Source organism: Streptomyces flaveolus (genome assembly GCF_000716535.1).
In the GTDB taxonomy this organism is placed as follows: domain Bacteria; phylum Actinomycetota; class Actinomycetes; order Streptomycetales; family Streptomycetaceae; genus Streptomyces; species Streptomyces flaveolus_A.
In genome coordinates, this window is record NZ_JNWV01000050.1 from 1 (window position 1) to 56,966 (window position 56,966).

The 56,966-nt window shown below is 71.5% G+C and carries 49 protein-coding genes and 3 pseudogenes (1 of these 52 running past the window's edge); 28 read left to right on the forward strand and 24 right to left on the reverse strand.

Annotated elements, in window-relative coordinates:
* The 4 genes and pseudogenes from OO52_RS39875 to OO52_RS39890 all read left to right on the forward strand — a co-directional run.
* Positions 1-574 (forward strand): annotated as a pseudogene (locus OO52_RS39875) (alpha-amylase family glycosyl hydrolase); the annotation flags it as partial.
* Positions 575-671: 97 nt separating this feature from the next.
* Positions 672-2,066, forward strand: coding sequence for a maltokinase N-terminal cap-like domain-containing protein (locus OO52_RS39880; RefSeq protein ID WP_030658850.1), 1,395 nt, complete (start codon positions 672-674; stop codon positions 2,064-2,066).
* A 137-nt stretch (positions 2,067-2,203) separates the two neighbouring features.
* Entirely contained in the window at positions 2,204-4,444 is a 2,241-nt protein-coding gene (glgB, locus tag OO52_RS39885; RefSeq protein ID WP_420711456.1) for a 1,4-alpha-glucan branching enzyme, read from the forward strand.
* 67 nt (positions 4,445-4,511) lie between these two features.
* Positions 4,512-5,003, forward strand: a complete 492-nt coding sequence (locus tag OO52_RS39890; RefSeq protein WP_030658847.1) for a lipoprotein — start codon at positions 4,512-4,514, stop codon at positions 5,001-5,003.
* A 65-nt stretch (positions 5,004-5,068) separates the two neighbouring features.
* Here the strand turns inward: OO52_RS39890 and OO52_RS39895 are convergent, their stop codons facing one another.
* From OO52_RS39895 to OO52_RS39915, 5 genes are all read right to left on the reverse strand, one after another.
* The gene (locus OO52_RS39895; protein WP_030658845.1) at positions 5,069-7,300 is read right to left on the reverse strand and encodes a HelD family protein; all 2,232 of its coding nucleotides are present in this window, start codon (positions 7,298-7,300) and stop codon (positions 5,069-5,071) included.
* Positions 7,301-7,468: 168 nt separating this feature from the next.
* Positions 7,469-7,801, reverse strand: a complete 333-nt coding sequence (trxA, locus tag OO52_RS39900; RefSeq protein WP_030658844.1) for a thioredoxin — start codon at positions 7,799-7,801, stop codon at positions 7,469-7,471.
* A complete protein-coding gene (locus OO52_RS39905) occupies positions 7,798-8,226 on the reverse strand; it encodes a MerR family transcriptional regulator (RefSeq protein WP_030658842.1) in 429 nt (142 codons plus the stop codon). The genes trxA and OO52_RS39905 overlap by 4 nt, the downstream gene beginning before the upstream one ends.
* A 49-nt stretch (positions 8,227-8,275) precedes the next feature.
* Positions 8,276-9,043, reverse strand: coding sequence for a DUF2127 domain-containing protein (locus tag OO52_RS39910; protein ID WP_030658837.1), 768 nt, complete (start codon positions 9,041-9,043; stop codon positions 8,276-8,278).
* 109 nt (positions 9,044-9,152) lie between these two features.
* Positions 9,153-10,826, reverse strand: a complete 1,674-nt coding sequence (locus tag OO52_RS39915; RefSeq protein ID WP_030658835.1) for an MFS transporter — start codon at positions 10,824-10,826, stop codon at positions 9,153-9,155.
* A gap of 138 nt (positions 10,827-10,964) precedes the next feature.
* Here OO52_RS39915 and OO52_RS39920 point away from each other — a divergent pair, with 138 nt between their 5' ends.
* Positions 10,965-11,579 (forward strand): TetR/AcrR family transcriptional regulator, encoded by a 615-nt coding sequence (locus OO52_RS39920; RefSeq protein ID WP_030658833.1) that lies wholly within the window; start codon positions 10,965-10,967, stop codon positions 11,577-11,579.
* Positions 11,580-11,717: 138 nt separating this feature from the next.
* Here OO52_RS39920 and OO52_RS39925 read toward each other — a convergent pair whose 3' ends face one another.
* The gene (locus tag OO52_RS39925; RefSeq protein ID WP_030658831.1) at positions 11,718-13,106 is read right to left on the reverse strand and encodes a cation:dicarboxylate symporter family transporter; all 1,389 of its coding nucleotides are present in this window, start codon (positions 13,104-13,106) and stop codon (positions 11,718-11,720) included.
* A 153-nt stretch (positions 13,107-13,259) separates the two neighbouring features.
* Between OO52_RS39925 and OO52_RS39930 the strand changes: the two genes are divergently transcribed.
* Together OO52_RS39930 and OO52_RS39935 are read left to right on the forward strand one after the other, a co-directional pair.
* Positions 13,260-14,879 carry a sensor histidine kinase gene (locus OO52_RS39930; protein WP_030658829.1) on the forward strand — a complete coding sequence of 540 codons (1,620 nt, stop codon included), beginning with the start codon at positions 13,260-13,262 and terminating at the stop codon, positions 14,877-14,879.
* Positions 14,876-15,571 carry a response regulator gene (locus OO52_RS39935; protein WP_030658827.1) on the forward strand — a complete coding sequence of 232 codons (696 nt, stop codon included), beginning with the start codon at positions 14,876-14,878 and terminating at the stop codon, positions 15,569-15,571. The genes OO52_RS39930 and OO52_RS39935 overlap by 4 nt, the downstream gene beginning before the upstream one ends.
* Positions 15,572-15,804: 233 nt before the next feature.
* Here OO52_RS39935 and OO52_RS39940 read toward each other — a convergent pair whose 3' ends face one another.
* Positions 15,805-16,305 carry an ATP-binding protein gene (locus OO52_RS39940; protein ID WP_030940071.1) on the reverse strand — a complete coding sequence of 167 codons (501 nt, stop codon included), beginning with the start codon at positions 16,303-16,305 and terminating at the stop codon, positions 15,805-15,807.
* Between the two features lie 214 nt (positions 16,306-16,519).
* Here OO52_RS39940 and OO52_RS39945 point away from each other — a divergent pair.
* From OO52_RS39945 to OO52_RS39970, 6 genes and pseudogenes are all read left to right on the forward strand, one after another.
* Positions 16,520-17,378: pseudogene (locus tag OO52_RS39945) on the forward strand (helix-turn-helix domain-containing protein).
* Positions 17,379-17,395: 17 nt separating this feature from the next.
* Positions 17,396-17,587, forward strand: coding sequence for a hypothetical protein (locus OO52_RS39950; RefSeq protein ID WP_030656213.1), 192 nt, complete (start codon positions 17,396-17,398; stop codon positions 17,585-17,587).
* A gap of 106 nt (positions 17,588-17,693) precedes the next feature.
* Positions 17,694-19,085, forward strand: coding sequence for an extracellular solute-binding protein (locus OO52_RS39955; RefSeq protein ID WP_030656212.1), 1,392 nt, complete (start codon positions 17,694-17,696; stop codon positions 19,083-19,085).
* Positions 19,082-19,945 carry a carbohydrate ABC transporter permease gene (locus tag OO52_RS39960; protein ID WP_030656210.1) on the forward strand — a complete coding sequence of 288 codons (864 nt, stop codon included), beginning with the start codon at positions 19,082-19,084 and terminating at the stop codon, positions 19,943-19,945. The genes OO52_RS39955 and OO52_RS39960 overlap by 4 nt, the downstream gene beginning before the upstream one ends.
* Positions 19,945-20,772: a carbohydrate ABC transporter permease gene (locus OO52_RS39965; protein ID WP_030656209.1), complete on the forward strand. Its 828-nt coding sequence runs from the start codon at positions 19,945-19,947 to the stop codon at positions 20,770-20,772. The genes OO52_RS39960 and OO52_RS39965 overlap by 1 nt, the downstream gene beginning before the upstream one ends.
* A gap of 142 nt (positions 20,773-20,914) precedes the next feature.
* Positions 20,915-21,604 carry an XRE family transcriptional regulator gene (locus OO52_RS39970; RefSeq protein ID WP_234339929.1) on the forward strand — a complete coding sequence of 230 codons (690 nt, stop codon included), beginning with the start codon at positions 20,915-20,917 and terminating at the stop codon, positions 21,602-21,604.
* Positions 21,605-21,610: 6 nt separating this feature from the next.
* Here OO52_RS39970 and OO52_RS39975 read toward each other — a convergent pair whose 3' ends face one another.
* Complete coding sequence (locus OO52_RS39975; RefSeq protein ID WP_030656205.1) at positions 21,611-22,636, reverse strand: ATP-dependent 6-phosphofructokinase; 1,026 nt, start codon at positions 22,634-22,636, stop codon at positions 21,611-21,613.
* A gap of 192 nt (positions 22,637-22,828) precedes the next feature.
* Between OO52_RS39975 and pta the strand changes: the two genes are divergently transcribed.
* From pta to pyk, 3 genes are all read left to right on the forward strand, one after another.
* Positions 22,829-24,931: a phosphate acetyltransferase gene (gene pta / locus OO52_RS39980; protein ID WP_030656203.1), complete on the forward strand. Its 2,103-nt coding sequence runs from the start codon at positions 22,829-22,831 to the stop codon at positions 24,929-24,931.
* Complete coding sequence (locus OO52_RS39985; RefSeq protein ID WP_030656201.1) at positions 24,928-26,139, forward strand: acetate kinase; 1,212 nt, start codon at positions 24,928-24,930, stop codon at positions 26,137-26,139. The genes pta and OO52_RS39985 overlap by 4 nt, the downstream gene beginning before the upstream one ends.
* A gap of 84 nt (positions 26,140-26,223) precedes the next feature.
* Positions 26,224-27,651 (forward strand): pyruvate kinase, encoded by a 1,428-nt coding sequence (gene pyk / locus OO52_RS39990; protein WP_030656199.1) that lies wholly within the window; start codon positions 26,224-26,226, stop codon positions 27,649-27,651.
* Positions 27,652-27,748: 97 nt separating this feature from the next.
* Here pyk and OO52_RS39995 read toward each other — a convergent pair whose 3' ends face one another.
* The 4 genes from OO52_RS39995 to OO52_RS40010 form a co-directional block, all read right to left on the reverse strand.
* A complete protein-coding gene (locus tag OO52_RS39995) occupies positions 27,749-29,179 on the reverse strand; it encodes a hypothetical protein (protein ID WP_030656197.1) in 1,431 nt (476 codons plus the stop codon).
* Positions 29,169-29,759: a DUF6114 domain-containing protein gene (locus tag OO52_RS40000; RefSeq protein ID WP_030656195.1), complete on the reverse strand. Its 591-nt coding sequence runs from the start codon at positions 29,757-29,759 to the stop codon at positions 29,169-29,171. Before OO52_RS40000 ends, OO52_RS39995 begins: the two co-directional genes overlap by 11 nt.
* 117 nt (positions 29,760-29,876) lie before the next feature.
* Positions 29,877-30,515 (reverse strand): DUF6230 family protein, encoded by a 639-nt coding sequence (locus tag OO52_RS40005; RefSeq protein WP_030656193.1) that lies wholly within the window; start codon positions 30,513-30,515, stop codon positions 29,877-29,879.
* 624 nt (positions 30,516-31,139) lie between these two features.
* Positions 31,140-32,111, reverse strand: a complete 972-nt coding sequence (locus OO52_RS40010; protein WP_030656191.1) for a tetratricopeptide repeat protein — start codon at positions 32,109-32,111, stop codon at positions 31,140-31,142.
* A gap of 207 nt (positions 32,112-32,318) precedes the next feature.
* Here OO52_RS40010 and OO52_RS40015 point away from each other — a divergent pair, with 207 nt between their 5' ends.
* Entirely contained in the window at positions 32,319-32,981 is a 663-nt protein-coding gene (locus tag OO52_RS40015) for a TetR/AcrR family transcriptional regulator (protein ID WP_030656189.1), read from the forward strand.
* On the opposite strand, the gene OO52_RS40020 is transcribed toward OO52_RS40015, so the two are convergent.
* From OO52_RS40020 to OO52_RS40055, 8 genes are all read right to left on the reverse strand, one after another.
* Positions 32,978-34,678 (reverse strand): acyl-CoA mutase large subunit family protein, encoded by a 1,701-nt coding sequence (locus OO52_RS40020; protein ID WP_030656187.1) that lies wholly within the window; start codon positions 34,676-34,678, stop codon positions 32,978-32,980. The genes OO52_RS40015 and OO52_RS40020 overlap by 4 nt on opposite strands.
* 75 nt (positions 34,679-34,753) lie before the next feature.
* The gene (locus tag OO52_RS40025) at positions 34,754-35,092 is read right to left on the reverse strand and encodes a DUF3817 domain-containing protein (RefSeq protein ID WP_030656185.1); all 339 of its coding nucleotides are present in this window, start codon (positions 35,090-35,092) and stop codon (positions 34,754-34,756) included.
* A gap of 42 nt (positions 35,093-35,134) precedes the next feature.
* The gene (locus tag OO52_RS40030) at positions 35,135-35,644 is read right to left on the reverse strand and encodes a MarR family winged helix-turn-helix transcriptional regulator (RefSeq protein ID WP_030656182.1); all 510 of its coding nucleotides are present in this window, start codon (positions 35,642-35,644) and stop codon (positions 35,135-35,137) included.
* 179 nt (positions 35,645-35,823) lie between these two features.
* On the reverse strand, positions 35,824-36,474 hold the full coding sequence (locus OO52_RS40035) for a TetR/AcrR family transcriptional regulator (protein ID WP_030656180.1): 651 nt from the start codon (positions 36,472-36,474) through the stop codon (positions 35,824-35,826).
* The gene (locus OO52_RS40040) at positions 36,471-37,151 is read right to left on the reverse strand and encodes a DUF4166 domain-containing protein (RefSeq protein ID WP_030656178.1); all 681 of its coding nucleotides are present in this window, start codon (positions 37,149-37,151) and stop codon (positions 36,471-36,473) included. The genes OO52_RS40035 and OO52_RS40040 overlap by 4 nt, the downstream gene beginning before the upstream one ends.
* Positions 37,148-37,900: a hypothetical protein gene (locus OO52_RS40045; RefSeq protein ID WP_030656176.1), complete on the reverse strand. Its 753-nt coding sequence runs from the start codon at positions 37,898-37,900 to the stop codon at positions 37,148-37,150. The genes OO52_RS40040 and OO52_RS40045 overlap by 4 nt, the downstream gene beginning before the upstream one ends.
* Positions 37,901-38,037: 137 nt before the next feature.
* A complete protein-coding gene (locus OO52_RS40050; protein ID WP_014675047.1) occupies positions 38,038-38,331 on the reverse strand; it encodes an MTH1187 family thiamine-binding protein in 294 nt (97 codons plus the stop codon).
* Positions 38,328-38,678 carry a DUF3817 domain-containing protein gene (locus OO52_RS40055; RefSeq protein ID WP_030656174.1) on the reverse strand — a complete coding sequence of 117 codons (351 nt, stop codon included), beginning with the start codon at positions 38,676-38,678 and terminating at the stop codon, positions 38,328-38,330. The genes OO52_RS40050 and OO52_RS40055 overlap by 4 nt, the downstream gene beginning before the upstream one ends.
* A gap of 153 nt (positions 38,679-38,831) precedes the next feature.
* Here OO52_RS40055 and OO52_RS40060 point away from each other — a divergent pair, with 153 nt between their 5' ends.
* The 4 genes from OO52_RS40060 to OO52_RS40075 all read left to right on the forward strand — a co-directional run bounded on the left by OO52_RS40060 (position 38,832) and on the right by OO52_RS40075 (position 41,491).
* Positions 38,832-39,464 (forward strand): AIM24 family protein, encoded by a 633-nt coding sequence (locus OO52_RS40060; RefSeq protein ID WP_030656173.1) that lies wholly within the window; start codon positions 38,832-38,834, stop codon positions 39,462-39,464.
* Position 39,465: 1 nt separating this feature from the next.
* Positions 39,466-40,116, forward strand: coding sequence for an AIM24 family protein (locus tag OO52_RS40065; RefSeq protein WP_030656171.1), 651 nt, complete (start codon positions 39,466-39,468; stop codon positions 40,114-40,116).
* Positions 40,113-40,922 carry an AIM24 family protein gene (locus OO52_RS40070; RefSeq protein WP_030656169.1) on the forward strand — a complete coding sequence of 270 codons (810 nt, stop codon included), beginning with the start codon at positions 40,113-40,115 and terminating at the stop codon, positions 40,920-40,922. The genes OO52_RS40065 and OO52_RS40070 overlap by 4 nt, the downstream gene beginning before the upstream one ends.
* 92 nt (positions 40,923-41,014) lie before the next feature.
* Positions 41,015-41,491, forward strand: a complete 477-nt coding sequence (locus OO52_RS40075) for a MarR family winged helix-turn-helix transcriptional regulator (RefSeq protein ID WP_030656167.1) — start codon at positions 41,015-41,017, stop codon at positions 41,489-41,491.
* 44 nt (positions 41,492-41,535) lie between these two features.
* Here the strand turns inward: OO52_RS40075 and OO52_RS40080 are convergent, their stop codons facing one another.
* The 3 genes from OO52_RS40080 to OO52_RS40090 form a co-directional block, all read right to left on the reverse strand.
* Positions 41,536-43,050, reverse strand: a complete 1,515-nt coding sequence (locus OO52_RS40080; RefSeq protein ID WP_030940103.1) for an MFS transporter — start codon at positions 43,048-43,050, stop codon at positions 41,536-41,538.
* Positions 43,051-43,475: 425 nt separating this feature from the next.
* On the reverse strand, positions 43,476-44,432 hold the full coding sequence (gene meaB, locus OO52_RS40085) for a methylmalonyl Co-A mutase-associated GTPase MeaB (RefSeq protein ID WP_030656162.1): 957 nt from the start codon (positions 44,430-44,432) through the stop codon (positions 43,476-43,478).
* A gap of 68 nt (positions 44,433-44,500) precedes the next feature.
* On the reverse strand, positions 44,501-45,709 hold the full coding sequence (locus OO52_RS40090; protein WP_030656160.1) for an acetyl-CoA C-acetyltransferase: 1,209 nt from the start codon (positions 45,707-45,709) through the stop codon (positions 44,501-44,503).
* A gap of 149 nt (positions 45,710-45,858) precedes the next feature.
* Between OO52_RS40090 and mce the strand changes: the two genes are divergently transcribed.
* From mce to OO52_RS40105, 3 genes and pseudogenes are all read left to right on the forward strand, one after another.
* The gene (gene mce, locus OO52_RS40095) at positions 45,859-46,299 is read left to right on the forward strand and encodes a methylmalonyl-CoA epimerase (RefSeq protein ID WP_030656158.1); all 441 of its coding nucleotides are present in this window, start codon (positions 45,859-45,861) and stop codon (positions 46,297-46,299) included.
* A 206-nt stretch (positions 46,300-46,505) separates the two neighbouring features.
* Positions 46,506-50,362, forward strand: a pseudogene (scy, locus tag OO52_RS40100) (polarized growth protein Scy).
* 187 nt (positions 50,363-50,549) lie between these two features.
* The gene (locus OO52_RS40105) at positions 50,550-51,485 is read left to right on the forward strand and encodes a cellulose-binding protein (protein WP_014675036.1); all 936 of its coding nucleotides are present in this window, start codon (positions 50,550-50,552) and stop codon (positions 51,483-51,485) included.
* 66 nt (positions 51,486-51,551) lie between these two features.
* Here the strand turns inward: OO52_RS40105 and OO52_RS40110 are convergent, their stop codons facing one another.
* Positions 51,552-53,030, reverse strand: a complete 1,479-nt coding sequence (locus OO52_RS40110; protein ID WP_030656156.1) for a PQQ-binding-like beta-propeller repeat protein — start codon at positions 53,028-53,030, stop codon at positions 51,552-51,554.
* 153 nt (positions 53,031-53,183) lie between these two features.
* On the opposite strand from OO52_RS40110, the gene OO52_RS40115 reads away from it, so the two are divergent.
* From OO52_RS40115 to OO52_RS40130, 4 genes are all read left to right on the forward strand, one after another.
* Positions 53,184-54,137, forward strand: a complete 954-nt coding sequence (locus tag OO52_RS40115) for an ABC transporter ATP-binding protein (protein ID WP_030656155.1) — start codon at positions 53,184-53,186, stop codon at positions 54,135-54,137.
* A 4-nt stretch (positions 54,138-54,141) separates the two neighbouring features.
* Entirely contained in the window at positions 54,142-54,915 is a 774-nt protein-coding gene (locus tag OO52_RS40120) for an ABC transporter permease (RefSeq protein WP_030656153.1), read from the forward strand.
* 131 nt (positions 54,916-55,046) lie between these two features.
* Positions 55,047-56,435, forward strand: a complete 1,389-nt coding sequence (locus OO52_RS40125; protein ID WP_030656152.1) for an ABC transporter ATP-binding protein — start codon at positions 55,047-55,049, stop codon at positions 56,433-56,435.
* Positions 56,432-56,966, forward strand: partial view of an ABC transporter permease gene (locus OO52_RS40130; RefSeq protein WP_030656151.1) — the 5' portion only. It continues 350 nt past the right edge of the window; only the first 535 of its 885 coding nucleotides appear in the window; its start codon is at positions 56,432-56,434; its stop codon lies off the right edge, out of view. Before OO52_RS40125 ends, OO52_RS40130 begins: the two co-directional genes overlap by 4 nt.

Genomic DNA, 56,966 nt, shown 5'->3' on the forward strand with positions numbered 1-56,966 from the left:
GTGGGGCATCTTCCTGCGCAACCACGACGAGCTGACCCTCGAAATGGTCACCGACGAGGAACGCGACTACATGTGGGCCGAGTACGCCAAGGACCCGCGGATGCGCGCCAACATCGGCATCCGCCGCCGCCTCGCGCCCCTGCTCGACAACGACCGCAACCAGATCGAGCTGTTCACCGCCCTGCTGCTCTCCCTGCCCGGCTCGCCGATCCTGTACTACGGCGACGAGATCGGCATGGGCGACAACATCTGGCTCGGCGACCGCGACGCCGTCCGCACCCCCATGCAGTGGACCCCCGACCGCAACGCGGGCTTCTCGTCCTGTGACCCGGGACGCCTGTTCCTGCCCGCGATCATGGACCCGGTCTACGGCTACCAGGTCACCAACGTCGAGGCGTCCATGGCCTCACCCTCCAGCCTGCTGCACTGGACCCGCCGCATGATCGAGATCCGCAAGCAGAATCCTGCCTTCGGACTGGGGTCCTACACCGAGCTGCCGTCGTCGAACCCGTACCTGCTCACCCTCGCGGGACACGGCTTCTACTGGTTCCGGCTGCGGCGGGAACCCGTATAGCGCGGGCCCGGGTGGGGCGGTGCGGCGTTTCCACCGTCCCACCCGGGGCACGCATCAGTAACACCCCGACGCCCCCCGGGGAAAGGACGTGACGCCCATGGCGGAAACGGTCACCTCTTCCGGCACCACCGGTTCCCTCCTGGCCTCGCTCGACCCCGTGCTGCGCACCTGGCTGCCCCGGCAGCGCTGGTTCGCGGGCAAGGGGCGCCCGGTCACCGGGTTCACCCCCGTGTCCGTCACCGAACTGCTGCCGCCCGACGGCCGGCTGGGCCTCTACCACCTGCTGGTGCGGGTCCACCAGCCCGCCGTGCCCGGCGCCCCGCCGCACCCCGGCGACTGCTACCAGCTCCTCATAGGCGTGCGCGAGGCGCTGCCCCCCCGGCTGGCGCCCGCGCTGATCGGACATGTGACGGAGGGCCCGCTCGCCGGACGCACGGTGTACGAGGCCCTGTACGACACCCGGCCCGCCGAGGTGCTCCTGGAGGCCCTGCGCACCCAGGCCCGCATCGGCGGGCTGCGCTTCGAGCGGGACCCGGCGCAGGAGATCCGGCCCGGCCTCGTGGCCCGGCTGATGACCGCCGAACAGTCCAACTCGTCGGTGGTCTACGGAGATACGTTCATCCTGAAGCTGTTGCGCCGGGTGGTGCCCGGCGTCAACCCCGACCTGGAGCTCCCCCTCGCCCTGGCCCGCGAGGGCTGTCCCCGGGTGCCGGCGCCGACGGCCTGGCTGCACGCCGACGTGGCGGCGGACACCTACGTCCTGGCCGTGCTCCAGCCGTTCGTGAGCGGCGCGGCCGACGGCTGGGAGCTGGCGCTGCGCGAACTGGCCAAGGGCGAGGACTTCGCCGCCGAGGCCCGCGCGCTGGGCCGGGCCACCGCCGAGGTGCACACCGCGCTCGCCCGGGCCCTGCCGACGGTCACCCTCGGCCACGCCCAGCTGGAGTCGCTGGTCGACGGCATGACCGAGCGGCTGGCGGCGGCCGTGCAGGCGGTGCCGGCACTGCGGCCGTACGAGCGCGGGCTGCGCTCGGCGTACGAGGCGCTCGGCACGCTCGCCGCCGAGGGCCGCACCTGGACCGCCCAGCGCGTCCACGGCGATCTGCACCTCGGCCAGTGCCTGCGCTCGCCGTCCGGCGCGTGGTCGCTGATCGACTTCGAGGGCGAGCCGGCCCGGCCGCTGGCCGAGCGGCGCATGCCGCAGCCGCCGGTGCGGGACATCGCGGGGATGCTCCGCTCCTTCGACTACGCGGCCCACTCGGCGACCCCGCCCGCCCCGGACTGGGCGCACACCTGCCGGGCCGCCTACTGCTCCGGGTACGCGGAGGTGGCCGGCCGCGATCCGCGTACCGACCCGGTGCTGCTGCGGGCCTACGAGACCGACAAGGCGGTCTACGAGGTCGTCTACGAGGCCCGGCACCGGCCCGACTGGCTCCCCGTACCGCTGAGCGCGGTGCGCCGCCTCGCCCTGCCCGACCAGGAGGCTCGTCCGTGACCCCCAAGGGACACAAGGAATCCAAGGCCAAGAAGGAATCCGCGGCCAGGAAGAAGACCGCCGCCCGGAAGCCGCCGGCGCAGGAGGTCCCCGCGCAGGCGCCGCCGCCCGCCGTGGACACCCCGCCGCCGGCGCCGGTGCCCGCCGTGGCGGTTCCCCCGCAGGCAGCGGCGCCCCGTGCCGAGGTCGCCGTGTCCCCGGCCGTCGACGCCGGCGACCGCGAACGGCTGCTGCACGGCACCCACCACGATCCGCACTCCGTGCTGGGCGCGCACCCGGTGCCGGGCGGGGTCGCCTTCCGGGCGTTCCGCCCGTACGCGCGGGCGGTCACCGTGGTCTCGGGCGAGCTGCGGGCGGAGCTGCACGACGACGGCGACGGCTTCTTCTCCGGCCTGCTCCCGCTCACCGAGGTCCCCGTCTACCGGCTGCTGGTGACGTACGACGGCACGGTGCACGAGACCGAGGACGCCTACCGCTTCCTGCCCACGCTCGGCGAGCTGGACCTGCACCTGATCGGCGAGGGCCGGCACGAGCAGCTCTGGCAGGCGCTGGGCGCGCACGTCACGACCCACCAGGGCGTCACCGGCACCCGGTTCGCGGTGTGGGCGCCGAACGCGCGGGGCGTGCGGGTCACCGGCGGGTTCAACTTCTGGGACGGCACCGGTTTCCCGATGCGTTCGCTCGGCGGCACCGGGGTCTGGGAGCTGTTCGTGCCGGGGATAGGTGAGGGCGAGCTGTACAAGTTCGAGATCACCCGCCCGGACGGCTCGCGCACCCAGCGGGCCGACCCGCTGGCCCGCCGTACCGAGGTCCCGCCCGCGACCTCCTCGATCGTGCACGCCTCGCACCACGAGTGGGGCGACGACGAGTGGCTGGCGCACCGGGCGGACACCCCGGTGCACGCGGCTCCCTTCTCGGTCTACGAGGTGCACCTGCCGTCCTGGCGCCCCGGACTGACCTACCGCCAGCTCGCCGAGCAACTCCCGGCCTATGTGAAGGAGTTGGGCTTCACCCACGTCGAGCTGATGCCGGTCGCCGAGCATCCCTTCGGCGGCTCCTGGGGCTACCAGGTCACCGGCTTCTACGCCCCGACGGCCCGGCTCGGCACCCCCGACGACTTCAAGTACCTGGTGGACAAGCTGCACCAGGCCGGCATCGGGGTGCTGATGGACTGGGTGCCGGCGCACTTCCCGCGCGACGACTGGGCGCTCGCGGAGTTCGACGGGCGGCCGCTGTACGAGCACCACGATCCGCTGCGGGCCGCCCATCCCGACTGGGGCACGCTGGAGTTCGACTTCGGCCGGCGCGAGGTGCGCAACTTCCTCGTCGCGAACGCGGTGTACTGGTGCGAGGAGTTCCACATCGACGGGCTGCGCGTGGACGCGGTCGCCTCGATGCTCTACCTGGACTACTCGCGCGAGCCGGGCCAGTGGACGCCGAACGAGCACGGCGGCCGGGAGAACCTGGACGCGGTGGCCTTCCTCCAGGAGATGAACGCCACCGTGTACCGGCGCTGCCCGGGCGTGGTGACCGTCGCCGAGGAGTCCACGGCCTGGGACGGCGTGACCCGGCCGACCCACCACAGGGGTCCGAGCGGCTTCGGCGGGCTCGGCTTCGGCCTGAAGTGGAACATGGGCTGGATGCACGACTCGCTCCAGTACATGAGCCACGACCCCGTGCACCGCAAGTACCACCACCACGAGATGACGTTCTCGATGGTGTACGCGTACAGCGAGAACTACGTCCTGCCCATCTCCCACGACGAGGTGGTCCACGGCAAGCGGTCCCTGGTGTCGAAGATGCCCGGCGACTGGTGGCAGCAGCGCGCCGGCCTCCGCGCCTACCTGGCCTTCATGTGGGCCCACCCGGGCAAGCAACTCCTCTTCATGGGGCAGGAGTTCGCCCAGGGCGCCGAGTGGTCCGAGGCGCACGGCCCCGACTGGTGGCTGCTCGACCCCGCGTACGGGGCGGAGGCGGACCACCGGGGCGTGCGGGACCTCGTCCGGGATCTGAACGCGGTGTACCGGGCGACCCCGGCGCTGTGGCAGCGGGACACCGACCCGGCGGGCTTCGAGTGGATCACCGGGGACGCCGCGGACGACAACGTCTTCGCGTTCCTGCGCCACGACGCCGAGGGCACCCCGCTGCTCGCGGTCTCCCACCTCGCTCCGGTGGTCCGCCCCGACTACCGCCTCGGGGTGCCGGAGGAGGTGCCGGCCTGGGTGGAGGTCCTCAACACCGACGCGGCCGGCTACGGCGGCGGCGACGTCACCCACCCCGACGTCGTCAAGCCCGAGCCCCAGCCCTGGCACGGCCGCCCGGCGAGCATCCGGCTGACCCTGCCCCCGCTGGCGACGGTGTGGTTGCGCCCGGCCTGACCCGGCCTTTGCCCTCCGCCCCGCCCCGCGCCTACGCTCGGCGCCCGGTGGGGCGGAGGGGGAGGACATGCGGCGGGTCGTGGTGGCTCTGGGCACGGTGGCGGCCCTGACGGGCTGTGCTCAGGGCAGGGCGTGCACCCAGGCGGACATGGAGTCGGGCGTCGCCGTGCTGTGGCGGCCCGCGGACTTCGGCGAGCAGCGGGACGCGGTGACGGTACGGCTGTGCGTGGACGGCACGTGCGAGCAGCGGGCGTCCGGCGACCCCGGGGACCCGCTCGCCACGGTGTCGGTGCGGCTGCCGGACGACATCGGCGCGGGCCCGGTGCCGGTGCGGCTCACGGTGACGTCCAGGAAGGACGGCCGGGTCGTCGTCCGGGACAGCGCGCGGGCGCGGCTGGGCGAGCGGCACCCGAACGGCCGCTCCTGCCCGCCCACGGCGTGGACGGCGGCCTTCCGAGCGCATCCCGAGAAGGGGCTGACGTCGGCCGGGGACATGGACCTGCGGAAGACGCCCGGCACCGCGGAGGAACGGCACGCAAGCGACCCGTCCGGCTCGTGAGGAAAGGCGTTCGGGGGGAGCGGGGGCCCGGCGGCTGCCGCCCCGGGCCCTCGCCGTCCCCAGCGTCATTCCGTGTCGGCCAGCCCCGCCGGCAGCGGCCCCGTGTGCAGCACGCCGAGCCGCTGGGTGGCCCGGGTCAGGGCGACGTACAGGTCGCTCGTGCCGTAGGCGCCCGGCTCCACCACCAGGACGGAGTCGAATTCGAGGCCCTTGGACTGCCGGGGGTCGAGCAGGACGACCGTCCGCGTCAGGTCGGGCTCGGCGCCGGCCGTGACGCCGTCCAGGCGGGCGGCCAGGGCGCGGTGCAGGTCGCGCGGGGCGATCACCGCGAGCCGGCCCTCCGCCGGGGTGAGCTCGGCGACCGCCTTGGCGACCGCGCCGGGCAGGTCGTCGGTCACCCGCCGCACCCAGGGGCGTTCGCCGGTGGAGCGGACGGAGCTCGGCGGTTCGAAGTCCGGGTCCTCGGCGCGGACCACGGCGGCCGCCAGGTCCATGATCTCCGCGGGGGTGCGGTAGTTGACGCCGAGGCGGGTGTGCTCCCAGCGGTCCTCGACGTAGGGCGTGAGGATGTCCGCCCAGGAGCCGACGCCGGCCGCCTCGGCCGTCTGGGCGGGGTCGCCGACCAGGGTCATCGAGCGGGTCGGGCTGCGCCGCATCAGCAGCCGCCAGGCCATCGGCGACAGCTCCTGCGCCTCGTCCACGATGATGTGCCCGAACGCCCAGGTGCGGTCGGCGGCGGCCCGCTCGGCGGCGCTGCGGTGGTCGGCCTCCTCGTGCCGCTCGGCGAACCGCTCGGCGTCGATGATGTCGTGCGCGGACAGCACCTCGGAGGCCTCCGGGTCGTCGTCCTCCTTGTCCTCGAACTCGTAGGTCCGGGAGGCGTAGGAGACGTCCAGGACGCCCTGGGCGTAGGCCACCTGCGTCTCGCGTTCGCGTTCGGCGCGGGCGCGTGCCACCCGGTCGTCCTCGCCGAGGAGTTCGGCCGCCTCGTCCAGCAGCGGGACGTCGGCGACGGTCCAGGCGCGGGTCACCGGGCGGCGGATCGCGTCGGCGTCCTCCTTCGGCAGGTAGCCGTCGGGCTCGGCGAGGAAGTCGGCGACCAGCCGCCGCGGGGTGATCCGGGGCCACAGCCGGTCGATGGCGTCCCAGACCTCGGGGTTCTCGGCGAGTTCGTCGCGGATCTGGGTGATGTCGGCGGGGTCGAGCAGGCTGCTGCCGTCGTAGGGGTCGGTGCCCACGCGCTCGGCGTACAGCTCGGTGAGCGTGTTGAGGATGTGCCCCTCGAAGTACTCGCGGGCGGCGTTGTGGGGCAGCTTGGCGGCGCGGGTGCGCTCGCGGGCGACGTTCACCAGGCCGTCGTCCAGCATGAGCACCTCGCGGTCGTGCTCGATCGCGATGACCGGGTCGGGCAGGGCCTGCCGGTCGCGTACGACGGCGGCGAGCACGTCGGCCATGCCGGCGCGGCCCTTGACGGCGGCGGCCTCGGGGGTGTCGGCGGCGGTGGCCTTCACGCCGGGGAACAGCTCGCCGACCGTGGCCAGCAGCACCCCGGTCTCGCCGAGGGAGGGCAGCACCTCGCCGATGTAGCCGAGGAAGGCCGGGTTCGGGCCGACGATGAGGACCGCGCGGCGGGCCAGCAGTTCGCGGTACTCGTACAGCAGATAGGCCGCGCGGTGCAGGGCGACCGCGGTCTTGCCGGTGCCGGGGCCGCCCTCCACGACCAGCACGCCCCGGTGCGGCGCCCGGATGATGCGGTCCTGGTCGGCCTGGATGGTCTGCACGATGTCGCTCATCCGGCCGGTGCGGGCGGAATTCAGCGCGGCCAGCAGGACGGCGTCGCCGCTCGGGTCCTCGTGCCCGGTGCGGGTGGCGTCGCCGAGGTCGAGGATCTCGTCGTGCAGGGAGGTGACCGTACGGCCCTCGGAGGCGATGTGCCGGCGGCGGCGCAGGCCCATCGGGGTGTGGCCGGTGGCCAGGTAGAAGGGACGGGCGACGTCGGCCCGCCAGTCGACGAGGACCGGCGTGCGCTCGGCGTCGTCCTCGCGCAGCCCGATCCGGCCGATGTGGTGCTTGGTGCCGTCGGTCAGGTCGATCCGGCCGAAGCAGAGCGAGCCGTCGACGGCGTTCAGCGCGGCGAGCAGCCCCGAGCGCTCGGCGACGAGGATGTCCCGCTCCAGGCGGGCCTGCATGGGCTTGTCGCCCTGGGCGAGCGCGTCGGCGACGGAGGTCTCGGCCTCGCCGCGCAGCACGTCCACGCGCGCGTACAGTCCGTCGATGAATTCCTGTTCGTGCCGGATTTCATCGTCTGGAAAGTCGGTGTTTGACAATTCCGCTCCCGCCCGGATATACTGTGCTCAGTAAATTACTTCGTGACCCCTCCGAAATGAAGTCACGAATCATTGAATATACGCACAGCAATCCCCCGAGCGCAATTGCTCAGGGGATTTTTTGTGGGCGGGGCCGCTTTACAGCACGTCGGCCAGCTCCTCCAGGAGGCGTCGCTTGGGCCGGGCCCCCACCATCGACCGCACGGGCTCACCGCCCTGGAACACCATGAACGTCGGCATCGACAGCACCTTGTACGCGTTCGTGGTCCCCGGATTGTGGTCCACGTTCAGTTGGACGACCTTGAGCCGCTCCCCCTCCTCCGCGGCGAGGGCGCTCAGCACCGGCGCCATCTGCCGGCACGGCGGACACCAGTCCGCCGTGAACTCCACCAGCACCGGTCGGTCCGATGCCAGCACCTCCTTCTCGAAGTCCGCGTCCCCCACCTCGGGCACACCCGCCGCCTTCGTCATCGCTCCCGCCCTCCCAGTTCGCACAGAGGCTCCGGACCCCCCGGAACCAGCGCGTCGGCGGACAGCTCGTCCCGCGCCCGCTCGGCGCGCGCGAGCTGCCCCGCGACGGTCTCGCGCACCGCCGTGAGCTGCCCGATGAGCGCGTCCAGCTCGGTCAGCTTGCGCCGGTAGACCACGAGCGAGGCCGGACAGGAGTCGCCCTCCGGATGCCCGGCCCGCAGGCACTCCACGAACGGCCGCGTCTCCTCCAGGTCGAACCCGAAGTCCTGCAGCGTGCGGATCTGCCGCAGCAGCCTGAGGTCGTCCTCGTCGTAGGTGCGGTGTCCGTTGCCGTCACGCCGGGCCGGCAGCAGCCCCCGGGCCTCGTAGTACCGCAGGGTGCGTGTCGTGGTCCCGGCCCGTGCGGCCAGCTCGCCGATGCGCATGTCCACGACGGTAGGGGTTGACGTCGGCGTCAAGGCAAGACCACAGGCCCTAGGCGTGCGCCAGACCCGCCGACTCCTCCACCTCCATCAGCGAGGCGCTGCGCCGTTCCTCCTCGAACTTCCGGCGTCCGCCGCGCAGCCCGAAGAGCCGCTTGGCCAGGGCGATGTAGAGGACGGCGAGGATGTTCAGCACGAGGGTGGTGATCTTCAGCCAGCTGACGTGCTCGGTGAGTTCGTAGATCTCCAGCGGCAGGAAGGCGGCCGTCGCGACCACCGTCAGGTACTCCGCCCAGCGTTTGGCGTACCAGAGGCCGACCGCCTCGATCAGCTCGATCAGCGCGTAGGCCAACAGCAGCCCGGCCACCAGCACCAAGGTGGAGTGCCGGTAACCGAACGCCTTCTGCACGGAGCCGACGACCGGCGAGTGGTCCAGGTCGTAGTGGAAATGCCGGAAGACCGGGCGGAAGACGTCCAGGTACTCGTCGAACAGGCGGCGCACCGCGTCCTGGCTGTTGCTGAACTTCCACACCGCGACCGCGACCAGCACGATGAACACCCCGCGCACGGCCCGCTCGACGGCGAGGAAGCGGAGGACGAACAGGTCCCGGAGCACCTTGCCGCGCGGCACCAGCGGCGCGTCGGCGGCCGGTCCCGAGCCGTGCGGCTCGCCGAGCACGAAGTCACCGCAGCGCAGGCACCGCCAGACGTCCCCGTGCGCGGTCCGCGCGTGGAGCCGGATCCGCAGCCGGGGGTCGTCGGGCGCGTAGGTCACATGGCCCTTGCGCGCGCAGGTCCTGCGGTCCCAGTCGATCTTCATCCCCCATGCCTCCACACTCGTACCGACGCCACCCGTAGGGACGCCGTACGCGAACGTGCCGTTCCGGTTGGTCCGGAACGGCACGTCGACGGCCGTGCGGAGGAGTCGGTCAGCCGGCGGCGCTGTCCACCAGCTCCTTCTCCTCGGTCGCGGCCTCCGTGGTGCCGGCCTCGCGGCGCGGCAGCAGGACGGCCACCAGGACGGTGCCGAGACCGAGGATCACCGCGCCGACCAGGCTGGTGTGCGCGACGGCGTCGGAGAAGGCGGAGCCCACCGCGTCGGCCATCTGCCGGGCGCCGACGGCCAGCTCACCGGCCTGCTGCTTGAGCTGCGCGGCCTGCTGCGGGTCGCCGGCCTGCTGGGCACGCGCGGCGGCCTGCTGCGCCTTCTCGCCGATGCCCTGGGCGACGGCGTACCCGGCACCGACCGAGTCCCGCGCGGTGTCCAGGGCGCTCGGCGGGAGCTTGCTGCCCGCGGTGGCGTCGGACAGGTGGTCGCCGTAGGAGGTGGCGAGCAGCGAGCCGAGGAGGGCGATGCCGAGCGAGCCGCCCAGTTCCAGCGAGGTGTCGTTGACGGCGCCGCCGACGCCGAGTTCGGACTCCGGGAACGCGCCCATGATGGCGTCGGTGCAGGGCGACAGGGCGAGGCCGATGGCGAGGCCCAGGATGATCAGGGGCGCCACGAAGTCGCCGTAGGTGGAGCCCGCGTCCACCCGGGTGAGCAGGGCGAGGGCGGTCGTACCGCCGACCATGCCCGCGCTGACGGTCCACTTCATGCCGACGCGCGGGGTGAGCCAGCCGGTCAGGGCCGAGCCGACGAAGACCGCGCCGGCGAGCGGCAGCATGCGCACACCGGTCTCCAGGGCGTCGTAGCCGAGGACGAACTGGAGGTGCTGGGTGAGGTAGTAGAAGGCGCCGAAGACGGCCAGGAAGAACAGGGCGACGGCGAGGTTGGAGCCGGCGAACCGGCGGCCGGCGAAGCGGCGCACGTCCAGGATCGGGCGCGGGTGGCGCAGCTCCCACAGCACGAAGGCGACCAGGCCGACGCCCGCGGCCACCGCCGCCGCGACGGCCTTGACGCCCCAGCCGAAGTGCGGACCCTCGATGATCATGTAGACGAGCGCGCCGGTCCAGAGCACCGACAGCAGCCCGCCGACGTGGTCGACGCGGTCGTGGTGACCGGCCCGGGACGGCGGTACGAGGACGAAGGCGCCGACGATCGCGACGGCCGCGACGGGCACGTTGATCAGGAAGGTCGAGGACCAGCCGTGGTCGCGCAGCAGGGCGCCGGCGACCACCGGGCCGGCGGCGATGGCGAGCCCTGCGGTGGCGGTCCACAGCGTGATGGCCTTGGCGCGCTCGGCGCGCGGGAAGGTCGCGGCGAGCAGGGAGAGCGTGGCCGGCATGATCAGCGCCGCGCCGACGCCCATCACGGCCCGCGCCGCGATGACGGTGGCCGCGCTGTCGGCGAGGTACCCGAAGACGGCGCCGCCGCCGAACACCACCAGGCCGAGGACGAGCGCCCCGCGCCGGCTGTACTTGTCGCCGATCGCGCCGAGCAGCAGCATCAGCGCCGCGTAGGGGACGGTGTAGCCGTCGATCACCCATTGCAGGTCGGCGCTGGAGAGCCCGAGGTCCTCGGTCATGTCGGGCGCGGCGACCGTGAGGGCGGTGTTCGCCATCACGATGATCAGCAGGCTGAGGCAGAGCACCAGCAGTGCCCACCACCGCCGGGCGTAGGGGCGGTCCGTCCTTTCGACCGGTTCGGTCATGACGAGTCGCATGGCAGGGGTCGCCTTCCTCGGGTACGCGACGGGACTTGCACAGCGGCGTGCAATTGCACAACCATGTGCAATGTACGTCGCTGCACAACACTGTGCAAGTCGACCGGAAGACGCCCGGCAAACCTCCGGGGAGGGACAATGACCGCCATGACCACGGGTAACACCAGCCGCGCCGACGCCAACCGGCGCCGCATCCTCGACGTCGCCCTCGCCGAACTGCTGCGCGATCCGGACGCCTCCATGGACCAGATCGCACGCGCGGCGGGGGTCGTGCGACGGACGGTCTACGGCCACTTCCCCAACCGGGAGGCGCTGATCAGCACCCTGGTGGACGGAGCCGTGGAGGCGCTGGCGGACGCGGACGCGCGGGCCCGTGCCGGAGCGACCGACCCGGCGGAGGCCGTGGCCCGCTCGGTGCTCGCCCTGTGGCCGGTCGCCGACCGCTACCGGCTGCTGATCGCCCTGGCCCAGCGCACGGTCACCGTGCAGGGCATCCGCGAACGTCTCGCGCCCCTGCGCGAGAACAAGATCCGCCTCCTCCAGCGCGGCCTGGACGAAGGCGCCTTCAGCTCCCCGCTGCCCGCGCCGGCCCTCGCGTACGTGCACGAGCAGATGCTGTTCGCGGTGATGGAGGCGGTGAACGACGGACTCCTGGCAGCGGAGGAGGCGGGCCGCTCCGCCACGGTCGCCGTCCTGACCGCGGCGGGCGTACCCGCCTCACGGGCCACCGAGCTGGTGGCCGGGGTGTCGTAGCACCCGGGGGTGGATCTCCCGGAGAAAAGCAGAAGCCGGGCGGCTGAGTTACGGGGGAGCCTCAGCCGCCCGGCGGCGCGACCCGAACGCCCGGCCCGGGTTCAGGCGGGGCCGGACGTCCGGCACTTCCATGGTGGATCAGGCCTTGGCGAGTTCCTTCTCGCCGTCCTCCCGAGGCTCGGGAACCTCCTTCACCCCGGCGGCGCCCTCGTCCAGCAGCGTGGTCTCGTCGAACGGCAGCTCCCCGGCCAGCACCTGCCGCACCCGGGTCTTGTCGATCTCCTTGGTCCAGGTGCCGACCAGCACCGTCGCGACCGCGTTGCCCGCGAAGTTCGTCAGCGCCCGCGCCTCGCTCATGAACCGGTCGATGCCGACGATCAGCCCGACCCCGTCCACCAGCGCCGGCTTGTGCGACTGCAGACCGCCGGCCAGGGTGGCGAGGCCCGCGCCGCTGACACCGGCGGCGCCCTTGGACGCCAGCAGCAGGAAGAGGAGCAGCGGGATCTGCTCGCCGACCGACATCGGCGTGCCCAGCGCGTCCGCGATGTACAGCGACGCCATGGTCATGTAGATCATCGTGCCGTCCAGGTTGAACGAGTACCCGGTCGGCACGGTGATGCCGACGACCGGCCGGCTGACACCCAGGTGCTCCATCTTCGCGATCAGCCGCGGCAGCGCGGACTCCGACGAAGAGGTCGACAGGATCAGCAGGAACTCCCGGGCGAGGTACTTGAACAGGGAGAAGACGTTCAGACCCGCGACGACCCGGAGCAGCGCGCCGAGCACGATGAAGACGAACAGGAAGCAGGTGACGTAGAAGCCGAGCATCAGCACGGCGAGGCTCTTGAGCGCGTCGACGCCGGCCGAACCGACCACCGCCGCGATGGCGCCGAACGCACCGATCGGCGCGGCCCACATCACCATGGCCAGGATGCGGAAGACGAGCCGCTGGATGTGCTCGATGCCGCGCAGCACCGGCTGTCCGGCCGAGCCCATGGCCTGGAGCGCGAACCCGGCGAGCAGGGCCACCAGCAGCGTCTGGAGCACCTGGCCCTCGGTGAAGGCGGAGACGAACGTGGTGGGGATGATCGACAGCACGAAGTCGACGGGCGGCAGCGCGTCCGGGGACACCTGGTCGTGCCCGGTCGCCTTGATGGCGTTGGTGATGTGCAGCCCGTCCCCCGGGTGCAGCACGTTGCCGACGACGAGCCCGATGGCGAGCGCGACGAGCGACATCACGAGGAAGTAGCCGAGGGCGATACCGCCGACAGCGCCGACCTTGGCGGCCTTCCGCACCGAACCGATGCCGAGCACGATCGTGCAGAAGATGATCGGCGAGATCATCATCTTGATCAGGTTGACGAACCCGGTGCCCAGCGGCTTCAGCTCCACCGCGGCATCGGGCCAGATCAGCCCCACGGCGATGCCGAGCGCGACCGCCACGATGACGGCGATGTACAGGTAATGGGTCCGGTCCCGCTTCACGCGGGGTGCGGCAGGTGCCGTATCGGAAGTGCTGGCGGCCACGACTGCCCTCCTTGACGTCTTCGTCGGTGAACAACCGGCGTGCGGCTCACGTCCGGGCGTTTAGGGGAATGCCGTGACTATCTCCCGGCCTGTGAGGGCGGTCACCCTTCCGTTCATTTAGTTCACGCCTGACCGGAGAGGCACACTGCTGACATGCGCGTTCCCACCCTCCCTCGGCCCCGGAGCCTGGCCGGCCAGCTGTTCGCCATGCAGGCCGTGCTGATAGCGGTGGTCGTGGCCGGGTACGCGCTGTTCACCTACGTCAGCGACCAGCGGCAGGCCGAGGACGCCGCCGCCCGCCAGGCCACGGCGGTGGCCCGGTCGATCGCCGACTCCCCCTCGGTCCGCGAGGCGATCCGCACCCCCGACCCCACGGCCCGGCTGGAGCCGTACGCCCTCCAGGTCATGCGGGACGCCAACGTCGACTTCGTGACGATCATGAACCCGTCCGGCATCCGCTGGACCCACCCCGACAAGAACCAGATCGGCAAACGCTTCCTCGGCAACATCGGCCCCGCCCAGCACGGCCGCACCTTCACCGAGACCTACACCGGCACCCTCGGCCCGTCCGTCCGGGCCGTGACCCCCATCTCGGACAACGGCCGGATCGTCGGCCTGGTGAGCGCCGGCATCAAGGTGGAGACGATCAGCGCCCGGGTCCAGGACCAGGTCGCGGCCCTGCTCGGGGTGGCGGGCGTGGCCCTGCTGCTGGGCGCGGTCGGCACGTACGTGGTCAACGCCCGGCTTCGCCGCCACACCCACGGCATGAACGCCACCGAGCTGAGCCGGATGCACGACTACCACCAGGCGGCGCTGCACGCGGTCCGCGAAGGGCTGCTGATGCTGGACGGCCGGTACCGGGTGGCACTGATCAACGACGGCGGCCGGGAACTGCTGGGCGTCGGCCCGGAGGAGGACGTGGTCGGCCGCTCGGTGGTCGACCTGGGCCTGCCCGCCCCGCTGACGGGCGCCCTGCTGTCCTCGGAGCCCCGGGTGGACGGGGTGCACCTGACGGCGTCCCGGGTGCTGGTGGTGAACACGTCCCCGGTGTCGGGCGGCGAACACCGGGGCACGGTCGTGACGCTCCGGGACGTCACCGAACTCCAGTCCCTCATGGGCGAGTTGGACTCGGAGCGGGGCTTCACCCAGGCGCTGCGCTCGCAGGCGCACGAGGCCGCGAACCGCCTGCACACGGTCGTCTCCCTGATCGAGTTGGGCCGGGCCGAGGAGGCCGTGGAGTTCGCCACGGCCGAGCTGGAGCTGGCGCAGGCCCTGACCGACCAGGTGGTGGCGGCGGTCAGCGAGCCGGTGCTGGCCGCGCTGCTGCTGGGCAAGACCGCGCAGGCGAACGAGCGGGGCGTGGAGCTGGTGGTCTCACCGGACAGCCGGCTGGACGACGGCCTGCTCCCGGAGAGCCTGTCCGCCCGCGACCTGGTGACCATCCTCGGCAACCTGATCGACAACGCGGTGGACGCGGCGCAGGGCAGCGTGCGGGCCCGGGTGACGGTGACGGCGTACGCTACGGCCGCCGAAGTGGTGCTCCGCGTCTCGGACACCGGCCCGGGGGTCGACCCCGCCCATGCCGACCTGGTGTTCCAGCGAGGCTTCTCCACGAAGCCGGCCGAACCCGGCGGGCGGGGACTCGGGCTGGCCCTTGTCCGGCAGGCGGTGAACCGCCACGACGGCACGTTGACGGTGGCCGAGGCGGAGGAGGGCGGAGCGGTGTTCGAGGTGCGGTTGCCGTTGCGCACGTCCACGGGTGGCGCCGGATGACGAACGAGCAGCAGCCCATCCGCGTCCTCGTCGTCGAGGACGACCCGGTGGCCGCGGACGCGCACGTGATGTACGTCGGCCGGGTACCGGGGTTCGTCGCGGTCGGGAAGGCCCACACGGGCGCGGAGGCGCGCCGCATCCTGGACCGCACGGCGGTGGACCTGCTGCTGCTGGACCTCCACCTGCCGGATGTGCACGGCCTGCAACTGGCTCGCTCCCTCCGGGCCGCCGGCTATCACGCGGACGTGATAGCGGTGACGTCGGCGCGGGACCTGGCGGTGGTGCGGGAGGGAGTCTCCCTGGGCGTCGTCCAGTACGTCCTGAAGCCGTTCACCTTCGCGACATTGAGGGATCGGCTGGTCCGTTACGCCGAGTTCCACGCGGCGGTGGGCGAGGCAAGCGGCCAGGACGAGGTGGACCGCGCGCTGGCGACCCTGCGCGCCCCGTCGCCGGCGGCCCTGCCGAAGGGGTTGAGCGGACCGACGCTGGAACGGGTGACGTCCGCTCTGCGGGAGGCGTCTTCGCAGGGGCTGACGGCGGCCGGAGTGGCCGAGGCGGTGGGCATCTCCCGGATCACCGCGCGCCGTTACCTGGAGCACCTGGTGGAGGCGGGACGGGCCGGCCGCAGTCCGCTGTACGGGCAGGTGGGGAGGCCGGAGCTGGTGTACCGGTGGGTTCCGCAGGGGCGGTGAGAGCGGGCGGGCCCACCCGTGCCGTGCGGGGCAGAAACCTGGCCGCGCGACGGGCGTACGCCGCCGCGAGGCCAGCGCACGGGACGGCCTCGGTCTCGCCCTGACGTCGGCGGGCCGGGTGGAGGGGCCATCGACACCTGTTCGAGGACTGGTACGGCGAGGGACAGACCCTTCACAGGCTGGCCCTCGCCCACGAGTCCCGCACCGCCGAACTCTTGGACTGACAGCCCGCCTCACCCCGCCCCCGCATACCCCCGGGCCCCCCGCCACGGCACCACCGCCCACATCCGCGTCCCGCCCCCGGGCTCCCGCGCTTCTCCGAAGCCCCACTCCCCGTCACACGCCCGCACCACGCACCCGAGCACGCGCAGCGCCGCCCGCCTCCGCGTGTCGCAGGCCGCTGCCAGCCGGGGATGGGTGTGCCGGGGGTGTCCGTCGTAGACGATCACCCGTACGTCGCCGTCCCGGTACCGCAGGGACAGGTACACCTCACTGTCGGGGGTGAACTTCCAGGCGCAGGCGACCAGTTCGGCCACCACCTGGACCACCGCGTCCGTCATGTCGGCCAGCCCGTGCGTATGCAGGACGACTCGGGCTGCCGCTCGGGCGACGCGGGGGCTGGTAGGTCCGGCGGGCAGCGTCAGGCTGTAGGCGAGCGCGGCGGGAGCCGGTGGCGGTGCCTGCAGCTCGCCGGTGGAGAGCCGACAGGCCGAGACGGTGACGGGCGCGGACACGGTGACTCCTTAGACAGGTACGGGTGAGGGTGGTTGCGAACGAGCCGACGACTCGACGGGCACCCGTGGCCTGTCTCGCTGTAAGCGGCTCGTCACCAACTGTAGGCATCGCAGTGGCACACGTGCCACCTACTTCCATTCATTGCCGCCCTGGAATTGGACCCGCACCCCCACGCAGTGCACACTGGCTCCGACTCGCCGGGAAGGGGCATCGATGCCGACAAGGCCCGCGCCGACGGAACGTCAGAGACGCCTGGGCGCCGAACTGCGCAGGATGCGACTCGCGGCCGGGCGGACCACGGAGTACGCCGCCGGGCTGCTGGGACTGGACCGCACGAAGGTGTCCAACATGGAGTCGGGAGTCCGCGCCACCTCACCGGAACGGGTCCGGATACTCGCCAGCAATTACGACTGCGCGGACGAGGCGTACGTCGAGGCGCTGGCCGCCATGGCCGACACAGGCCAGAAGGGCTGGTGGCAGCAGTTCAAAGGCGCGCTCCCCCCAAGGCCTCCTGGACGTAGCCGAGTTGGAGTGGTTCGCCACGCGGCTGCGGAGCTATCAGACCGTACACATCCCCGGCCTGCTGCAACTCTCCGAGTACGCCCGTGCCATCTTCGCCGCCGCGCTACCGCCGCTGCCCTCCTCAGAGGTCGAACTCCGTGTCGTACAGCGCCTGCGGCGGCAACAGGTGCTCGACCGCGAGCAGCCGGCGCCCGTCAACTACGTCGCGTACGTGCACGAGTGGGCCCTGCGCATGCAGTTCGGCGGACGCCGTGCCATGCGCGAGCAGCTTCTGCACATCTGCGCGGTCTCCGAGCGCCCCAACATCGAGATCCGCGTGCTCCCCGTGGAGGCCGGCGCCTTCCCCGGCGCGGGACACGCGGTGCTCTACGCCCACGGAGCCGTTCCCCAGCTCGACACCGTGCAACTGGACTCCGCCCACGGCGGCGAGTTCAACCACTCCGAGGCTCAGCTGGCCAAGTACCGAGCCCACATGGACTGGTGGCACGCCCACACGCTGAGTCCGGATGACTCACGGGAACTCATCCACGCCATCGCCCGCCAACTCTGACCCCGGGGAGGAACACCATGTCCGACATCACTTGGGAAGAACCCTTCTGCGCCGAAGGCAACAACTGCTTCCGCATAGGCACCGACCCCCAAGGCAACGCCTACATTGCCGTCTCCGGTCAGGAGGACCACTACCTCACCGACTCCCGCGAAGCCCTCCGCGCCCTCATCCGGGACATCAAGGCCGGCAAGGCGGACCATCTCCTGTAGTCCGCCGAGGATCAATCCCCGCAGACACATTGACCTGACTAGACCACTCCTCTTACCTTCACACGGCAGTCATCTCCGCGCCACCCCCACGTGTGCTCAGGAGGTCATGCCCGTGCGCCTCTCCGCCGCCCGCTCCCGTCGCCTCCCCCTCCCCCTCCTCCTCACCGCCGCCCTCGCCGCCACCGCCCTCACCGCGTGCGGCAGTGGTTCCGGCAGCAGCCCGGACACGATCAAGGTGTCGTACAAGCAGTCCACCGACAACTCCGTCAAGGTGATGGACACCTACCTCGCCGGGATCAAGAAGCAGTTCGAGCACCAGTACCCCGGCAAGAAGGTCGAGTTCGTGCCGATCAAGGCGCCGGACTCGGAGTACTACACCAAGCTCCAGCAGATGCTGCGCTCGCCGAGGACCGCCCCGGACCTGGTCTACGAGGACACCTTCCTCATCAACTCCGACATCACCAGCGGGTACTTGAAGCCGCTCGACCCCTACCTCGCCAAGTGGCCGGACTGGCGCCAGTTCATCGACACCGCGAAGGCGGCGGCCAAGGGCCAGGACGGGAAGACGTACGGCGTCCCGGACGGGACCGACACCCGCGGGCTGTGGTTCGACAAGCGGGTGTTCAAGAAAGCCGGGCTGCCGCTGGACTGGCAGCCGAAGACCTGGGACGACATCCTCACCGCCGCCCGCACCATCAAGCGGAAGGTCCCCGGCGTCATCCCGCTCAACGTCTACACCGGCAAGCCGGCCGGCGAGCGGGCCACCATGCAGGGCTTCGAGATGCTCCTGTACGGCACGGGCGACGGCAGCCAGGATCCCCTGTACGACAGCGGCAGCAAGAAGTGGATCACCGAGTCCCAAGGCTTCAAGGACTCGCTGAAGTTCGTCGAGACCGTCTACCGGGACAAGCTCGGGCCCGAGGTGTCCGACGCCCTCGACCCGAACTTCAACACCACCGTCAACGGCGAGCTCCTCCCCCAGGGCAAACTCGGCATCGCCCTCGACGGCTCCTGGCTGCCGCAGGCCTGGCTGCCGGGCAGCGGGCACGAGTGGCCGGACTGGTCCAGGCAACTGGGGCTCGCGGCCATGCCGACGCAAGCCGGGCAGGCGCCCGGCAAGGTGAGCATGTCCGGCGGCTGGACCTGGTCCATCCCGGCCAAGGCGGCCAATCCCGACCTCGCCTTCGACTTCGTCCGGACGATGCAGACGAAGGACAACGCCCGCAAGTGGTACATCGCCAACTCCGGCATCGCCGTACGCAAGGACGTCGCCGCCGATCCGAAGTACGTCGGCGCCCAGCCCGGCATCAAGTTCTTCACCGACCTGGTGGCGAGCACCCACTACCGGCCCGCGTACCCGGCGTACCCGAGGGTGTCGACGGCCGTGCAGGAGGCCATGGAGGGGGTCACGACCGGTGACCTGTCCGTGGAGAAGGCGGCGAGCGAGTACGACGCCACGCTCAAGGACGTCACCGGCGGCCAAGTGGTCCGGAAGTGAGGCGCCGGAACCCGGCCGTCCGGGTCCTTCCGGTCGCCCCCGCCCTGATCCTGCTGCTGCTGTTCCTCGCCGGGCCGATCGCCTACTGCGTCTGGATCGCCTTCACCGACCTCCAGCTGACCGGCCAGGCCCACTCCTCCTTCGTGGGCTTCGCCAACTTCCGCCGGGCGTTCCGGGACGACGCGTTCGTGAACGCCGTCTGGCTCACCCTGGTGTTCACGGTGCTGTCCTCGCTCGTCGGGCAGAACACGCTGGGGCTGGCGCTGGCCGCGCTGATGAAGCGTGCGTCGAAGCCCGTCCGCACCCTCACCGGCGCGGTCGTCGTCACGGCGTGGGTGCTGCCGGAGGTCGTCGCCGGGTTCCTGCTCTACGCGTTCTTCCGGCGCGAGGGCACCCTGAACGCGATCCTGGACTGGCTCCACCTGCCCCGCCAGAACTGGCTGTTCACACTGCCCATCCTCGCGGTGTCCTTCGCCAACGTCTGGCGCGGGACGGCGTTCTCGATGCTCGTGTACTCCGCCGCGCTGGACGAGATTCCCGCCGAGATCATGGAGGCCGCCGAGGTGGACGGCGCCGGCGGCTGGCGGCGGCTGTGGCACGTCACGCTGCCGATGATCCGGCGCTCCATCGGCACCAACCTCATGCTCAACACCCTTCAGACGCTCTCCGTCTTCGGCCTGATCTGGGTGATGACCCGGGGCGGGCCGGGCGACCGGAGCCAGACGCTGCCGCTGTTCATGTACGAGCAGGCGTTCCAGAACAGCATGATCGGGTACGGCACCGCGGTCGCCCTGCTCCTGCTGGTCGTCGGCTCCCTGTTCTCCGTCGTCTATCTGCGGCTGCTGCGGACGGAGGTCTGATGGCCCGGAACCGTGCCTCCCGGCGGCTCGCCGCCGATGTCGCGCTGCTGGCGGTGGCCGCCGCCTTCGCGCTGCCCCTCGCCTGGGTGCTGCTGTCCGCCGTGGACCCGCACGCCGGCCTGCGGGTCAAGGTCCCGGACGGCCTCACCCTGGCCAACTTCCACGCGATCCTGACTCCCGACATCACCTACACCCCGCTGCTCAACAGCCTCATCCTGTGCGGGGGCGCCACGGCGCTGACCGTCGGCTGCGCCGCCCTCGCCGCGTATCCGCTGTCCCGGTTCCGGTCCCGGCTGAACCGGCCGTTCCTGCTGACGATCCTGTTCGCGACGAGCCTGCCCATCACGGCGATCATGGTGCCGGTGTACGCCCTGTTCGTCCGGGTGAACCTCATCGACACCCTCCAGGGCACGATCCTCTTCTTCGCCGCCTCCCAACTGCCCTTCGCGATCTGGCTGATGAAGAACTTCATGGACGGCGTGCCGACGGAGCTGGAGGAGGCGGCCTGGACGGACGGGGCCTCGGCGGCCCAGTCCCTCGTCCGGATCGTGCTGCCGCTGATGGGGCCGGGGCTCGCCGTCGTGACCGTGTTCTCGTTCGTGATGATGTGGGGGAACTTCTTCGTCCCGTTCATGCTGCTGCTCACCCCGGAGCAGATGCCGGCCTCGGTGAGCATCAACGACTTCTTCGGCAACCGGGGCATGGTGGCGTACGGCCAGCTCGCCGCGTTCTCGGTGATCTACTCGACGCCGGTGATCCTGCTGTACGTCCTGGTGGCCCGGCGGCTGGGCGGCGGGTTCGCGCTCGGCGGCGCGGTCAAGGGCTGAACCGGAAGGCGGTCGACGCGTGAGCCGGGGAGGTGTTCCGTCCGTTGCCTGCCGAACGGCCGGAACTGTGCGTTCCGACAATCCGTGATCCTGGCCGAACGGACCGTAGCCATCCGGTCACCGCACCCCTAGCTTGTGCCGGGTGCGCCAACCCCCAGCTCCTCCGTTCAGCGCCCCCGCGGCCCGCCGGCTGCGCGCCGCGCTCGGCATGGGCCCCGAGCACGTCGCGTACGGCATGCGGGCCTCGTACGGGCTGCCGTACGTCACACCCGATCTGGTGATCGCCTGGGAACGCGGTGTCGTCACCCCGGGCAATGCGGAACTGACCGCTCTCGCGGGCGTGCTGTGGTGTTCTCCGGGAGAACTCCTCGGCCGCCCGCGGACCCTGCGCGAGCATCGCGTCGCCCGGGCCGTCGCGGCCGAGGACGTGGCCCGCGCCGTCGGCATGGACCTGCGCGGGTATCTGCGCATGGAGGACAGCGGTCAGTGGCGCGGCAACGAACGCCAGTCGGCCGCGCTCGCCCAGGTCCTCGATCTCGCGCTGCCCGACTTCGTCGCCGTCACCGGCCGTGAGGCGAAACTCGCCGACCTGCTGCACAGCGCGGTGACCACCCGCTGGCAGGCCTATGTGCGGCCGGTGCGGAAACTGGCCCCGGTGGACACCGGCGTCCTCGAAGCCGTGCTCCAGGAACTGCACCAGGACTACCAGGGGCACATGGCCGCCACCCTCAGCTGGGGTGGCGGCAGCACGAGCGCCGGCGCGTCCGGCCAGGAGTTCCTCGACCGGATCGTGGACACCTTCTGGAAGGGCGTGGAGACCAGGAGCCCTTGAGGAGTTCTAGAAGACCGACTCCGCCTCGTCCATCCGGTCCTTCGGCACGGTCTTCAGCTCGGTGACGGCCTCCGCGAGGGGCACCATCACGATGTCGGTGCCGCGCAGCGCGGTCATCCTGCCGAAATCGCCCCGGTGGGCGGCCTCGACGGCGTGCCAGCCGAAGCGGGTGGCGAGGACCCGGTCGTACGCGGTGGGGACGCCGCCGCGCTGGACGTGGCCGAGGATGACCGGCTTGGCCTCCTTGCCCAGGCGCCGCTCCAGCTCGTACGCCAGCGCGGTGCCGATGCCCTGGAAGCGCTCGTGGCCGTACTGGTCGATATCGCCCTTGCCGTAGTCCATGGTGCCGTCCAGGGGGTGGGCGCCCTCGGCGACGCAGATGACGGCGAACTTCTTGCCGCGGGCGAACCGCTCCTCGACCATCTTGACCAGGTCGGCGGGGTCGAAGGGCCGCTCGGGCAGGCAGATGCCGTGGGCGCCGGCGGCCATGCCGGACTCCAGGGCGATCCAGCCGGCGTGCCGGCCCATGACCTCGACCACCATCACCCGCTGGTGGGACTCGGCCGTGGTCTTCAGGCGGTCCATCGCCTCGGAGGCCACGCCGACGGCCGTGTCGAAGCCGAAGGTGCGGTCGGTGGAGGAGATGTCGTTGTCGATGGTCTTCGGCACGCCGACGACCGGGAGGCCGGCGTCGGAGAGCATCCGGGCGGCCGTCAGGGTGCCTTCGCCGCCGATCGGGATCAGCGCGTCGATGCCGAACTCCTCGACCATGTCGGTTGCCCGCTCGCAGGCCTCGCGCAGCCGGTCGCGCTCCAGCCGGGAGGAGCCGAGGATGGTGCCGCCGCGGGCCAGGATGCCGCTGACCGCGTCCAGGTCGAGGGTGCGGTAGTGGCGGTCGAGCAGACCCCGGTAACCGTCCTCGAAACCGATGACCTCGTCGCCGTACTGCGCCACCGCCCGGTGCACGACCGACCGGATCACGGCGTTCAGGCCGGGGCAGTCGCCGCCTGCGGTGAGAACTCCGATGCGCATCGTGCTGTGTCTCCTGCTCGCTGTCGGTGCCGGTGAGCCGCTGTCGATTCTTTCACGTCCGTCGAGCCATTGAGATCCTGACGGGCGCCTTATCCTTCGACAAGGGTATTGTCAAGAGGGTTCTGCTCACCTCGGTGAGCGATTTTTATGCCGCAGAGGCCATGAAAGCGACATGAGGAACGGAGTGGACACGTGACGCGCAGCGTGTACGTGACCGGGATCGACCGCGGTGACGGACGCCAGGTCGTGGAGCTGGGGGTCATGGAACTCCTGACCCGGCAGGTCGACCGGGTGGGAGTGTTCCGTCCGCTCGTCCACGACGGCCCGGATCGCCTGTTCGAGCTACTGCGGGCCCGGTACCGCCTCTCGCAGGACCCGGCGACCGTCTACGGCATGGACTACCACCAGGCCTCCGCGCTCCAGGCCGAACAGGGCACCGACGAGCTGGTCTCCGCCCTCGTCGACCGCTTCCACCTGGTGGCCCGGGACTACGACGTGGTCCTGGTCCTCGGCACCGACTTCGCCGACACCCAGCTCCCGGACGAGCTGTCGCTGAACGCCCGGCTCGCCAACGAGTTCGGCGCGTCCGTGATCCCGGTGGTCGGGGGCCGCGGGCAGTCCGCCGAGTCCGTGCTGGCCGAGACCCGCAACGCCTACCGCGCCTACGACGGCCTCGGCTGCGACGTGCTCGCCATGGTCGCCAACCGGGTGGCCCGCGAGGACCGCGACGAGATCGCCGAGCGGCTCGCGGACCGGCTGCCGGTACCGACGTACGTGGTCCCCGACGAGCCCGCCCTGTCCGCCCCGACGGTCGCGCAGATCGCCCAGGCCCTCGGCGCGAAGGTGCTCCTCGGTGACGACTCCGGACTCGCCCGGGACGCGCTGGGCTTCGTCTTCGGCGGCGCGATGCTGCCGAACCTCCTCGGCGCCCTGACCCCGGGCTGCCTGGTCATCACCCCGGGCGACCGCGCCGACCTGGTCGTCGGGTCGCTCGCCGCGCACAGCGCCGGCACCCCGCCGATAGCCGGTGTGCTGCTCACCCTGAACGAGGTGCCGAGCGAGGAGATCCTCACCCTCGCCGCCCGCCTCGCCCCCGGCACCCCGGTGCTCTCGGTGTCCGGCAACAGCTTCCCCACCGCCGAGCGGCTGTTCTCCCTGGAGGGCAAGCTGAACGCGGCCACCCCGCGCAAGGCGGAGACCGCGCTCGGCCTGTTCGAGCGGTACGCCGACACCACCGACCTGGCCCGCCGGGTCTCGGCGCCGAGCAGCGACCGGGTCACCCCGATGATGTTCGAGCACAAGCTGCTGGAGCAGGCCCGCTCCGACAAGCGGCGGGTCGTGCTGCCGGAGGGCACCGAGGAGCGGGTGCTGCACGCGGCCGAGGTGCTGCTGCGCCGGGGCGTGTGCGACCTGACCCTGCTCGGCCCGGTCGACCAGATCCGCAAGAAGGCCGCCGACCTGGGCATCGACCTCGGCGACACCCAGTTGATCGACCCGGCCACCTCCGAGCTGCGCGACGCCTTCGCCGAGAAGTACGCGGCCCTGCGCGCCCACAAGGGCGTCACGGTGGAGCTGGCCTACGACGTCGTGTCGGACGTGAACTACTTCGGCACCCTGATGGTCCAGGAGGGCCTGGCCGACGGCATGGTGTCGGGCTCGGTGCACTCCACGGCGGCCACCATCCGGCCGGCCTTCGAGATCATCAAGACCAACCCGGAAGCGTCGATCGTCTCGTCCGTGTTCTTCATGTGCCTCGCCGACAAGGTGCTGGTCTACGGCGACTGCGCGGTCAACCCCGACCCGAACGCCGAGCAGCTCGCGGACATCGCCATCCAGTCGGCGACCACGGCCGCCCGGTTCGGCGTGGAGCCCCGGATCGCGATGCTGTCGTACTCCACCGGTACGTCCGGGTCGGGCGCCGACGTCGACAAGGTGCGCGAGGCCACCGAGCTGGCCCGCTCGCGCCGGCCCGACCTGAAGATCGAGGGCCCGATCCAGTACGACGCGGCCGTGGAGCCCTCCGTGGCCGCCACCAAGCTGCCCGGCTCCGAGGTCGCCGGGCAGGCCAGCGTGCTGATCTTCCCCGACCTCAACACCGGCAACAACACCTACAAGGCCGTGCAGCGCTCGGCCGGCGCGATCGCCGTCGGCCCGGTGCTCCAGGGTCTGCGCAAGCCGGTCAACGACCTGTCCCGGGGCGCGCTCGTCCAGGACATCGTCAACACCGTCGCCATCACGGCGATCCAGGCCCAGAGCCCCGCCCAGACCCCCAGCGAGAAGGCGTCCCAGCAGTGACCTCCCCCACCCGTGTCCTCGTCCTCAACTCCGGCTCCTCCTCGCTCAAGTACCAGCTCCTGGACATGCGGGACAGCAGCCGGCTCGCGGTGGGCCTGGTCGAGCGCATCGGCGAGCAGACCTCCCGCATCGAGCACACCTGCCTCACCGGCGGCGACACCCGCGAGCACACCGGGCCGATCGCCGACCACGACGCCGCCCTCAAGGCGGTCGCCGAGGAGCTGACCCGGGACGGCCTGGGCCTGGACTCCCCCGAGCTGGCCGCGATCGGCCACCGGGTGGTGCACGGCGGGATGTTCTTCACCGAGCCCACCGTCATCGACGACGAGGTGCTCACCGAGATCGAGCGGCTGATCCCGGTCGCCCCGCTGCACAACCCGGCCAACCTCACCGGCATCCGCACCGCGCAGGCGCTCCGCCCCGACCTGCCCCAGGTCGCCGTCTTCGACACCGCGTTCCACACGACGATGCCGGAGCCGGCGGCGCGCTACGCGATCGACCCGAAGATCGCCGACCGCCACCGCATCCGCCGCTACGGCTTCCACGGCACCTCGCACGCGTACGTCTCGCGTCAGACCGCGCGGCTGCTGGGCAAGGACCCGTCCGAGGTCAACGTGATCGTGCTGCACCTGGGCAACGGCGCCTCCGCCTCCGCGGTGGAGAAGGGCCGCTGCGTGGACACCTCCATGGGACTGACCCCCTTGGAGGGGCTCGTGATGGGTACGCGATCCGGTGATCTGGATCCGGCCGTCATCTTCCATTTGGCCCGGGTTGGGGATATGTCCATGGACGAGATCGACACTCTTCTCAACAAGAGGAGCGGTCTGTTCGGTCTGTGCGGGGACAACGACATGCGGGAGATCCGCCGCCGGATCGACGAGGGCGACGAAGAGGCCGCACTCGCCTTCGACATTTACATTCACCGGATCAAGAAGTACATCGGCGCCTATTACGCCGTGCTCGGCACGGTGGACGCGGTGGCCTTCACCGCCGGGGTCGGCGAGAACGCGGCACCGGTGCGGGAGGCGGCGATCGCGGGGCTGGAGGGCCTGGGCCTGGCGGTCGCCCCGGAGCGGAACGCCGTACGCGGCGGCGGTCCGCGGCTGATTTCGCCGGAGTCCGCCCGGGTGGCGGTCGCGGTGGTGCCGACGGATGAAGAACTGGAGATCGCGACGCAGACCTACGCACTGGTCGGAAAGAACAACTGAATAGCACCTGAGCGGTGTGGCACTCATTTGTATCTTCCGCCAGACGGAATATTCCGTAGCGAAACAAACCGATAGGATCGCCCCATGCGCCGTTCGAAAATCGTCTGTACTCTCGGCCCCGCGGTCGACTCCCACGAGATGCTCGTCGCCATGATCGAGGCGGGCATGAACGTGGCCCGGTTCAACTTCAGCCACGGCACCCACGCCGAGCACCAGGCGCGGTACGACCGCGTCCGGGCCGCCTCCAAGGAGACCGGCCGTCCCATCGGCGTCCTCGCCGACCTGCAGGGCCCGAAGATCCGCCTGGAGACCTTCGCCGAGGGTCCGGTCGAGCTGGAACGCGGTGACGAGTTCGTCATCACGACCGAGGACGTGCCGGGTGACAAGCACATCTGCGGTACGACGTACAAGGGGCTGCCGGGCGACGTCTCGCGCGGCGACCAGGTCCTGATCAACGACGGCAACGTCGAACTGAAGGTCCTGGACGTCGAGGGCCCGCGGGTGAAGACGATCGTCATCGAGGGCGGTGTCGTCTCCGACCACAAGGGCATCAACCTGCCCGGCACGGCAGTCAACGTGCCCGCGCTGAGCGACAAGGACGTCGAGGACCTGCGCTTCGCCCTCCGCATGGGCTGCGACCTGGTCGCGCTGTCCTTCGTCCGGGACGCCAAGGACGTCCACGACGTCCACCGCGTCATGGACGAGGAGGGCCGCCGTGTCCCCGTCATCGCCAAGGTGGAGAAGCCGCAGGCGGTGGAGAACATGGAGGACGTCGTGATGGCGTTCGACGGCGTGATGGTCGCCCGCGGTGACCTCGCCGTCGAGTACCCGCTCGAAAAGGTCCCCATGGTGCAGAAGCGCCTGATCGAGCTGTGCCGGCGCAACGCCAAGCCGGTGATCGTCGCGACCCAGATGATGGAGTCGATGATCACCAACTCGCGTCCGACCCGCGCCGAGGCCTCCGACGTCGCCAACGCGATCCTGGACGGCGCCGACGCGGTCATGCTGTCGGCCGAGTCCAGCGTGGGCGCCTACCCGATCGAGACGGTCAAGACCATGTCGAAGATCGTCACCGCGGCCGAGCAGGAACTGCTCTCCAAGGGCCTGCAGCCGCTGGTGCCGGGCAAGAAGCCGCGCACCCAGGGCGGTTCGGTGGCCCGCGCGGCCTGCGAGATCGCCGACTTCCTCGGCGGCAAGGGCCTGGTCGCCTTCACCCAGTCCGGCGACACCGCGCGACGGCTCTCCCGCTACCGCGCGACCCAGCCGATCATCGCCTTCACCACCGACGAGGGCACCCGTAACCAGCTCACCCTGAGCTGGGGCGTCGAGTCGCACGTCGTGCCGTTCGTGAACACCACCGACGAGATGGTCGACCTGGTGGACCAGGAGATCGCCCGGCTCGGCCGCTTCGAGACGGGCGACACCCTCATCATCACCGCCGGCTCGCCCCCCGGGGTCCCCGGCACCACCAACATGCTCCGCGTCCACCACGTGGGCACCATGAGCAACTGACCGGTCCCGCAAGGGTCTTGAACGGCACCAAGGGCGCCCCCTGGGACAGGGGGCGCCCTTGGCGTTGTGCGGCTCCCGAACCGGCTTGTACGACCGCTCAGTCGGTCGTGTACACGTGCATGCCGGGCACGTGCAGGTTGCCGCCGAACTGCGCCGCCTGGACCACCTTGACGTTGGTGAAGTAGATCAGCGGGATGTTCAGCGGGGGCGGGCTGTCGGGGCTGAAGGTCACCGGGATCAGCCCGAACAGGTTGCCCGAGATGCTCTCGGTGTACATCACCGTGTCGCCGCCGGTGATGGTGGACGTCGAGCCCTTGGCCGCCTGGACGTGGTACGTCTTGTTCGCCTGCTTGTCCTTCACCGTCTGGTGCAGGTCGCCGATGTCGGTGCCGCCGGAGATGACGTACTTCAGCACCTTCTTGGTGGTGCCGTTGGCCGTCTTCACCTCGACGATCCCCTGGTAGTTGGCGCCCTTGAGGAGCAGGGAGCTGGCGTTCAGGTACCACGGGTCGTCCGCCACCGGCACCTTGTTGTCGACGCCGCCCTCGTCGTCCGTGGCCACCGGGCAGTCGTCGGCGGAGGCGGACTCGCTCGCGGACGGGCTCGGCGTGGCCGACGCGGTCGCGTCACCGGCCGCCTTGGTGGCGTCCCCGGCCGTCTTGGAGACGGTGCCGGCGGTGCCCTCGACGGTGTCCTTGACCGTGTCCGTGGCCTTCTTCACCGTGTCCTTGACGGTGTCGGAGGTGCCGCCGGACTCCTCGCCGCCGCCGGACGAGGTGTCCTTGGACGACGTGTCCGTGGTGTCCGCGGCGGACGACTGCGACGCGGACGGAGTCGGGGCCGGCGTCTGCGACGACGTACCGGAGTCCTTGTCGCCACCGGTGAGGAGGTCACCGAGGGTGTCGCCGATGGTGTCGAGGACGTTCCCGCCGCTCTGGGTCTGCGTCGGCGTGGTCGTGTCACCACCGGAAGACGACCCCGAACCGGTATCCGAGCCCGAACCGGAGCCCGCCGAACCGGAGTCCGAGGAGCCGGAGCCGGAGCCGGAGCCGGAGTCCGAACCGGAGTCGGAGGACCCCGAGGTCGCGGTCGGCTCGGGCGTGTCCTTGTCGTCGGAACCTGAATCCGACGAAGAGGTGCCGCCCGGCTCCTGTGTCTTCCCGCTCCCGGTGGTCTCCGACGGCGACGGCGAGGCCGGCGTGCTCTGAGACGCGGACGGCGACGGCGAGGCCGAGGGGTCCTTGGTGCCGTCGTCCAGCGCCTTGACGCAGTCCTTGTACTCGTCGGCCGTCAGGCTCTTCGCCGACGTCGACGGGGACGGGCTGCCGTTGTTGTCGGCGAGGGCGAGCGTGGAGGTGAAGCCCATGCCCATGAGCACCGCCGTGGGCATGGCCACCGAGGCTATCGCCTTGCCGGCCGGCATGTGGAACCTGGTGAACAGCGGCTTTCTGGGGGCCGCGTGGCGGGGCCCGGTTCTCGCGCGTGACCCGTCCACGTCGGTCCCGCGGGTCACCTCGTCAGCCGGCACTGTGCCTCCCGTTCGCCCCGTTGGCCGGGCTCGTTCCTGACAGGTCGTTCTCCCACGGCGCCTTGTACGGCCCGGCCGGGCCCGCGTCGGCCGCCGTGGTCGTGCCCTGGTGCGGCAGCGGAGCCGTGTCGGGGGCACCGCCCTCGTCCGGGGTGGCCTCGGCCGGCGGCTGCTCCTGCGGAGGCGTGCCCGGCGCCCAGGCCACGGCCAGCGCCCCGCCGACCAGGGCGAGCAGGAAGCCCATGACGAAGCCGCCGAAGTTGGACACGGGGATGGACACCAGCGCGAGCAGGATCGCGGCGACGCCCGCGAAGGTCCGTACGTGCTTCTGGAACCAGAGGCTGATGCCCAGGACGATGAGCAGCACACCGATGATCAGGGATCCGGCTCCCGCGGTGGTCGCCATGGCCAGCGTCAGGTGTCCGAGCTGGAGGTGGGCGTACGGGAAGTACATGATCGGAAAGCCACCGAGCATGACGAACAGACCGGCCCAGAACGGCCGCGTGCCCCGCCAGGCGCGGAACTGCAGCCTCCGGCGGGTGAACTGGCCGGATGCGGCGGCAGGAGTCTCGGCGCTCATGGAAAACAGCTCCCTGGTGCGGCGTTGCTGTGGTGGTGATGTGTGCCACGTGTGAGGACGCGGCCGGAGTGTGGACGGGCGGGGGCGCCACCGGCTCCCCCGCCCGTCAGCGAGTGCTTAGTAGCACTCCTTGACACCCGTCGACAGCGACATCTTCAGGCCGCTGAGCTTGAAGGTTCCGGCGGTGGTCGCCCACGCCGTCTGCTTCACGTCGGACAGCGTGGCCTTGTCGGCCTGCTGGGCGAACCCGTACGGGTTGGCCTGCTCGCCGCCGCCCTTCATGCCCGGACCCTTGGAGGCGTCCTTGGCGGCCACACCGATGTCGATGTTCTCGAACGTCGCGTCGGCGTTGAGGTCGGCGACGTCGATGTAGATGTTGTCGGCCTGGACCTTCTCGGCGCCCGCGCCGCCGGCCCGCAGGATCAGGCTGACGTTGCCGAAGATCGGCACGTCGGGCGTGACCACGGACTGGCACAGGTTGGTGATCTCGGCGTGCTTGAACGCCGAGACGGCCACCGGGTGCGCCGTCTTCTTGCCGTCCAGCGTGTAGCCGCTGTCGATGGCGCCGTACTGCGAGAAGCCGGTGCCGACGAGCTGGTCGGCGGACACCTTGAACGACTGGCCGGACACGCTGAACGAGGCCGCGAGAGCGCCCTGCGCGAGCGCGACACCTATACACGCCGTGGCGGCCACGCTGGGCACCATGACCACAGCGAACCGCTTCCATCTGGTCCCGCCACGCACCTGGGACTCCATATTTCCTCCTTCTCGGACGTACATCTCCTGGCCCGGGCTCGCCCCGAATCAGCGGCTCAGCCGGGCAGGGATGGGAGAAGTGCTACGTCCTCGGGAAGGAGAGCGCCCGCGCTCGGCGGCGCGAACCGCGCCCGAATCACCGGCGATCACCCCCGAGCGACAACCACTGGTCGCGCCTGACACGCATCACGCACAACCCTGCTGGACAGGCTTCGCCGACCGGCGAAGACCCCCCTGCCCTAGACCCGGCGCCACTGCCGCCGGCTCTGCTCGGTGGGGACCCAGAGTCTCCCGGTGACCCGACCGGCTGCCGGGGTACGGGAATGGACCGAGCGTCGCCGATCGTGGTGCATTCTCGGCCCGGGCACAAGGGGGTTCGTTACTGGCTAGTAACGGCGGGATAACCGGAGGACGACCGACCGGTCTCGAAGTGCCACGCTCGGTGGCATCACAGGGCAGAGCAAAGCCGTTGATCCCTGGACGAATCCAGACAGAGCAACGGCCTCGATTTACTCGGAGTAACAGTGACCGCGATTACCAAGATTTGGTAAAGCGCGGCCACCGCGACGCTTCGTCGGCAAACCTTTCACCCCGGCATCACAAGCCGGGGCGTTTAGCGACTGGTCAGAACAGGGCGCGCGCCAGCGCCCTGCGTGCGCCCACCACGCGCGGGTCCTCCTGGCCCACGACCTCGAACAGCTCCAGCAACCGGAGCCGTACCGCCTCCCGGTCGTCACCCGCGGTGCGCTGCACGGTCTCGATGAGCCTCCCGAAGGCGTCCTCGACGTGCCCGCCCACCAGGTCCAGGTCGGCGGCGGCGATCTGCGCCTGCGCGTCCTTCGGCTTCTCGGCGGCCTCCTGGCGCACCTTCTGCGGGTCCATCCCCTGCACCCGCTGGAGCAACTCGGCCTGCGCCAGGCCCAGTTTGGCCTCCGGGTGGGCCGGGTCGTCGGCCAGCACGTTCTTGTACGCCTGGACGGCCCCGGCCAGGTCTCCGGCGTCCAGCGCCTGCGCGGCGGCGTTCAGCGCGGCCTCGTACGGCCCCTCGGGCGCCGCGGCCTGCGGGGCACCGCCCGGCTCCGCGTCCGGGTCGACGGTCAGGCCGGTGAGCCCGAAGCGCTGCTCGGCGACCGCCACCAACTGGTCCAGGGTCTGCCGGATCTGCTGCTCGCCGGCCACCCCCTGGAACAGCGGCAGCGCCTGGCCCGCCACGACGGCGAACACGGCCGGGATGCCCTGGATCCCGAACTGCTGCATCAGCATCTGGTTGGCGTCGACGTCGATCTTGGCGAGGAGGAAGCGCCCGTTGTACTCGACGGCCAGCCGCTCCAGGACCGGGCTCAGCTGCTTGCAGGGCTGACACCACTCGGCCCAGAAGTCGATGACGACCGGGACTTCGGCGGAGCGCTGCAGGACGTCCTGCTCGAAACCCGCCTCATCGACGTCGATGACGAGATCGGCCGGGGAGACGGCCCCCGTCCCGCCCTGCCGGGCGGCTTCGGCGCGCGCCTGCTCCGCCTTGGCCTTGGCCTCCTGGGCCGCCTTCACCGCGGCGAGGTCGACGACACCGCTCATGGACATGTTCCGTGGCTGCATGCGTCTATCCTCCCCCGATCCCGCGCCTGATGAAAAAAACGATGTGCGGCGCCGGGTCCCCACCCACGCCTGACGGTCGTCGCTCGTGTACGTCCCTCACGAGCTTTCGCTACGACCCGTAGCGTAATGCCATGAGGGCACCGCGCGACACCACGCCCCGGTGATCTCCCTCACGACCGCACAGATCCCGCCGGTTATGGTCAAGGGATGCAGAGCCGCACTCCCGCCAGCCGTACCGGGCGCCCGCGCAGCGCCGCCGCGGACACCGCGATCCTGGCCGCGACCCGGGAGGCTCTGGTCGAACTCGGCTGGTCGAAACTCACCCTGGGAGACGTCGCCACCCGGGCCGGGGTTGCGAAGACGACGCTCTACCGCCGCTGGGCCGGCAAGAACGAGCTGGTGGTGGACGCCGTGGCGGAGCTCTTCGACGAGCTGGAGCTCCCCGACCGCGGCAGCCTCGCCGCCGACATCGAGGGCGTCGTCCTCCAGTTCGCGGCCATCCTCGCCCGCCCGGAGGCCCGGAGCGGCCTGATGGCGGTGGTCGCCGAGGCCACCCGCGACGACGCCCTGCGCGAACGCATCCGTGCCTCCATCGTGGACCGCCAGATGCGGTTGGTCCTGGAGGGCCGCGCCCGGGCCCAGCGGCGCGGCGAACTCCCCCCGGAACCGGACCCCCGCGAGTCCGCCCGCACGGTGGACCTCATCTTCGACGTGGTCGCGGGCGCGGTGGTCCACCGCACCCTGGTCAGCGGCAAGCCGGCGGACGAGAACTGGGTCCGCAGCTTCACGCGGGTACTTCTTCTGGGCCTGGCCTCCCAGGCGACCGAGCAGGGCGGAGCCCCCTGGGAGGTCGGTGACAGGGGCGCCTAGAAGCCGGCCGGCTCGGTGTACACCCCCCACTCGTCCCGCAGCACCCCGCAGATCTCGCCCAGTGTCGCCTCGGCGCGCACCGCCTCCAGCATCGGCTCGATCATGTTGGCCCCGGACCGAGCCGCGGCGAGCATCCCGTCCAGCGCCCCCCGCACAGCGGTCTCGTCCCGCGCCGCCTTCCGCTCGGCGAGCACCCGCACCTGCTCCCGCTCGACCTCGTGGCTCACCCGCAGGATCTCGAGGTCACCGGTGACGGACCCGGTGTGGACGTTGACGCCGACGACCTTCTTGTCGCCCTTCTCCAGCGCCTGCTGGTAGCGGAACGCGGACTCCGCGATCTCCCCGGTGAACCACCCGTCCTCGATCCCGCGCAGAATGCCGGACGTGATGGGCCCGATCGGGTGTCGCCCGTCCGGGTGAGCCCGCAGCCCCCGCTCCTTGATCTGCTCGAAGATCTTCTCCGCGTCCGCCTCGATCCGGTCGGTCAGCTGCTCGACGTACCAGGACCCGCCCAGCGGATCGGCCACATTGGCGACCCCGGTCTCCTCCATCAGCACCTGCTGCGTGCGCAGCGCGATCTCCGCGGCCTGCTCGGAGGGCAGGGCGAGGGTCTCGTCGAGCGCGTTGGTGTGCAGCGAGTTGGTCCCGCCGAGCACGGCCGCCAGCGCCTCCACCGCCGTACGCACCACGTTGTTGTACGGCTGCTGCGCGGTCAGCGAGACTCCGGCGGTCTGCGTGTGGAACCGCAGCCACTGCGCCTTCTCGGACTTCGCGCCGTACACGTCCCGCATCCACCGCGCCCAGATCCGACGCGCCGCCCGGAACTTGGCGATCTCCTCGAAGAAGTCGACGTGCGCGTCGAAGAAGAAGGACAGGCCGGGCGCGAAGACGTCGACGTCGAGACCGCGGCTGAGCCCCAGCTCGACGTACCCGAACCCGTCCGCCAGCGTGTATGCCAGCTCCTGCGCGGCCGTGGACCCGGCCTCCCGGATGTGGTAACCGGAGACGGAGAGCGGCTTGTACGCGGGGATCCCCGCCGCGCAGTACTCCATCAGGTCGCCGATCAGCCGCAGGTGGGGCTCGGGCTGGAAGAGCCACTCCTTCTGGGCGATGTACTCCTTGAAGATGTCGGTCTGGAGGGTCCCGTTGAGCACCCCCGGATCGACGCCCTGGCGCTCGGCGGCGACCAGGTACATGCAGAAGACGGGCACGGCGGGCCCGCTGATGGTCATGGAGGTCGTCACATCCCCCAGCGGGATGTCCTTGAACAGCACCTCCATGTCGGCGGCCGAGTCGATGGCGACCCCGCAGTGCCCGACCTCGCCGAGGGAGCGGGGATCGTCGGAGTCCCGCCCCATGAGCGTCGGCATGTCGAAGGCGACGGACAGGCCCCCGCCGCCGGCGGCGAGGATCATCTTGTACCGCTCGTTGGTCTGCTCGGCGTTGCCGAACCCGGCGAACTGCCGGATCGTCCAGGTGCGGCCGCGGTAGCCGGTCGGATGGAGCCCGCGCGTGAAGGGGTACTCCCCGGGCCAGCCGATCCGCTCGAATCCCTCGTACGTGTCGCCCGGTCGGGGCCCGTACACCGGCTCCACGGGGTCGCCGGAGAGCGTGGTGAAGTCCGCGTCGCGCTTGCGCGCGGCGTCGTAGCGGGCCTGCCAGCGGCGGCGGCCCTCCTCGATGGCGTGAGCGTCCATACCCTCGAATTTACTTGGACGTCCTAGTAAATGTCGATGGCAGACCGCCGCACGGCATCCGTACGGCGGTACCCGCTACGCCTTGGCGACGACCGGGGCCTCGTCGGCGACCCGGGTCTCCAGCTCCTGGCTGACCTTGCGCTCGACGAAGAACGCGGCGGTGGGGATGGTCCCGGCGAGCAGGACCCACAGCTGCTTGCCGACCGGCCACTTCGCCTTGGACCCCAGGTCGAACGCGAAGATCAGGTACACGACGTAGAGCCAGCCGTGCGCGATACCGACGACCTTGACGAAGCTGTCGGCCCCGTCGAGGTCCAGCCCGTACTTGGCGATGCAGCCGAGGGTCAGCAGCACCAGCAGCACACCGGTGACGTAGGCCATGACGCGGTAGCGGGTCAGCACGCTTTTTTTCATGGAGCGAGCGTAACCACCCGTTCCGGGAGATCTTGCCCCGGGTCACTGCTCCTCGAAGTCGTGTGCCGCGATCCGCAGCGGGCGCAGCAGCGCGAAGATCTCCTGGCACTCCTCGGCGTCGTACACCCCGAGCCCGAAGTCCATCGCCATCAGGTCGCGGGTGGCCGCGTCGACCACCTCGCGCCCCTTGTCCGTGATGACGGCCAGCGTGCCGCGCCCGTCGTTGGGGTTGGGCCGCTTGGCGACCAGCCCGGACTTCACCAGCCGGTCCACCGTGTTCGTCACGGAGGTGGGATGCACCATCAACCGCTCACCGATCTTGGACATCGGCAGCTCACCGGCCTTCGAGAAGGTGAGCAGCACCAGTGCCTCGTACCGGGCGAACGTCAGCCCGTACGGCTTGACGACCGCGTCCACCTCGGAGAGCAGGATCTGCTGGGCCCGCATGATCGAGGTGATCGCGGCCATGGACGGCACCTTGCCCCACCGCTGCTTCCAGAGTTCGTCGGCGCGGGCGATGGGGTCGAACGGGAGGCTGAGAGGCTTCGGCACGTCATCAGACCCTACCGGCCGGTCATATGCCGGTCAGCTCCGTCTCGCCTTTCGGTCCCCGGCCGCTCACCAGCGCGCGCTCAGGGCTCCGGGCGGTGCCCCTGACCAGGAACGACGGGAACGGCGCGACGAGCCGCCGCCCACCCGCACCCGCCCGCGAACCCCGGCCATCCGGGCTGTCAGCCGCGTCCCCGCCGCCGCAGGTGATGCCGGACGGCCCGCTGGGCGACCGGGCCCAGGGACTCCACCGCGGCCACCAGCGCGCCGAGCTGCTCCAGGGCGTCCAGCGCCGCGTGCGCCCCGGCCTCGTCCACGCCCTCGTACAGCTCGATGCCGACGAACGACGCGGCCACCGCCCGCGCCAGGCCCGCCGGGTCGGCGAACTCGCCGAAGGGGGTCTCCGCCAGCACCCGCCTGAGCACCTGCTCGATCTCGGTGATCCACAGCCGCAGGCCGTCGGCCGTCGCCGGACCCAGCGCCGCGTGCGTCGGGGCGCCGGCCAGGAGCTGGCCGAGGAGGGCCACCTGGCCGCCGGCCCGCTCGCGCTCATGGATCTCGCGGCCGACGGCGAGGAGTTCGGAGAGCGAGTCCACCGCGGCGAGGCGCTCGCGGTACCGGGCCACGGCCTTCTCCGCGCCGTACCGGCAGGCCGCGGCGAGCAGTTCGTCCACCGATCCGAAGTGGTAGAAGACCAGCGCCTGGTTGACCCCGGCCGCCGCCGCCACCGTACGGGCCGACGTCTTGGCGATGCCCTGCTCGGTGAGCGTCCGCAGCGCGCCCTCCAGCAGCCTGGTCTTGGTCTCCTGCGCCTTCGCGGTCTCCGGGCTCACGCGCGCGCCTCCTCCCGCACCGGGCGCAGTCCGGGCCGTACACCACGGGCGCGGGCGTCGGTGTACGACGCCGTGAAGGAGCCCTCGTAGCCGAAGAGCGGGCCGAACCAGCGGTTCACCACGCGCACGCGGACGCGGAAGCGGCCGGCCGACTCGTCGTACGACTCCCGCACCTGGGCCGTCGCGCCGATCAGTTCGGGGACCCGGACGTCCACCGGGCCCTCCCGGAACCGGTGCGCGCCGGAGCGGATGAGCAGGGAGCCGTCGGGTTCGGCCTGGAAGTGCAGGTCGGTCGCGAGGTGCTGGTGGGTGCCGAGGTAGTCGAGGACGCGGTCGCCCCGGGGGCCGAGCACCATCTGGGCGTCGAAGCGGCGGGCGCGGCCGGGCAGGTGGAAGGTGCGCACGAAGCTCACCGTCTCACGGCCGAAGGTGTCCGTGTACGGCACGTTCTCGATCACGAAGGGGACGTTCCGGCCGGGTCGCGGGACCAGGATGTTCCGGGTGCCGCCCAGGGCGAGGAACGGTTTCACGAAGGCCGGTCCGTGCCAGATCCGGTCCATCACGCCCCGGCCGGTGCACGCCTCGCCGCCGGCCAGACCCACCGAGAAGCGGCGCCGCAGGGCAGGGTGGAGGCGCTGGAACCCAGGTCCCATGGCGGTCTGGAAGATCGAGGTCATCCGTGCTTCTCCAGGGTGCGCAGGAGGCGGGGCGCACGGGTCCGGGTGGCTGGGGCGCGCAGGCAGCGGCGGGCGGCCGGGGTGCCGGCGAGCGGCGCCTTGCACAGGGCCAGGGCGATGCCGAGCAGGAGCAGGAGCGGGCAGAGGTACGCCAGCGAGTCCGCGAAGGGGCCGGACGGGCCGGGCAGCGAGCCCCGTCCCAGTCCGGTCAGGCACAGGGCGAGCAGGAGCGCGCGGACCGTCAGTTCGGCCAGCCAGCGGTACAGGGCGCGCTCGGGGGTGATGCCCCGCTCCAGCCAGAGCCGGAGCCGGTCGAAGGACCAGGCGGTGGCCCAGCCCATGAGCGGGCGGAACAGCAGGCGGTCGGCGAGCGCGCCGGGGGCGCCCCAGCGGGGGCGGTAGTCGTAGCCGGTGAGGAAGCGGACGCCGTGGGCGTCGGGGACGTAGCGCCAGTAGCCGCTGCCCTCGGCGATCAGGGAGAGGGGGTGCGGGGAGGCGAAGCGCAGGGCGGAGGTGCGAGTGCCGTCGGGGCGTTCCTTCTCGCCGGCGGCCACGCCGGTGCCGGAGACGGTGAGGAACGGCAGCAGGCGCGTGGCGTACCGGAACCGCTGCGGCTCGCCCTCCGCGCGCGGGAGGTACTCGATCCGGCTGAAGCGCAGGTCCCAGCGCTGGTGGCGGGCGGGGTCCTGGGTGCGGGCCCATAGCTCGTCGAGGTCGGCGCGGATGTGCGTCTCTATGTAGAGACCCATGTGTTCCCCCACGTGAGCACCGTTTGAGCGACTGCTCAAATCGTCTGCGCCGAACGTACACCGTTTTGAGCGGTCGCTCAAAGAGCTGGCACGAGAAAACCCCGGCCCTGGGACCGGGGTTTCGGCCGACGGTCGCGCTACTGGGCGAGGTGCCGTTCGACGGTCTCCACCTTGGACGTGAGCCCGTCGGTCACGCCGGGGCGGATGTCGGCCTTGAGGACGAGCGAGACCCGCGGGGCGCGCGCCTCGACGGCAGCGACGGCACGCTTGACGACGTCCATGACCTCGTCCCACTCGCCCTCGATCGAGGTGAACATGGCGTCGGTGCGGTTGGGCAGGCCCGACTCGCGGACCACGCGCACGGCGTCGGCGACGTACTCCCCCACGTCCTCACCGACGCCGAGGGGCGTCACGGAGAAGGCGACAATCATGCGTTCACGACTCCTTCCTTGCGGGCACGGGCGGCGATGACGGCGTCCTCGGCCTCGCGGCGCAGCGCGCGCTCGATGATGAAGCCGCCACCGGGGATGAACGAGTAGGCGAAGTAGAGGGCGGCCTTGCCCTTGTTCCACTTGGTGCGGTTCCAGGCGTCCAGCCAGAAGAGCACGTAGAGGATGAACAGCACGCCGTGGATCGGGCCGAGCACCGGGGCGACGTCGAAACCGGAGGCCACCGTGTACTTGATGATCGTGCAGGTCGCGAGCACGATCCAGGAGATGCCCTCCGGCACGGAGACCAGGCGCAGGCGGCGGATGGCGGAGGCTGTCTTCAGGTCCACGGGTCACCTTCGGTGGGAGAGTCGTTTGTGAACGCACGCACAAGCGTTCCCCCATTGTGGCAAACCGCGCCCTTAGGGGTCCGCTCAGGGTGGGTCTCCACCCATGGGCCCTGTTCCGTCCACCCGCCCGGCCGCTACTTTCACAGCGTGGCGATGTTCCGGCTCCAGGGGAGCAAGGTCCTCGCCGTCGACATGACCGGGGACGCCGTGAAGGCGAAGAACGGCTCGATGGTCGCGTACGACGGGCAGATGGCCTTCAAGAAGCTGAGCGGTGGCGGCGAGGGGCTGCGCGGGATGGTGACCCGGCGGCTCACCGGTGAGCAGATGACGGTGATGGAGGTGAAAGGACACGGGACCTGCTGGTTCGCGGACCGGGCGTCGGAGATCAACCTGGTGAGCCTCCAGGGGGACAAGCTCTACGTCGAGGCGGGCAACCTGCTGGCCACGGACGCGGGGCTCAGAACGGGCACGACGTTCACGGGGCTGCGCGGGGCCTCCCAGGGCAACGGCCTGTTCACGACGACCGTGGAGGGCCACGGCCAGGCGGCGATCGTCTCGGACGGGCCGGCGGTGGTGCTCCGGGTCAGCCCGCAGTACCCGCTGATCGTCGACCCGGGCGCCTATGTGGCCCACCAGGGCAACGTCCGGCAGTCCTTCCAGTCCGGTGTGACGTTCCGCACGCTCCTCGGGGAGGGCGGCGGCGAGGCCTTCCAGATCCGCTTCGAGGGCGACGGCCTGGTGTACGTGCAGCCGAGCGAGCGGAACACGATCGCGGGGGACCTGTGAGATGACCTTCCGAGAGATCAACTCCAAGATGGTCGAGGCGACGGTGGCGCCGGGGCAGCGGCTGTTCAGTCAGCGCGGCGCGATGCTCGCCTACAAGGGGGACGTGTCCTTCACGCCCAACGTCCAGGGCGGCCAGGGCGGGCTGATGTCGATGATCGGGCGCCGGGTGGCGGGCGAGGCGACCCCCCTGATGACCGTGGAGGGCAGCGGCACGGTCTTCTTCGGGCACGGCGGCCACCACGTCCATGTGATCACCCTCGCCGGCGACACGCTCTACGTCGAGGCGGACAGACTGCTCGCCTTCGAGGGCACACTGCGGCAGGGGACGATGTTCATGGGCTCCCAGGGCGGGGTCATGGGCATGGTGCGGGGCCAGGTCACGGGTCAGGGCCTGTTCACGACCACGCTCCAGGGACAGGGCGCGGTGGCCGTGATGGCGCACGGCGGCGTCTTCGAGATCCCGATCACCCCGCAGCGCCCGGTCCACGTCGACCCCCAGGCCTACGTCGCCCACCACGGCGACGTCCGCAACAAGCTGTCCACCGCCCTCGGCTGGCGCGACATGGTGGGCCGGGGCTCCGGCGAGGCCTTCCAGCTGGAGCTGAGCGGCAACGGCACGGTGTACGTCCAGGCGTCGGAGGAGAAGCTGTGAGCACCTACGGAACTCCGGACGCCGGGCCGGTCGTGTACGACCCGATGACGCTGCCCGCCGACGACAGCGTGAACAAGTACACCTTCTGTGTGGAGCTGAAGGGCGGGCAGTGGTTCCTGCAGAAGGGGAAGATGATCGCCTACTACGGGACGATCGAGTTCAACGGCATCGGGCACGGGCGACTCGACCGACTTGTCCGTACGTCGTTCCATTCGCCACTGCACGCGAGCGACTGGGTCGTGGCCGAGGGCTCCGGCAAGATGCTGCTGGCCGACCGGGCCTTCGACGTCAACTCCTACGACCTGGACGACGGGAACTTGACCATTCGCGCGGGCAACCTGCTCGCTTTTCAGCCAAGTCTCGCGCTCAAGCAGTCGATCGTGCCGGGTTTTCTGACCCTTATCGGAACCGGAAAGTTTGTGGCCGCATCTAACGGGCCGGTGGTGTTCATGGAACCTCCGATCCGGGTCGACCCTCAGGCGCTCGTCGGGTGGGCCGACTGCCCGTCCCCGTGCCATCACTACGACCACGGGTACATGGCGGGTGTACTGGGCGGTCTGCGTGCGATGACGGGCCTCGGCGGGGTCTCCGGGGAGGAGCACCAGTTCGAGTTCGTGGGCGCCGGGACGGTCCTGCTGCAGTCGACGGAGACCCTTATGGCCGAGGGGGCCACGGGGGTGATTCCTCCCGAACCGGGGGTGCCGGGTGGTGGCGGAACGGCGCCGGGCGGACACGGTCCGCAATCGTCGGGCGTACCGCGCCTTCCCGGACAGCTGGGGGACCTCCAGCGTCGCTTCGGGCTGTGAGCGGTAGTCTGCGGAGTGTGACGTCGAACGCGTGCGCACTGTCACACCACCCGAAGTAGTTCGCCATTCAACTTCTTAGGTAGACTTCATTCATGGAGACCGAGACGGCCACGCGCTGGCTGACCGATGCGGAGCAGTGCGCTTGGCGCACCCACCTGGAGGTCAACAGGCTGTTGACGTACCAGCTCGAAAAGGATCTGCAGCCGTTCGGCCTGACAATGAACGACTACGAGATCCTGGTGAACCTGTCCGAGTCGGAAGACGTGCGGATGCGGATGAGCGACCTCGCCTCCGCGACGATGCAGTCCAAGAGCCGGCTGTCGCACCAGATCACGCGTATGGAGAACGCGAACCTGGTGCGCCGCGAGAACTGTGACACGGACCGCCGAGGGCTGTACGCCGTGCTCACGGAGCACGGCATGGAGACGATGAAGAAGGTCGCGCCGCATCACGTCGCATCGGTGCGGCGGCACTTCATCGATCTCCTGTCGCCGGACACGCTGATGGAACTGGACAAGGCGCTGAAGCCCATCGCCGAGCACCTGCGGGGGCAGCGGGGTCGTCCCTGAGCCGGGCTCGTCGGCTCAGGGCGCGGTAGCCGGGCGGGGGTGGGTCACGCGGCCCGGCGCTGACGGGATGCCGCCGCACCCACTTGCGCCGCCGTCCCGGTGACGCGGCCGCCCGCGGCCACGGCGGCCACCAGGGCGGTTCCTCCCGCCAGGGTGAAGCACAGGGGCAGCGGCAGCCGGCCGATCAGCAACCCGGCCGCCATCGCCCCGCCCGAGCTTCCCGCGTTCACCGCCATGTTCACCCATGCCCCGGCCCGCGTACGGCCGCTCTCGGGGGCCGATTCGTCGGCCAGGAGGTAGGCCGTCGTCAGGGCCGGGGCGATGAACGCTCCCGCGCAGGCCATGGCCGCCGTGAGGGTCCACAGGTCGGGGGCCAGGCCCGCTGCCGCGAGCACCAGGCCGAGGCACACCCCGAACCGGCACAGCCGGGTCCGGGCGCTCGTACGCCACCGCACCACCCCGTTGGCCAGACCGCCCAGCGCACTGCCCGCCGAGAGCGCGCCCAGCACCCACGGGACCAGGGCGGGGTCGTAGGACCGTTCCGTGGCGAAGGCCATCACCAGCAGCTCCACGGCGCTGAGGGCCAGCCCCGCGCCCAGGGCGACCACGACCGGGGGCAACAGCCCCCGGACCAAGCCGGCAGGTTCCCGGACGGGCTGTGCCTCGACGGGCAGCCCCGAGGCAGAGGCAGCCCCGGCACCCTCTTCCCCGTCAGGCCGTTCCCCGGCGGCCAGTGCCCCGGCAAGCTCTGCCCTGGCGGGGGATTCCCCGGTGGCCCGCACCCCGGCGGCCTCCTCCTTGGCGGCGCCCTCCCCGGCGGGCTCTTGCCAGGCGCCCTTTGCCCTTGCAGACCGTTCACCGTCGGCAGGTTCCCCGGCAGGCCCTTCGCCGGCGGGCCCCTCGCCCGCGGGCCGGACCCCGGCGGAGCCCTCCTCCCGAGGTGTCCGGCGCTGCGCCGTCATCGCCGGGGATGTGACGAAGGCGCACGTGCCCCCGGCGTTCAGGGCCGCGCTGAGGAGGATTCCGGCGGCCGGTGGGGCGAAGCCCCCGAGCAGGGCGATCAGGGCCGGACCGGAGACGTACAGCAGTTCCTCGGCGACTCCGTCCAGGCTGTAGGCGCGTCGCAACAGGTCCCGGTCCGTCACCAGTTCGGACCACAGGGCGCGCATGGTCGGGCCCAGCGGCGGCGCGCAGGAGCCCGCGAGGGCGGCCGTGAGTCCGACGGCCGCCGCCGGTGCGCCGGGACGCCAGGTCAGGACGGCCAGGACGCTCAGCAGGACGCCGTACAGCGCGGACATGGGCGGCAGCACCCGGCGCGGGCCGTGGCGGTCGATCAGGGAGGCCCGCAGCGGCATCAGGAAGACCGTTGTGGCGCCGAAGAGGGAGAGGACGGTGCCGGAGACGGCGTAGGACCCGGTGGCGTGGGTGACGGACAGCAGCACCGCGAGCGACACCATGCCGTAGGACAGGCGGGCCGTCAGGGCTGCGGTGAAGGTGCGGCGCGCATGCGGGACGCGCAGGACGGCGGCGTACGAGGGTCGCGAAAGGGGCGTGGACACGCGGGGTTCCTCAGGGAGAGGCGGAAGAGGCGGACACCGAAGGGCGCGGTGGCCGTCTGTCCGGCCCCGCGATCCCGGGTGCGCTCTACGCCAAGGAGAGGAACATGCCGGTCAAGGTAGCAGCGTGATCACCGCGTCGGCGACCCTGATTCTTCGGTCGGCCCAGCGACCGGCTCATCGGCCGCACGGGGGGCTCCAGCGGACCGATGAAGATCCGCCCGCGCCCGTCGGCCCTCTGCCAGCCCCGCAACCAGCTCATCCACGGCGCGGCACAGGTCCAGTGCGGGTCGCTGGCGGGTCGCGGTTTGCCGGCGGGCGGGGTTTCTCCTGCCCTCGCCAGCTCTTGCCCACGCCAGCCCCACGGCCAGCCCATCCCCCGACCGGAGGAACCCAGCCCCCGGCGAACAGCGGTCCGCTCGCCGGCCTCAGGCCTCCGTCAGGCCCGTGACCAGTTCGTCCGCCGCGCGGTAGGGGTCCAGTTCGCCGGCGACGATCCGTTCGGCGAGGGCGCTGAGGCGGCGGTCACCGTGGAGGTCGCCGATGCGTTCACGGAGGGCCGTCACGGCGATGGTCTCCACCTCGCGGGCCGCGCGGGCCTCCCGGCGCTCCGTGAGGATCCCGCGCTCGTCCATCCAGGCCCGGTGCTTCTCCAGGGCCTCCACGACCTCCTCGACGCCCTCCGCGCGCGCCGCGACCGTCTTCACGATCGGCGGGCGCCAGTCGCCGGGGCCCCGGGCCTCGCCCAGGCCCAGCATGTGGTTCAGCTCGCGGGCGGTGGCGTCGGCGCCGTCCCGGTCGGCCTTGTTGACGACGTACACGTCGCCGATCTCCAGGATTCCGGCCTTCGCCGCCTGGATGCCGTCACCCATGCCGGGGGCCAGGAGGACCACGCTGGTGTCCGCCTGGGAGGCGATCTCCACCTCCGACTGGCCCACGCCGACCGTTTCGACCAGGATCACGTCGCAGCCGGCCGCGTCCAGCACCCGGATGGCCTGCGGGGCCGCCCAGGCCAGGCCGCCGAGGTGGCCGCGGGTCGCCATGGAGCGGATGTAGACGCCGGGGTCGGATGCGTGCTCCGACATCCGGACCCGGTCGCCGAGCAGGGCGCCGCCGGAGAACGGCGACGAGGGGTCGACGGCCAGGACGCCGACCCGCTTGCCCTGCTTGCGGTACGCGGTGACGAGCGCGGAGGTGGAGGTGGACTTGCCGACGCCCGGCGAGCCCGTCAGGCCGACCACGTACGCGTTGCCCGTCAGGGGGGCCAGCGCCGCCATGACCTCCCTCAGCTGCGGGGACGCCCCCTCCACGAGGGAGATCAGCCGGGCCACGGCCCGCGGCCGGCCTTCCCTGGCCTGGGCCACCAGAGAGGAGACGTCCTGCATCACAGCTCCGTTCACTTCACCGACGTACCGGAATCAGACCTGACCACCGGGATCAGGCCCACGGTGTCTCAGGCCTTCGGTACCCGCACGATCAGCGCGTCACCCTGGCCACCGCCGCCGCACAGCGCCGCCGCGCCGACACCGCCGCCGCGCCGCTTGAGCTCCAGCGCCAAGTGGAGCACGAGCCGGGCGCCGGACATGCCGATCGGGTGACCGAGCGCGATCGCGCCGCCGTTGACGTTCACCTTTTCCGTGGAAACGCCGAGGTCCTTCATTGACTGCACGGCGACGGCGGCGAAGGCCTCGTTGATCTCGATGAGGTCCAGGTCGGAGACCTCCAGGCCCTCCTTCTTCAGGGCGTGCTGGATGGCGTTCGACGGCTGGGACTGCAGCGAGTTGTCCGGGCCGGCCACATTGCCGTGCGCGCCGATCTCGGCGAGCCAGCTCAGGCCCAGTTCCTCGGCCTTGGCCTTGCTCATCACGACCACGGCCGCCGCACCGTCCGAGATCTGCGAGGAGGAGCCGGCGGTGATCGTGCCGTCCTTGGCGAAGGCCGGGCGCAGCTTGCCCAGGGACTCGGCGGTGGTGTCGCCGCGGATGCCCTCGTCCTTGCTGAACAGCACCGGGTCGCCCTTGCGCTGCGGGATCTCCACGGGGGTGATCTCGGCCTCGAACAGGCCGTTCTTCTGGGCGGCGGCGGCCCGCTGGTGGGACAGGGCGGCGATCTCGTCCTGCTCGGCGCGGCCGATGCCGAGGCGGGTGTTGTGCTTCTCGGTGGACTCGCCCATCGGGATGTTCTCCCACGGGTCGGTCAGGCCGTCGTGGGCCATCGCGTCGAGCATCTGCACCGCGCCGTACTTGTACCCTTCGCGGGTCTTGGGCAGCAGGTGCGGGGCGTTGGTCATGGACTCCTGGCCGCCCGCCACGACGATGTCGAATTCACCCGCGCGGATCAGCTGGTCGGCGAGGGCGATGGCGTCGAGGCCGGAGAGGCACACCTTGTTGATCGTGAGCGCCGGGACGTTCATCGGAATGCCGGCCTTGACGGCGGCCTGGCGGGCCGGGATCTGGCCGGCGCCCGCCTGGAGCACCTGGCCCATGATCACGTACTGCACCTGGTCGCCGCCGATCCCCGCACGGTCGAGGGCGGCCTTGATCGCGAAGCCGCCCAGGTCGGCTCCGGAGAAGGACTTCAGCGAGCCCAGCAGCCGCCCCATGGGCGTCCGGGCGCCCGCGACGATCACCGAGCTGGTCGTTCCAGAAGATCCAGAAGACATGAGGTGCGATCCCCTTCCAGCTGCACACAGCCGAGGAGTGAACGAGGGTTTACTTCGAATGTACTGAGCGGTTGGACACGGCGTCACCGGCCCGCCGGTGTGATCGCGCGCACGTTGCGTAACCATCCGGGGAGCGCTGCACTGAATCCATGCTGACGCGAATCGACCACATCGGGATCGCCTGCCACGACCTCGACGCGACCGTCGAGTTCTACCGGGCCACGTACGGCTTCGAGGTGTTCCACACCGAGGTCAACGAGGAGCAGGGCGTGCGGGAGGCCATGCTCAAGATCAACGAGACCTCGGACGGCGGCGCCTCCTACCTCCAGCTGCTGGAACCGACCCGCGAGGACTCGGCGGTCGGCAAGTGGCTCGCGAAGAACGGGGAGGGCGTCCACCACATCGCCTTCGGCACGGCGGACGTCGACGGGGACGCCGCGGACATCCGCGGCAAGGGCGTCCGGGTGCTGTACGACGAGCCACGACGGGGCTCGATGGGGTCGCGGATCACCTTCCTTCACCCCAAGGATTGCCATGGCGTTCTGACAGAACTGGTCACTTCGGCCCCTGTTGAGTCACCTGAGCACTGACCCCCGTACATAAGGGCCGGTAGGGTTGGGGGCGGTCGTCCCTGAAACGGGGACGGCCGCATGCCGGGGTCCGGGTTTCGGGGGACGAGCGTCGGGGCAGCAGCCCGTGCTCCGCCGTCTGTCTGACACCATTCCCCGGGGGCCCCGTTCGGCGGATGGACGGAGCTCGTTGGAGAAGCTGACCAGGGGACGGATGGGACCGCGCAGTGCGGGGCTACGAGAGCCAGGAGCGAGAGCCGGCGGCTGACGTCGACCACCTCTCTCGGTTCGAGGCCGAGATGAAGCGGCTGAGGACCGAGCGCGAGAAGGCGATCCAGCACGCCGAGGACCTCGGCTACCAGGTCGAGGTGCTGCGCGCCAAGCTGCACGAGGCGCGGCGCACCCTCATGACCCGGCCCGCGTACGACGCGGGTGACATCGGCTACCAGGCCGAGCAGTTGCTCCGCAATGCCCAGATGCAGGCCGAGCAGTTGCGTCAGGACGCCGAGCGGGAGCTGAGCCAGGCCCGCGCGCAGACCCAGCGCATCCTCCAGGAGCACGCCGAGCAGGCCGCGCGGCTCCAGGCCGAGCTGCACCAGGAGGCGGTGACCCGGCGCCAGCAGCTCGACCAGGAGCTGGCCGAGCGCAGGGCCACCGTCGAGTCGCACGTCAACGAGAACGTGGCCTGGGCCGAGCAGCTTCGCGCCCGCACGGAGCAGCAGGCCCGCCGGCTGCTGGAGGAGTCCCGCGCGGAGGCCGAGCAGGCGATGACCGCCGCCCGCGCGGAGGCCGAACGGCTGACCCGGGAGGCCCGGGAGCGGCTGCAGAGCGAGGCCGAGGCGGCGCGCGCGGAGGCCGAGCAGATCCTGCGCCGGGCCCGCACGGACGCCGAGCGGCTGCTGAACGCGGCCTCCACGCAGGCGCAGGAGGCCACCGAGCACGCCGAGCAGCTGCGGACGGCCACGGTCACCGAGTCGGACGCGGCCCGCCGGCAGGCCGCCGAGCTGAGCCGGACCGCCGAGGAGCGGATGGCGGCGGCCGAGGAGGCGCTGCGCAAGGCGCAGGCCGAGGCCGAGAAGGTGGTCACGGAGGCGAAGGAGGCCGCCGCCAAGGCCCTCGCGAGCGCCGAGGCCGCCAACGAGACGCGGACGCGCACCGCCAAGGAGCAGGTCGCCCGGCTGGTCGAGGAGGCCACCAAGGAGGCCGAGCACACCAAGTCCGAGGCCGAGCAGCTGGTCGCGGACGCCCGCGCCGAGGCTGAGAAGATCGTCGCCGAGGCCGCCGAGAAGGCCCGCTCGATCACCGCCGAGGAGACGGCCACCCAGCTGTCCAAGGCGGCCAAGACCGCCGAGGACGTGCTCAACAAGGCGTCCGAGGACGCCCAGAAGACCACCAGGGCCGCCGCCGAGGAGGCCGAGCGGATCCGTTCGGAGGCCGAGGCCGAGGCGGACCGGCTGCGCGCCGAGGCGCACGACATCGCCGAGCAGCTCAAGGGCGCGGCGAAGGACGACACCAAGGAGTACCGCGCCAAGACGGTCGAGCTGCAGGAGGAGGCCCGCCGGCTGCGCGGCGAGGCCGAGCAGCTGCGCGCCGACGCGGTCGCCGAGGGCGAGTCGATCCGCGCCGAGGCCCGTCGGGAGGCGGTGGCGCAGATCGAGGAGGCGGCCAAGTCCGCCGAGGAGCTGCTGGCCAAGGCCAAGGCGGATGCCGACGAACTGCGGCAGACCGCGACCGCCGACAGCGAGAAGGTCCGCACCGAGGCCATCGAGCGGGCCACCAGCCTGCGCCGGCAGGCCGAGGAGACCCTGGAGCGCACCCGCAAGGAGGCCGAGCGGCTGCGCGCCGAGGCCGGCGAGCAGGCCGAGACGGTCCGGGCGGACGCCGAGAAGGCCGCGCGGGAGCTGCGCGAGGAGACCGAGAAGGCCGTCGAGTCCCGTCGTGCCGAAGCCGCCGCGGAGTTGAGCCGGCTTCAGACCGAGGCGCAGGAGCGGCTGGCGTCGGCGGAGCAGGCGCTGGCGGACGCCCGTGCCGAGGCGTCCCGGATCCGCCGGGAGGCCGCCGAGGAGACCGAGCGGCTGCGCGCGGAGTCCGCCGAGCGGATCCGTACGCTCCAGCAGCAGGCCGAGGCCGAGGCCGACCGGCTGCGGAACGAGGCCGCGTCCGACGCGTCCGCCTCCCGCGCCGAGGGCGAGGCCATCGCCGTACGGCTGCGGTCGGAGGCCGCCGCCGAGGCCGAGCGGCTGAAGGCGGAGGCGCAGGACACCGCCGACCGGGTGCGCGCGGAGGCGCAGGCCGCCGCCGAGCGCCTCGGCACCGAGGCGTCCGAGACGCTGGCCGCCGCGCAGGAGGAGGCCGCCCGGCGCCGCCGCGAGGCCGAGGAACTCCTCGGTGCCGCCCGCGAGGAGGCCGACCAGGAGCGGCAGCGGGCCCGCGAGCAGAGCGAGGAGCTGCTGGCGTCCGCGCGCAAGCGGGTGGAGGAGGCGCAGGCCGAGGCCACCCGGCTGGTGGAGGAGGCCGACCGGCGCGCCACCGAGATGGTCGCCGCCGCCGAGCAGCACGCGCAGCAGGTGCGGGACTCCGTCGCCGGGCTGCACGAGCAGGCGCAGGAGGAGATCGCCGGGCTGCGCTCGGCCGCCGAGCACGCGGCGGACCGTACCCGCCGGGAGGCCGAGGAGGAGGCGGACCGGGTCCGCGCCGACGCCTACGCCGAGCGGGAGCGGGCGAGCGAGGACGCCTCCCGGATCCGGCGCGAGGCGAACGAGGAGTCGGAGGCCGCGAAGGCGCTGGCCGAGCGGACGATGGCGGAGGCCATCGCGGAGGCCGAGCGGCTGCGCGCGGACGCGGGCGAGTACGCCCAGCGGGTGCGCACCGAGGCGTCGGACACGCTGGCCGAGGCGGACCAGGCGGCGGCCCGTACCCGGGCGGACGCCCGCGAGGACGCCAACCGCATCCGCTCCGACGCGGCCACCCAGGCCGACACCCTCATCACCGAGGCCCGCAACGAGGCCGAACGGCCCGAGGCCAACGAGGCGGCGGCCCGTGCCCGGGCGGACGCCCGCGAGGACGCCAACCGCATCCGCTCCGACGCGGCCACCCAGGCCGACACCCTCATCACCGAGGCCCGCAACGAGGCCGAACGGCGACCGTCGGTTCGGCGCAGGCGCACGCGGAGCGGCTGCGGGCCGAGGCCCAGCGGACGAAGGCGGACGCGGAGGCGGAGGCCGAACGGCTCGTCAACTCCGCGCGCGAGGAGGCCGAGCGGACCCTGGACGAGGCTCGCAAGGACGCCAACAAGCGGCGTTCGGAGGCGGCCGAGCAGGTCGACAAGCTCATCACGGAGACCACGGCCGAGGCCGACAAGCTGCTCACCGAGGCGCAACAGCAGGCGCTGAAGACCACCGCGGACGCCGAGTCGCAGGCCGACACGATGGTCGGCGCGGCCCGCAGCGAGGCCGAGCGGATCGTGTCCGAGTCGACCATCGAGGGCAACTCGCTGGTGGAGAAGGCACGGACGGACGCGGACGAGCTGCTGGTCGGCGCCCGCCGGGACGCCACCGCGATCCGGCAGCGCGCGGAGGAGCTGCGCGACCGCATCACCAGCGAGATCGAGGAGCTGCACGAGCGGGCCCGTCGCGAGGCCGCCGAGACGATGAAGTCCACCGGCGACCGCTGCGACGCGCTCATCAAGGCCGCCGAGGAGCAGCTCGCGAAGGCCGAGGCGAAGGCCAAGGAGCTGGTCTCGGACGCCAACTCCGAAGCCGGCAAGGTGCGGATCGCCGCGGTCAAGAAGGCCGAGGGGCTGCTCAAGGAGGCCGAGCAGAAGAAGGCCAGCCTCGTCAAGGAGGCCGAGGAGCTGAAGGCGGAGGCGATCCGCGAGGCCCGGCGCACGGTCGAGGAGGGCAAGCGGGAGCTGGAGATCCTGGTGCGCCGGCGCGAGGACATCAACGCCGAGATCTCCCGGGTCCAGGACGTCCTGGAGGCGTTGGAGTCCTTCGAGGCCCCCGGGTCCGGCAAGGACAACGGAGTCAAGGCGGGCGCCACGGTGGGTGCCCCCCGTTCGGGTGGCAAGTCGTCAGACAGCTAGCGTAAGAGGTACGTTCGGGTGTGTTCTGGGGGCTTTGCCTGACTCCTTGGCAAGCCGTCCGACGGTCAGCCACCCAAATGGGGTGCCATTCTCCAGATCAAAACCGTATCTGCTCGATGACACACCGCTTCGGCCCCTAGGATTCCCCTTATCACCTCACTCACCGGTCTCATTCGACAGGAACCCCATGAGCGACACTTCCCCCTACGGCTTCGAGCTTGTGCGGCGTGGATACGACCGCGCTCAGGTGGACGAACGTATCTCCAAGCTCGTCTCCGACCGTGACAGCGCTCTCGCCCGCATCACCGCCCTGGAGAAGCGCATCGAGGAGCTGCACCTCGAAACGCAGAACGCCCAGGCCCAGATCACGGACGCCGAGCCGTCGTACGCGGGTCTCGGCGCGCGGGTCGAGAAGATCCTGCGCCTGGCCGAGGAAGAGGCCAAGGAGCTGCGTGAGGAGGCCCGGCGGGCGGCCGAGCAGCACCGTGACCTCGCCGAGTCGGCGGCCCAGCAGGTCCGCAACGACGCCGAGTCGTACGCGGCCGAGCGCAAGGCCAAGGCCGAGGACGAGGGCGTCCGGATCGTCGAGAAGGCCAAGTCCGACGCGGCCCAGCTGCGCGCCGAAGCGCAGAAGGACGCGCAGTCCAAGCGCGAGGAGGCGGACGCCCTCTTCGAGGAGACCCGCGCCAAGGCCGCGCAGGCCGCCGCCGACTTCGAGACGAACCTGGCCAAGCGCCGCGAGCAGTCCGAGCGCGACCTGGCCTCGCGTCAGCAGAAGGCCGAGAAGCGCCTCGCGGAGATCGAGCACCGGGCCGAGCAGCTCCGCCTGGAGGCGGAGAAGCTGCGCACCGACGCCGAGCGCCGCGCCCGCCAGACGGTGGAGACCGCCCAGCGCCAGGCCGAGGACATCGTGGCCGACGCCAACGCCAAGGCCGACCGGATCCGTTCGGAATCCGAGCGCGAGCTGGCGGCGCTCACCAACCGCCGCGACAGCATCAACGCCCAGCTCACGAACGTCCGCGAGATGCTCGCCACGCTGACCGGTGCCGCGGTGGCCGCGGCCGGCACGTCGACCGACGACGAGCCGATCTCCCGGGGCGTTCCGGCGCAGCAGTCCCGGTAAGGTCCGGGTAGGCGTACGACCCCTGAGGGGCGGTGGGACCTGGTCCCGCCGCCCCTTCGCCGTTGCCTAGCGCAGGCCGTACAGCGGCGGTTCCTTCGTGCCCTCGCCGTTGACGACGATCCAGGTGCCGTCGGCGCGCAGCAGCTGGGTGCGTGCGGCCAAGCGGTTGGTGGTGACCATGACGCCGTCGTCCTCGCCGATCCGGTCCCCGTCGCCGGTGTCGAAGGTCCACAGCCGGCCGTTCGCGCCGAGTACGGCCACCCGGTCGGGGCCGGTGGAGACCAGCCCGGCGACCTCGTCCGCCCCGGCGCGCCACAGCCGCCGTCCGTCGCCGAGGGCGTAGGCCGAGACGTGGTCGGCGTCGTAGCCGCCCGGCTTGGCGGTGGCGACGACGAGGGTGTGCCCGCTGACCGTCGCCGGCAGGGCGGGCCGTGCCGTGAAGCCCTCGCCGGAGACCTGCCGGAGCATCAGGTCCTCGTCGTCGGCGGAGAGCGGGATCCGCACCGGGTCGCCGTCGTCGGCGGGGTAGGCGAGGACGGCCGCGACACCGCGCTCGTCGCGCTCCTCCAGCAGCAGGGTGAACGGTTCGGCACTGATCACCATGGCCGTGTCGACGGGGCTCTCCACGGGCAGCGCCCGGCTGCCGCGCTGTCTGCCGGTGGCGGCGTCCAGGGTCACCACCCGTCCGCTGCCCTTCTCCTGTGCCTGGCAGGTGACCACGACCCGGGCGGTGCCGCCGGCCGCGGAGACGACGTTCGGCGTGCATGTCCCGTCGGCCTTCGTCCCGCGCAGCTCGGTGGTCCAGCGCGGCCGGCCGTCGGTGAGGCCGTACGCGCGCACCCCGGTGTCGGTGAGCGCGAGGGCCACGTCGCCGTCGGCCGCGAGCAGGCCGTCGCTGCCGGAGGTGAAGGCGGAGACGCCCTTGAAGTTCCGCTGCCACAGCGTGCGGCCGGTGCGGGTGTCGACGCCCCACACGGTGTCGCAGGGTTTCTGGTAGCGGGCGAAGGCGACCAGGCCGACGCCGTCGGCGAGGCCCTCGCTCATCCCGCACACCGATTCGCGCACCGGCGCCCGCAGCGTCCAGCGGACCTCGCCGTCGCGGGCGTCGTAGGCGACCAGCGTGTCGCTGCGCACGCGGACCACGGTCGAGCCGTGCGCGCCGACGGTCCACACGCCCTCGGCCCGGACGCTCGACGGCCGGTCGTGGCCGGCCTGCCAGGCGAGGTCGAGCACCGGTCCGCGCATCCACAGGTACGCCTGCCATCCGGGCCACAGCGCGAGCAGCACGCCGGTGACGGCGAGGACGGCGGGCACGGCCTTGCCGGGGCGCCGGTCGGTGAACTTCCCGATGGTGAGCAGGAGGGCGATGTAGCCGGTGAAGGTCAGTGCGAAGGCCAGGAGGAGGGTGGGCGTGGTGCCGTCGGGGCAGGGCCGGTACCGGCCGCCGCAGGAGCCGCCCGGGACGGACGTCCAGCCGAGGACGTGGAACTCCACCGCGAGCCCGGCCGCGGCACCGGCGGCCACGACCGCGAGACCCGCCCGCACTCCGCGCCACCCCGTGCGCGGTCCGCCGCCTTGGACCACTGTGTCTCCCCCACCGTGTCCCGCCCCCGACGCCCCCCGCGCCGATCAAGGGGGCTGGAGCATACCGCGCCCGCTCGAGTGGCAGCCGTCCCGAGCCCGTCTTAGCGTGGCCGCATGATCGAGCTGGACGGGCTGACCAAGCGGTACGGCGAGAAGGTGGCGGTCGATCACCTCACCTTCACCGTCCGGCCGGGCATCGTGACGGGGTTCCTCGGGCCCAACGGCGCCGGGAAGTCCACGACCATGCGGATGATCCTGGGGCTCGACCGGCCCACCGCCGGCGACGTCCGGATCGACGGTACGCACTACGACCGGCTCAAGGACCCGCTGACGTACATCGGCGCGCTGCTGGACGCCAAGGCCGTGCACGGCGGCCGGAGCGCCTGGAACCACCTGCTCTGTCTCGCGCAGAGCAACGGCATCCCGGAGCGCCGGGTGGCCGAGGTGCTGGAGACCGTCGGGCTGACCGCCGTGGCCCGCAAGAAGGCGAAGGGGTTCTCGTACGGCATGGGGCAGCGGCTCGGGATCGCGGCCGCGCTGCTCGGGGACCCGCGGATCCTGATGTTCGACGAGCCGGTCAACGGCCTCGACCCGGAGGGCATCCACTGGATCCGGAACCTCATGAAGTCGCTGGCCGCGCAGGGCCGGACGGTGTTCGTGTCGAGCCATCTGATGAGCGAGATGGCGCTGACGGCCGATCACCTGGTGGTCATCGGGCAGGGACGGCTGCTCGCGGACACCTCCATGGCCGACTTCATCCGGACGAACTCGCGGTCGTACGTGCGGATCCGCTCCCCGCAGCGCGAGCGGCTGCTCGACGTGCTGCACCAGGCCGGGATCACCGTCGTGGAGGCGGGCGGCGGGGCGCTGGAGGTGGAGGGCGGCAAGGCGGAGCAGATCGGTGAGCTGGCCGCGCGGTACGGGCTCGTGCTGCACGAGCTGAGCCCGCGGCAGGCCTCGCTGGAGGAGGCGTTCATGGAGCTGACGGCACAGGCGGTTCAGTACCACGCGCAGGCCGGTCCCGGTGCCGCCCCGCAGGACTGGGGCGCCGGCTGGAAGGGGGCCTGACGCCATGGCGGCCGTACAGGTCATCCGGTCCGAGTGGACCAAGGTCCGGTCGGTGGCGTCCACGGTGTGGACGCTGTCGCTGGCCGTGGTGGTCACCGTCGCCCTCGGGATGCTGATCTGCGCGCTGTCGAACCGGCAGTTCGCGAACATGCCCGCGCGGGAGCGGCTCTCCTTCGACCCGACAAGCGTCAGTTTCGCGGGCATGACCCTGGGCCAGCTCGCGATGATCGTGTTCGGGGTGCTGGTCGTCTCCACCGAGTACAGCACTGGCATGATCCGCGTCTCGCTGGCGGCCGTACCCCAGCGCGGCACCTTCCTGTTCGGCAAGGTCGCGGTGGCCGCCGCGCTCGCGCTCGCCGTCGGCATGGTGACGAGCTTCGCCGCGTTCTTCCTCGGCCAGGCCCTGCTGGGCTCCCACCGGGCCGCCATCGGCGACCCCGGCGTGCTGCGGGCGGTCTTCGGCGGCGGGCTCTACATGACCCTGATCGCGATGTTCTCCATGGGCGTCGCCGCGATGCTGCGCTCGCCGATGCTGTCCCTCGGCATCCTGATGCCGTTCTTCTTCCTGATCTCCAACATCCTCGGCAACGTCGACGCCACCAAGAAGATCGGACGCTTCCTGCCCGACCAGGCCGGCAGCCGGATCCTGCGGGTGGTGCCGCGCGTGGCCGACGACACGCCCTACGGCCCCTGGGCCGGGCTCGGGATCATGGCGCTGTGGGTGATCGCCGCGCTGGCCGGCGGCTACCTCCTCCTCAAGCGCCGGGACGCCCAGTAGACACGGTCGTCACGTCCCGTGATGCTCTGGCTTTACTTTCTTTTGGGCGGAACCGTCAGCGCCTGGATATCCTCCTAACCCTTACGGGGGCGTGTGCCCCGCTGTCCTGAACCTTTCGATGGGTGCGGAGCATGATCGAGGCTGTCGGCCTGACCAAGCGCTACGGCGACAAGACCGCCGTGTACAACCTTTCCTTCCAGGTGCGGCCAGGGGCCGTGACCGGCTTCCTGGGGCCGAACGGCTCGGGCAAGTCCACGACGATGCGGATGATCCTCGGGCTGGACAACCCCACGGCCGGGTCGGTCACCATCGGCGGCTACCCGTACCGCAAGCTGCCCAACGCCCCCCGGCAGGTCGGCGCGCTGCTCGACGCCAAGGCCGTGCACGGCGGCCGGAGCGCCCGCAACCACCTGCTGAGCCTCGCCCAGCTGTCCGGCATCCCGGCCCGGCGCGTGGACGAGGTGCTCGGCGTCGTCGGTCTCCAGGACGTGGCCAAAAAGCGTTCCAAGGGCTTCTCGCTCGGCATGGGTCAGCGCCTCGGCATCGCCGCCGCACTGCTCGGCGACCCGCAGGTGCTGCTCTTCGACGAGCCGGTCAACGGCCTCGACCCCGAGGGCATCCTCTGGGTCCGCAACCTGATGAAGGCGCTCGCGGCCGAGGGCCGTACGGTCTTCGTCTCCTCGCACCTGATGAGCGAGATGGCGCTGACCGCCGACCACCTCATCGTCATCGGACGCGGACAGCTCCTCGCCGACATGAGCGTGCGGGACTTCATCTCGGCCAACTCGGCCGACTTCGCGCGCGTCCGCACGCCCGACACCGAGCCGCAGTCGCGCGAGAAGCTGACCTCCGCGCTCACCGAGGCGGGCGGGCACGTGCTGCCCGAGCAGGACGGCGCGCTCCGGGTCACCGGACTGCCGCTGCCCCGGATCAGCGACCTCGCGCACGACTCGGGCGTCCGGCTGTGGGAGCTGTCCCCGCACCAGGCCTCGCTGGAGGAGGCGTACATGCGGATGACGCAGGGCGCCGTCGACTACCGCTCGACCATCGACCAGAAGGCGGGCCTCCAGCAGCCGCTGCCGCCCGGCGCCCCGGCGCCCATGCCGGTACCGGGCCAGGGCCAGCACGGCTGGTACGCCCCGCCGCCGCCCCAGCAGGGCGGCCAGCCCTTCGCGATGCCTCCCGCCGGCCCGTACGGCGGCGCCCCGGCGGCCGGCTACGGCGCTCCGGGCACGGCACCGGGTTCGGCACCCGGCGGAGCGGCGGCCGCGGCGGGAGCGGCCAACCCGTACGCCCAGCCGGCCGGGCCGGCCCCGCAGGCACAGCCCGCCGCGCAGGCACCCTCCGGCGGCTCGGCGCCGCAGGGCCAGCCCCCGGTCTTGGCCAAGGCGACTCCGGCCGCCGCCCCGCCCGCCCCGCAGCAGGCACCCGCTGCGGCTCCCCCGGCCCCCGCGCCCAGCACGGCCGCCGCGCCCGCCTCCGCACCCGCCGACCCGACCCAGCCCGAGGACGCCCGATGAGCACCCACCAGCCCCCGATGCCGCAGGCCCAGGCCGCCGCGCCCGACTGGCAGGCGGCGCCCGGCGGCCCGTACCCCGGCTACACCTCGCCCATCCCGGTCGTGCGCACCCACCTCGGGCACGCGCTGGCCTCCGAGTGGACGAAGATCAAGTCGGTGCGCTCCACGATGTGGACGCTCGGCGTGTTCGTCCTGCTCGTCGTCGGCATCGGCCTGCTGGTCGGCACGCTGGTCGAGGCCAACTCCGGCTCCGACAGCCTGAGCGGCGACAACCCGCTGTCGTTCGGCTTGTTCGGCCTGCTCCTCGGCAGCATCTGCCTCATGACGCTCGGCGTGCTGACCACGGCGTCGGAGTACGGCACCGGCATGATCCGGACGACGATGACCGCGTGCCCCAGCCGGGCCCGGGTGCTCGCCGCCAAGTCGATCGTGTTCTTCGCCGTCGCCTTCGTCGTCACCCTGGTCACCTCAGGCTTCGTGGCCATGGTCCTGGCGTCCCTGCTGAAGAACACCGGCGCCCGCACCCCGACCG

What these genes read in the sequence shown, in the direction of transcription:
- OO52_RS39880 (WP_030658850.1), top strand. Translation starts at nt 672, where the DNA reads ATGGCGGAAACGGTCACCTCTTCCGGCACCACCGGTTCCCTCCTGGCC.
- OO52_RS39890 (WP_030658847.1), top strand. Translation starts at nt 4,512, where the DNA reads ATGCGGCGGGTCGTGGTGGCTCTGGGCACGGTGGCGGCCCTGACGGGC.
- trxA (WP_030658844.1), bottom strand. Translation starts at nt 7,801, where the DNA reads ATGACGAAGGCGGCGGGTGTGCCCGAGGTGGGGGACGCGGACTTCGAG.
- OO52_RS39905 (WP_030658842.1), bottom strand. Translation starts at nt 8,226, where the DNA reads ATGCGCATCGGCGAGCTGGCCGCACGGGCCGGGACCACGACACGCACC.
- OO52_RS39910 (WP_030658837.1), bottom strand. Translation starts at nt 9,043, where the DNA reads ATGAAGATCGACTGGGACCGCAGGACCTGCGCGCGCAAGGGCCATGTG.
- OO52_RS39915 (WP_030658835.1), bottom strand. Translation starts at nt 10,826, where the DNA reads ATGCGACTCGTCATGACCGAACCGGTCGAAAGGACGGACCGCCCCTAC.
- OO52_RS39920 (WP_030658833.1), top strand. Translation starts at nt 10,965, where the DNA reads ATGACCGCCATGACCACGGGTAACACCAGCCGCGCCGACGCCAACCGG.
- OO52_RS39930 (WP_030658829.1), top strand. Translation starts at nt 13,260, where the DNA reads ATGCGCGTTCCCACCCTCCCTCGGCCCCGGAGCCTGGCCGGCCAGCTG.
- OO52_RS39935 (WP_030658827.1), top strand. Translation starts at nt 14,876, where the DNA reads ATGACGAACGAGCAGCAGCCCATCCGCGTCCTCGTCGTCGAGGACGAC.
- OO52_RS39950 (WP_030656213.1), top strand. Translation starts at nt 17,396, where the DNA reads ATGTCCGACATCACTTGGGAAGAACCCTTCTGCGCCGAAGGCAACAAC.
- OO52_RS39955 (WP_030656212.1), top strand. Translation starts at nt 17,694, where the DNA reads ATGCCCGTGCGCCTCTCCGCCGCCCGCTCCCGTCGCCTCCCCCTCCCC.
- OO52_RS39965 (WP_030656209.1), top strand. Translation starts at nt 19,945, where the DNA reads ATGGCCCGGAACCGTGCCTCCCGGCGGCTCGCCGCCGATGTCGCGCTG.
- OO52_RS39975 (WP_030656205.1), bottom strand. Translation starts at nt 22,636, where the DNA reads ATGCGCATCGGAGTTCTCACCGCAGGCGGCGACTGCCCCGGCCTGAAC.
- pyk (WP_030656199.1), top strand. Translation starts at nt 26,224, where the DNA reads ATGCGCCGTTCGAAAATCGTCTGTACTCTCGGCCCCGCGGTCGACTCC.
- OO52_RS40000 (WP_030656195.1), bottom strand. Translation starts at nt 29,759, where the DNA reads ATGAGCGCCGAGACTCCTGCCGCCGCATCCGGCCAGTTCACCCGCCGG.
- OO52_RS40005 (WP_030656193.1), bottom strand. Translation starts at nt 30,515, where the DNA reads ATGGAGTCCCAGGTGCGTGGCGGGACCAGATGGAAGCGGTTCGCTGTG.
- OO52_RS40010 (WP_030656191.1), bottom strand. Translation starts at nt 32,111, where the DNA reads ATGCAGCCACGGAACATGTCCATGAGCGGTGTCGTCGACCTCGCCGCG.
- OO52_RS40015 (WP_030656189.1), top strand. Translation starts at nt 32,319, where the DNA reads ATGCAGAGCCGCACTCCCGCCAGCCGTACCGGGCGCCCGCGCAGCGCC.
- OO52_RS40020 (WP_030656187.1), bottom strand. Translation starts at nt 34,678, where the DNA reads ATGGACGCTCACGCCATCGAGGAGGGCCGCCGCCGCTGGCAGGCCCGC.
- OO52_RS40025 (WP_030656185.1), bottom strand. Translation starts at nt 35,092, where the DNA reads ATGAAAAAAAGCGTGCTGACCCGCTACCGCGTCATGGCCTACGTCACC.
- OO52_RS40040 (WP_030656178.1), bottom strand. Translation starts at nt 37,151, where the DNA reads ATGACCTCGATCTTCCAGACCGCCATGGGACCTGGGTTCCAGCGCCTC.
- OO52_RS40045 (WP_030656176.1), bottom strand. Translation starts at nt 37,900, where the DNA reads ATGGGTCTCTACATAGAGACGCACATCCGCGCCGACCTCGACGAGCTA.
- OO52_RS40050 (WP_014675047.1), bottom strand. Translation starts at nt 38,331, where the DNA reads ATGATTGTCGCCTTCTCCGTGACGCCCCTCGGCGTCGGTGAGGACGTG.
- OO52_RS40060 (WP_030656173.1), top strand. Translation starts at nt 38,832, where the DNA reads ATGTTCCGGCTCCAGGGGAGCAAGGTCCTCGCCGTCGACATGACCGGG.
- OO52_RS40065 (WP_030656171.1), top strand. Translation starts at nt 39,466, where the DNA reads ATGACCTTCCGAGAGATCAACTCCAAGATGGTCGAGGCGACGGTGGCG.
- OO52_RS40075 (WP_030656167.1), top strand. Translation starts at nt 41,015, where the DNA reads ATGGAGACCGAGACGGCCACGCGCTGGCTGACCGATGCGGAGCAGTGC.
- meaB (WP_030656162.1), bottom strand. Translation starts at nt 44,432, where the DNA reads ATGCAGGACGTCTCCTCTCTGGTGGCCCAGGCCAGGGAAGGCCGGCCG.
- OO52_RS40090 (WP_030656160.1), bottom strand. Translation starts at nt 45,709, where the DNA reads ATGTCTTCTGGATCTTCTGGAACGACCAGCTCGGTGATCGTCGCGGGC.
- mce (WP_030656158.1), top strand. Translation starts at nt 45,859, where the DNA reads ATGCTGACGCGAATCGACCACATCGGGATCGCCTGCCACGACCTCGAC.
- OO52_RS40105 (WP_014675036.1), top strand. Translation starts at nt 50,550, where the DNA reads ATGAGCGACACTTCCCCCTACGGCTTCGAGCTTGTGCGGCGTGGATAC.
- OO52_RS40115 (WP_030656155.1), top strand. Translation starts at nt 53,184, where the DNA reads ATGATCGAGCTGGACGGGCTGACCAAGCGGTACGGCGAGAAGGTGGCG.
- OO52_RS40120 (WP_030656153.1), top strand. Translation starts at nt 54,142, where the DNA reads ATGGCGGCCGTACAGGTCATCCGGTCCGAGTGGACCAAGGTCCGGTCG.
- OO52_RS40125 (WP_030656152.1), top strand. Translation starts at nt 55,047, where the DNA reads ATGATCGAGGCTGTCGGCCTGACCAAGCGCTACGGCGACAAGACCGCC.